The 48,544-nt window shown below is 39.6% G+C and carries 43 protein-coding genes; 21 read left to right on the top strand and 22 right to left on the bottom strand.

The window, feature by feature from the left end:
- The coding region (locus N475_RS17195; RefSeq protein WP_211270621.1) for a hypothetical protein at window positions 1–783 on the top strand (783 nt) is incomplete at its 5' end.
- Window positions 784–866: 83 nt separating this feature from the next.
- On the opposite strand, the gene N475_RS17190 is transcribed toward N475_RS17195, so the two are convergent.
- The 4 genes from N475_RS17190 to N475_RS17175 form a co-directional block, all read right to left on the bottom strand.
- Window positions 867–3,809 carry a hypothetical protein gene (locus N475_RS17190; RefSeq protein WP_063365661.1) on the bottom strand — a complete coding sequence of 981 codons (2,943 nt, stop codon included), beginning with the start codon at window positions 3,807–3,809 and terminating at the stop codon, window positions 867–869.
- A gap of 283 nt (window positions 3,810–4,092) precedes the next feature.
- Window positions 4,093–4,293, bottom strand: a complete 201-nt coding sequence (locus tag N475_RS17185) for a DUF1737 domain-containing protein (RefSeq protein WP_063358093.1) — start codon at window positions 4,291–4,293, stop codon at window positions 4,093–4,095.
- Window positions 4,294–4,486: 193 nt separating this feature from the next.
- The gene (locus N475_RS17180; RefSeq protein WP_063358092.1) at window positions 4,487–4,681 is read right to left on the bottom strand and encodes a hypothetical protein; all 195 of its coding nucleotides are present in this window, start codon (window positions 4,679–4,681) and stop codon (window positions 4,487–4,489) included.
- 108 nt (window positions 4,682–4,789) lie between these two features.
- Entirely contained in the window at window positions 4,790–5,134 is a 345-nt protein-coding gene (locus N475_RS17175) for a hypothetical protein (protein ID WP_155732595.1), read from the bottom strand.
- Between the two features lie 354 nt (window positions 5,135–5,488).
- Between N475_RS17175 and N475_RS17170 the strand changes: the two genes are divergently transcribed.
- Window positions 5,489–5,704, top strand: coding sequence for a hypothetical protein (locus N475_RS17170; protein WP_063358090.1), 216 nt, complete (start codon window positions 5,489–5,491; stop codon window positions 5,702–5,704).
- 156 nt (window positions 5,705–5,860) lie between these two features.
- Here the strand turns inward: N475_RS17170 and N475_RS17165 are convergent, their stop codons facing one another.
- Window positions 5,861–6,418, bottom strand: a complete 558-nt coding sequence (locus N475_RS17165) for a hypothetical protein (protein WP_063358089.1) — start codon at window positions 6,416–6,418, stop codon at window positions 5,861–5,863.
- Window positions 6,418–6,921 (bottom strand): RNA polymerase sigma factor, encoded by a 504-nt coding sequence (locus N475_RS17160; protein ID WP_063358088.1) that lies wholly within the window; start codon window positions 6,919–6,921, stop codon window positions 6,418–6,420. Before N475_RS17160 ends, N475_RS17165 begins: the two co-directional genes overlap by 1 nt.
- Window positions 6,922–7,140: 219 nt before the next feature.
- Between N475_RS17160 and N475_RS17155 the strand changes: the two genes are divergently transcribed.
- Window positions 7,141–7,413, top strand: a complete 273-nt coding sequence (locus tag N475_RS17155) for a hypothetical protein (protein ID WP_063358087.1) — start codon at window positions 7,141–7,143, stop codon at window positions 7,411–7,413.
- Between the two features lie 336 nt (window positions 7,414–7,749).
- Here the strand turns inward: N475_RS17155 and N475_RS17145 are convergent, their stop codons facing one another.
- The 3 genes from N475_RS17145 to N475_RS17135 all read right to left on the bottom strand — a co-directional run bounded on the left by N475_RS17145 (window position 7,750) and on the right by N475_RS17135 (window position 10,602).
- Entirely contained in the window at window positions 7,750–8,085 is a 336-nt protein-coding gene (locus N475_RS17145; protein WP_063358085.1) for a hypothetical protein, read from the bottom strand.
- A gap of 88 nt (window positions 8,086–8,173) precedes the next feature.
- Window positions 8,174–8,641, bottom strand: a complete 468-nt coding sequence (locus N475_RS17140) for a hypothetical protein (protein ID WP_063358084.1) — start codon at window positions 8,639–8,641, stop codon at window positions 8,174–8,176.
- Between the two features lie 164 nt (window positions 8,642–8,805).
- The gene (locus N475_RS17135) at window positions 8,806–10,602 is read right to left on the bottom strand and encodes an ATP-binding protein (protein WP_063365659.1); all 1,797 of its coding nucleotides are present in this window, start codon (window positions 10,600–10,602) and stop codon (window positions 8,806–8,808) included.
- A gap of 210 nt (window positions 10,603–10,812) precedes the next feature.
- Here N475_RS17135 and N475_RS17130 point away from each other — a divergent pair, with 210 nt between their 5' ends.
- A complete protein-coding gene (locus N475_RS17130; protein ID WP_063365658.1) occupies window positions 10,813–11,154 on the top strand; it encodes a hypothetical protein in 342 nt (113 codons plus the stop codon).
- A 247-nt stretch (window positions 11,155–11,401) separates the two neighbouring features.
- Here the strand turns inward: N475_RS17130 and N475_RS17125 are convergent, their stop codons facing one another.
- A complete protein-coding gene (locus tag N475_RS17125) occupies window positions 11,402–11,914 on the bottom strand; it encodes a peptide-methionine (S)-S-oxide reductase (protein WP_063365657.1) in 513 nt (170 codons plus the stop codon).
- Between the two features lie 182 nt (window positions 11,915–12,096).
- Between N475_RS17125 and N475_RS17120 the strand changes: the two genes are divergently transcribed.
- The 5 genes from N475_RS17120 (at window position 12,097) to N475_RS17100 (ending at window position 19,182) form a co-directional block, all read left to right on the top strand.
- Complete coding sequence (locus N475_RS17120) at window positions 12,097–12,786, top strand: response regulator transcription factor (protein ID WP_063358110.1); 690 nt, start codon at window positions 12,097–12,099, stop codon at window positions 12,784–12,786.
- Between the two features lie 92 nt (window positions 12,787–12,878).
- A complete protein-coding gene (locus N475_RS17115) occupies window positions 12,879–14,219 on the top strand; it encodes an ATP-binding protein (RefSeq protein ID WP_162269606.1) in 1,341 nt (446 codons plus the stop codon).
- A gap of 161 nt (window positions 14,220–14,380) precedes the next feature.
- Entirely contained in the window at window positions 14,381–16,804 is a 2,424-nt protein-coding gene (locus tag N475_RS25215; RefSeq protein ID WP_081232454.1) for a hypothetical protein, read from the top strand.
- A 188-nt stretch (window positions 16,805–16,992) separates the two neighbouring features.
- Window positions 16,993–17,928, top strand: a complete 936-nt coding sequence (gene yddG, locus N475_RS17105) for an aromatic amino acid DMT transporter YddG (RefSeq protein ID WP_063358112.1) — start codon at window positions 16,993–16,995, stop codon at window positions 17,926–17,928.
- A 45-nt stretch (window positions 17,929–17,973) separates the two neighbouring features.
- The gene (locus N475_RS17100) at window positions 17,974–19,182 is read left to right on the top strand and encodes a tyrosine-type recombinase/integrase (protein ID WP_063358113.1); all 1,209 of its coding nucleotides are present in this window, start codon (window positions 17,974–17,976) and stop codon (window positions 19,180–19,182) included.
- A gap of 133 nt (window positions 19,183–19,315) precedes the next feature.
- On the opposite strand, the gene N475_RS17095 is transcribed toward N475_RS17100, so the two are convergent.
- Window positions 19,316–20,866 carry a methyl-accepting chemotaxis protein gene (locus N475_RS17095; protein ID WP_063358114.1) on the bottom strand — a complete coding sequence of 517 codons (1,551 nt, stop codon included), beginning with the start codon at window positions 20,864–20,866 and terminating at the stop codon, window positions 19,316–19,318.
- A gap of 226 nt (window positions 20,867–21,092) precedes the next feature.
- Between N475_RS17095 and hemH the strand changes: the two genes are divergently transcribed.
- Window positions 21,093–22,112, top strand: coding sequence for a ferrochelatase (gene hemH / locus N475_RS17090; RefSeq protein WP_063358115.1), 1,020 nt, complete (start codon window positions 21,093–21,095; stop codon window positions 22,110–22,112).
- A 178-nt stretch (window positions 22,113–22,290) separates the two neighbouring features.
- On the opposite strand, the gene N475_RS17085 is transcribed toward hemH, so the two are convergent.
- The 3 genes from N475_RS17085 to N475_RS17075 all read right to left on the bottom strand — a co-directional run bounded on the left by N475_RS17085 (window position 22,291) and on the right by N475_RS17075 (window position 28,170).
- Complete coding sequence (locus tag N475_RS17085) at window positions 22,291–24,852, bottom strand: putative bifunctional diguanylate cyclase/phosphodiesterase (protein ID WP_063358116.1); 2,562 nt, start codon at window positions 24,850–24,852, stop codon at window positions 22,291–22,293.
- A 284-nt stretch (window positions 24,853–25,136) separates the two neighbouring features.
- A complete protein-coding gene (locus N475_RS17080) occupies window positions 25,137–26,543 on the bottom strand; it encodes a YfcC family protein (protein ID WP_063358117.1) in 1,407 nt (468 codons plus the stop codon).
- Window positions 26,544–26,661: 118 nt separating this feature from the next.
- Complete coding sequence (locus N475_RS17075; RefSeq protein WP_162269605.1) at window positions 26,662–28,170, bottom strand: sensor domain-containing diguanylate cyclase; 1,509 nt, start codon at window positions 28,168–28,170, stop codon at window positions 26,662–26,664.
- A gap of 307 nt (window positions 28,171–28,477) precedes the next feature.
- Between N475_RS17075 and N475_RS17070 the strand changes: the two genes are divergently transcribed.
- The 3 genes from N475_RS17070 to N475_RS17060 all read left to right on the top strand — a co-directional run bounded on the left by N475_RS17070 (window position 28,478) and on the right by N475_RS17060 (window position 31,446).
- Window positions 28,478–28,675, top strand: coding sequence for a hypothetical protein (locus tag N475_RS17070; RefSeq protein ID WP_063358119.1), 198 nt, complete (start codon window positions 28,478–28,480; stop codon window positions 28,673–28,675).
- A 50-nt stretch (window positions 28,676–28,725) separates the two neighbouring features.
- Window positions 28,726–29,178, top strand: a complete 453-nt coding sequence (locus N475_RS17065; RefSeq protein ID WP_162269604.1) for a nuclear transport factor 2 family protein — start codon at window positions 28,726–28,728, stop codon at window positions 29,176–29,178.
- A gap of 285 nt (window positions 29,179–29,463) precedes the next feature.
- Window positions 29,464–31,446: a hypothetical protein gene (locus N475_RS17060; RefSeq protein ID WP_063365654.1), complete on the top strand. Its 1,983-nt coding sequence runs from the start codon at window positions 29,464–29,466 to the stop codon at window positions 31,444–31,446.
- 55 nt (window positions 31,447–31,501) lie between these two features.
- On the opposite strand, the gene N475_RS17055 is transcribed toward N475_RS17060, so the two are convergent.
- The 3 genes from N475_RS17055 to N475_RS17045 all read right to left on the bottom strand — a co-directional run bounded on the left by N475_RS17055 (window position 31,502) and on the right by N475_RS17045 (window position 33,577).
- Window positions 31,502–32,290 carry a YwqG family protein gene (locus N475_RS17055; RefSeq protein WP_063358122.1) on the bottom strand — a complete coding sequence of 263 codons (789 nt, stop codon included), beginning with the start codon at window positions 32,288–32,290 and terminating at the stop codon, window positions 31,502–31,504.
- A gap of 64 nt (window positions 32,291–32,354) precedes the next feature.
- A complete protein-coding gene (locus N475_RS17050) occupies window positions 32,355–33,236 on the bottom strand; it encodes an SDR family NAD(P)-dependent oxidoreductase (RefSeq protein WP_063365653.1) in 882 nt (293 codons plus the stop codon).
- Between the two features lie 98 nt (window positions 33,237–33,334).
- Window positions 33,335–33,577, bottom strand: a complete 243-nt coding sequence (locus tag N475_RS17045; protein WP_063358124.1) for a hypothetical protein — start codon at window positions 33,575–33,577, stop codon at window positions 33,335–33,337.
- Window positions 33,578–34,132: 555 nt separating this feature from the next.
- On the opposite strand from N475_RS17045, the gene nrdB reads away from it, so the two are divergent.
- Entirely contained in the window at window positions 34,133–35,263 is a 1,131-nt protein-coding gene (nrdB, locus tag N475_RS17040) for a class Ia ribonucleoside-diphosphate reductase subunit beta (protein WP_063358125.1), read from the top strand.
- On the top strand, window positions 35,263–35,535 hold the full coding sequence (yfaE, locus tag N475_RS17035) for a class I ribonucleotide reductase maintenance protein YfaE (protein WP_063358126.1): 273 nt from the start codon (window positions 35,263–35,265) through the stop codon (window positions 35,533–35,535). The genes nrdB and yfaE overlap by 1 nt, the downstream gene beginning before the upstream one ends.
- Here yfaE and N475_RS17030 read toward each other — a convergent pair.
- A complete protein-coding gene (locus N475_RS17030) occupies window positions 35,527–36,051 on the bottom strand; it encodes a YaeQ family protein (RefSeq protein ID WP_063365652.1) in 525 nt (174 codons plus the stop codon). The genes yfaE and N475_RS17030 overlap by 9 nt on opposite strands.
- 153 nt (window positions 36,052–36,204) lie before the next feature.
- Here N475_RS17030 and N475_RS17025 point away from each other — a divergent pair, with 153 nt between their 5' ends.
- Window positions 36,205–38,733 (top strand): TonB-dependent receptor, encoded by a 2,529-nt coding sequence (locus N475_RS17025; protein WP_063365651.1) that lies wholly within the window; start codon window positions 36,205–36,207, stop codon window positions 38,731–38,733.
- 176 nt (window positions 38,734–38,909) lie between these two features.
- Here N475_RS17025 and N475_RS17020 read toward each other — a convergent pair whose 3' ends face one another.
- The 3 genes from N475_RS17020 to N475_RS17010 are packed head-to-tail and all read right to left on the bottom strand — an operon-like array spanning window position 38,910 to window position 41,753.
- Window positions 38,910–39,290, bottom strand: a complete 381-nt coding sequence (locus N475_RS17020; protein WP_081216010.1) for a GtrA family protein — start codon at window positions 39,288–39,290, stop codon at window positions 38,910–38,912.
- A 10-nt stretch (window positions 39,291–39,300) separates the two neighbouring features.
- Complete coding sequence (locus N475_RS17015) at window positions 39,301–40,716, bottom strand: ArnT family glycosyltransferase (RefSeq protein WP_063358130.1); 1,416 nt, start codon at window positions 40,714–40,716, stop codon at window positions 39,301–39,303.
- Window positions 40,716–41,753, bottom strand: a complete 1,038-nt coding sequence (locus tag N475_RS17010; RefSeq protein WP_081216002.1) for a glycosyltransferase family 2 protein — start codon at window positions 41,751–41,753, stop codon at window positions 40,716–40,718. Before N475_RS17010 ends, N475_RS17015 begins: the two co-directional genes overlap by 1 nt.
- A 127-nt stretch (window positions 41,754–41,880) precedes the next feature.
- On the opposite strand from N475_RS17010, the gene N475_RS17005 reads away from it, so the two are divergent.
- From N475_RS17005 to N475_RS16990, 4 genes are all read left to right on the top strand, one after another.
- Entirely contained in the window at window positions 41,881–42,558 is a 678-nt protein-coding gene (locus N475_RS17005) for a response regulator transcription factor (RefSeq protein ID WP_063365662.1), read from the top strand.
- On the top strand, window positions 42,555–43,829 hold the full coding sequence (locus N475_RS17000; RefSeq protein WP_063358131.1) for a sensor histidine kinase: 1,275 nt from the start codon (window positions 42,555–42,557) through the stop codon (window positions 43,827–43,829). Before N475_RS17005 ends, N475_RS17000 begins: the two co-directional genes overlap by 4 nt.
- 345 nt (window positions 43,830–44,174) lie before the next feature.
- Window positions 44,175–45,383, top strand: coding sequence for an N-acyl amino acid synthase FeeM domain-containing protein (locus tag N475_RS16995; RefSeq protein WP_063358132.1), 1,209 nt, complete (start codon window positions 44,175–44,177; stop codon window positions 45,381–45,383).
- On the top strand, window positions 45,380–46,267 hold the full coding sequence (locus N475_RS16990; protein ID WP_063358133.1) for a class I SAM-dependent methyltransferase: 888 nt from the start codon (window positions 45,380–45,382) through the stop codon (window positions 46,265–46,267). Before N475_RS16995 ends, N475_RS16990 begins: the two co-directional genes overlap by 4 nt.
- Window positions 46,268–46,826: 559 nt before the next feature.
- Here N475_RS16990 and N475_RS16985 read toward each other — a convergent pair.
- Window positions 46,827–48,011, bottom strand: a complete 1,185-nt coding sequence (locus N475_RS16985) for a hypothetical protein (protein ID WP_063365650.1) — start codon at window positions 48,009–48,011, stop codon at window positions 46,827–46,829.
- 342 nt (window positions 48,012–48,353) lie between these two features.
- On the opposite strand from N475_RS16985, the gene N475_RS25210 reads away from it, so the two are divergent.
- Window positions 48,354–48,539 carry a LysR substrate-binding domain-containing protein gene (locus N475_RS25210; protein WP_227008424.1) on the top strand — a complete coding sequence of 62 codons (186 nt, stop codon included), beginning with the start codon at window positions 48,354–48,356 and terminating at the stop codon, window positions 48,537–48,539.
- Window positions 48,540–48,544: the final 5 nt, after the last annotated feature.

Below are 48,544 nucleotides of genomic sequence, written 5' to 3'. Positions count from 1 at the left end.
GGTTTAATTAAAGCAGTTCATTCAGCTAATGATGGAATACATGGTCAAGAGTTGTGGGTACACGATGACAAAACAGGGATCACATCTATGGTTACAGATCTCAGTCCAGGCGCGAGTGGTGGCTTAAACGTGTTTAGACAGCCTTGGCACGGTATGTCATCAATGGCTATTTACGATGGCGATCTTTATTTTTCTGGCAAAAATGCGCTCTATGGCGAGGAACTTTGGAAGTTAGAAGGTACAACCGAGGAAGTAACTTTAGTCGCCGATATTCTGCCTGGCGCAGATAGCGGATCCCCTCATAATTTTACCGTCCACAATGGCAAGCTATACTTTTCAGCTGAGCATAACTCAGTGATAAAATACGAATATTTACATAGCTATTCTAGTAAAACAAACCAGGTTTCCAAAACTCAGATTAACTATTGGAATAAAGATAAATATGTTCACAAAATGGAGTCTATTAATGGCACGCTGTATGTTACCAGTAGAGGTTCTAGAATTACTGAAAGGGGTTGGTTTGAAGGGGTATTTGCGTACGACGATAAAACTGATGTAATGACCGAGATACATACAAATGGTAGAAAAACCTCTAGTGCTTCTGGTGGGACCTTTGGTCGTTCTTGGTTTACATATTATTTAGGTAGCATTTTTTATACTGCTTACGATCGATACCAAAATCGATACACACAAGAAAATAAAATCATATCTGGTTATTATGAAATAGATTTGGCAACACAAACCTCTCGCCCTTTGATTGCAGAGATTGTTACTGACCGGTAAGGTTTTGGTTGAGAAAGCGAGTTTAACGCTTTCTCAACCTATTGCGATGCATATTCTAAAAGTCGAAGTTTTGACAACCTCATTTAAGCTAGTACAAAACTCTCTTCGGTATCACTATTTTTAATAGTTAAAGTAATCGTAAGCTTAGTGCTTTTACCTTCGTTCAAATCCGCTAACAAACATAAAAATGCCAGCGTATTCCAATTTACAGACTCATCTAAAAGGCCTTCTATAAAGCCTTTAACTGACACCATAGTCGCTATTTTGCTGTTAAGTTCATCAACGAGATCATCTAATTTTTCTTGCCATGGCTTAAGATCAGTTGGCTTTTCTTTTTTGAGTGCGATGAAGGACTCCCCTAACTCATTCAATAAGTCAGACATATCGGTAAATGCCTCAGCACACTTGTTCACGGCTCGCACACTTCTTACGGCCAATAAGTGAGAGCCAGTTTTCCTTCGAATATCACGAATAGGAGGAATGTTACCTATGAAGTTACTATTTATGTGTTTACATGCCATGCTTTCGGTTGATTTACGACCAATTTGCTTTATAAAATCAATTCGATTATCTGCAAGCTCATAGCCGTTCAACAGGACATTAAAACTGTTATAAATATTTTTTCTAGGCATAAAGCTTGTCTCAAAAAAGCTATTGCAAGCTAACTCATACGCTTTTTCATCCCCAAGTTGCGCTAATTTTTTATAGAAATTTTTATTAAGCAACATGTTTGCGCGCAAAACTACAGTTGAACCATAACTTTTTTTACGGTTATACAATTGTATTGCCCGGTTGGTTAGTCCTGATTGAACTAGCCCTCGCTCTTCAAGACTATATAGAAACTGCTGAAGCTCTGACGACCTCAGATTTTTATCACTAAGAGCTAAGCTAACACCACCAACCGAAGCTAGACGGTTTTGCTCACTTGCTTTAATAATGTTTGAAGTACTGAACACACTGAGTTTACGTTCTTCATGGAAGAAACCAGCTTCTTCTTCTAGCTTTGCTTCAACATCTCCTACCAACAAATTACCAGAAGAATCTACTTTGATATTTATTTCTGAAAGTTTACGAGTCAATGCATACATATTGACTTTGCCAAAGCTAATACCAAGCTTTAGCTCTTTAACTTGTCTGGACCAAGATGTAAGCTCGCCCTCTATTGACTTTATTGCGGGATGGCCGTTTGCTTCAAGCGCTTGCGCGAGCTCTAGCGCACTTCCTACTTTGCCAAGCATCATATACTTAACAATGTCAGAGTTCTCTTGTGCGGTGTTCGTTGGGTCAATTATAATAGTTAGGAGCGCGCTCTCTTTTGTCCATTTAGATGCGTTATACCCAAGTTGTAATGCGACTTGATATTCAGCGGCTTTTTTAGCACCTTCTAGCAAACGTTGGCGAAGTTTTTGATATTCGCTAAGCAAATCAATAACCGCCTCCGTTACCTCCTGGCTATATGTATTAATGTCTTCTGCAAATTCATCAACCCGATTACCAAATTCGCTCAGAGGCTCAAGCCACTTCCTAACTTCTGTACTACTTTTATGAGCGAAGCTCTCAACCTTTGCTTTAACTTTATCTTGAAGGTCCTGATTAGCGTTATTAATTGTACTGAAAACAGTTTGTGCAAGTGTGTCGTTGAGATAGGTGGATAATTGAGTAGGTAGTCCGGACTTAAGTACAAACTCGGAAATAGACTGATTTATTTGCTGAGTACCATCATTGAGCCAGTTGAACACTTTATCTGAAGGCTTTGATAGCTCGCTTGAAACTTTCTCTTTGAGAGAATTAATAATTTCTTCTGATTTGTCCTCACCCAATGCCGTTTGCACGAGTGATCGCCAAACGGCGTCATCTTCGGCTATCGATTGCAACTTAGACGTCATATCCTGTACTAATAAGTCGCCTAGATTACTCCACTCATCTAAATCACTTTTCCATGACTGCTCATATGGCAGATATCCGTCTATTAAGGCTTTACCTAACTCGTCAAGGCCAGAGACTTTTATATCAGCACCTAATGCCAAGTCAAATTGCTGTGACTGTTCGTCTAAAGATTCTAATACGATTTTTAAACTATTATCGCTGAGTTTTTGACAATAAGTTCGGAAGTGACCATTTAGTTTGCTCTCGTATCCAGCTGAAAAGCCAAGTGATATGCTCGCTGAAACTTTATGTTTATGGCCAGTCACACTCACTTTTTCAGACTTGGAGATTGATTTGCCCAAACCTAGTTTGCCACTTAAGTTCACACTATTCTTATAGTTTACTTCAACGCGGCGTAACCCATGGTAGTCATTGAGGTCACCAGATTGCGGCGAAACCAAATTGTTATTTATTGAGTCAAGGTCAAAGTAAATAAATTTGTGTGAGGCTGTGTTCTTGAAAGTGTGATGTAACGATTCTAATGCAGAATCCACTCCATCAAATTGGTAGAGGTAGTGCAAATCAAAATCAAAGCTACCGCCAGCTGAAAAGTTACCTGAAAAAACCCCGTTAGTACCAGAAACAGCCCCTTCAGCTCCAGCAGCAACTCCTAAGCGAAGACTTACGCCATAATCTAATTGAGGCATGTTTATATTGAAAGTGTCTTTACAAGTTTCGGCGTTGGCAACATCGAGTTTAAGCGCAGAACTCGCTTCCCCTTTAATTTTAACTGGCAGCCCTGCAATGCTTTTGGTCTTGGCCATGTTCCCATCAAAGCCCCAACTTTGTGTGCTTTTAGTTGTCTCTGCAAAGCGCGCAATTGTGGGAAATGAAAACCTGCCATTATTAAAGCCAATACCCCACTTTTCTAGCTTGGCTAGCTCATTTTTAAAATTCGATTTAACAGTCAGATCCAGTATGTCGCCCTTAATTTTTTCTATCCTCTCAGGATCCCCTTCATCGTTTTTAATTCCATTAAGGGCAAAAAAGACAAGTTTAAATGCGTCTGAAAGCGAAATATCATAATGCTTACTTTGATGCTCAACAAATTTTAATAGTGCGCTTTCTATTGGAAGGTTGAATTGATTGTATTTTAACACTGTCATTTCCTTTTATTATGCTTATTTTTTGTTCAACTTAGACAATATAAAAGAATAGATAAACTTTTATGACTTGCGAAGCTAATAAGCCAAAAATAAGCAAGCTTTTTAATAGTAAAGTCACTTAGAAGCTGGCTATATTAATAGCCAATAACAATCTTATATTGATGGTGTTTAAATAAACACCAGTTTAACGAAATGGTAATTGTGCTCTTATCAATTTGTTTTTGAAGTAGCCTTAGAAGAAATGGATGGGCTTAAAAGTTGCAATTATACCGATAGTCTAATGTGACCTTAAATCTATTCCCTCATGAAATGATTCATTCGGCACTTCTTTAGTTAAAGCTTGCCCAGCAATAGGTGTTTTACCATCAAAAGTGAGTGTTGGACTGCCATATAATTCCCAGCCATCATTTAACGACTTAGAAACTCGCATACAAAAAACCTCATCATCTGGCCCAGTGATAAACCTGTATAGTTTCATTAAAAGTTCCTTTGAGAGTATATAAGCTCAAGCGAATCGAGCGAAAACGGTATATAAAGCGAAGATTTTTTAGATACATGTTAAGTAAGCGGAGCGAATAGTAGATTCTCATATTATCGGATTGCCGATGCTCTAAAACCCAGTAGACAAACATCTGAAAAGCGCCTCTTGGCGCTTATTCAACTGTAGAAAATTAGTTTACACCATCGCAGGTCCAACCCATACCACAAGTTTTGGCTTGTCGATCGGTAAAGAATGGGCAACCACGATCATATTCAGTTTCCCCGCCACCTCTTCTTCCACCGACTACTGCTGGAGTAGCAAGGTGATCAAGCGTATTGCTAAGTGAGAGATTTTTAATCTGTGATTTGTTCAGTCTTAATTTCATAATAATTTCCTTTTAAGGTTTCGAGATTAGAAACTAAACAACCCACTCAATATTGTCAACAATATATTGTATGCAATTAGCGTTTTACTTGATTGACGCTTTTGGAGATTACATGATGATGTCGGTAATGCCTATGTAGCCGGGGCTACCGCTAATATCCCCACATGTGCCAGTAAAACGAACTGGTGTATTGGTAGTTTTTGATGTGAGTGCAACGGAGAGAATTGCTTCAGCACCAGCTTGCGACTCTTTGATATATGCATAAGCTGCTGCGGGGCAGTTCGGCGCAGACCAGTCACTTCCCTGAGGCACGAAGTAATAGAAGGCATCATTATTGTAAAGTTGTACTCTAACTTCTTTCACAACAAAAGATTGTGTTGTCACTTTATCGCCTATCGCACTCATTGCAAAATGAGGGATAGACAATAAAAGCAAGTACATAAATAGTTTCATTTTATCTCCAATGTATTCGGCACCATATATTTGCGCCATACGATTCATTTTGCGGGCAAATTTATCATACCCCCCCAACAAATCAAGGGACAAATGCTTTATTGTGTGTAAAGCTTTTGAGCTTCAAAATTTAAAGATGACACAGCACTTTCTAAGGTCAGTACTCGGATGTTTAAAGACGTTCAAAATTTGGCCTATATGGAAATGTATATTTATGTAATAACTGTGCTTTTATCATAGCAGTTACTTTATTTAATAGACCATTTGGTTTACGATCGTCCGTTAATTTATGGTCGGTCTGCAAAGTAACCCGGCCATTAATGAGTGTCGAGAATTGTATTATTTGGAGAAGTCATGACGCCAGAAGCAATGACAGATTTAACGATAACACTATTGTTATTGTTAGTGTCACTTGGAATGGTATTTCAAGGCAAAATATTAAGAGCTACGAAAATGGATACACCTGCAAAAAATGCAGAAAAACTGCATAAAAGAGGTGGAATGCTGCTAACGTGTGGTTCAATCGTGGCAGTAATACAAGTCTTTAAACTGGGTTCATTCTTGTTTTAATGGCGGTATCCGAGGTACGGCAGGAAGCTTCAAAGCTCCCTGTTGAACCCCTTAGAGATTGGAACCAGTGAGTTCAATGTTCTGTGTGTTCCCACCATCTGCATCACTTTGACTTCTAAAATCGCCTTAGAAAAGCGCTCTTTTATTATCATGAGTTTAATCCGTTAATGTTCTTAATACCTTCTGAGCTGTTTTGCCTTTTCTCACAAAGAAAACTTGGGCCACAAGTAACACAATAAATGACAAACCAATGTGTAATAAGTCATTGTTAGCACATGTTGAAAAATAACATTCACTGCCAATAAAAGCGCCAAAAGCCACAGCAAATATCCAGGTTGCCTTAATACTGAGTTCCCATCTAAATATTTCATTTTTGATAAGCTTTATATGCGCCTCTAATGACGTACTCAACTGGGCGCTTTTTAGGTGTTTTAAGCTGCTTAGACGACTTTTACTCATCAGTATAAATAACGAGATCCCCCATAAGGTTGCAAATCCAATCCAAGCTTGTTTGATTAAAGGCATGTTCTCGAGAAAAGAAAGTAAAAGTAGGTAACTCACGGCTAAAATTGCCGACAGTTCAATCAAAATGTTTAACTTCAAAATAAAGCTCTGTCTTTTGTGGCGCTTTAGTAGTTTCTCCATATGGGGCAACGATTTGTCTTCAGAAGATTGCCACAGTGATGACAGCTGTTCAAACTCATTATTGTCCATTAATTTAACCCTTTTAATAGCTTTGAAAGCTGCTCTTTAGCTCTATGTAATCTTATCCCGACATTGGTATCACTAATACCTAGTACATCGCTGATTTCCACATTATTCAAATCTTCTAATTTTAACAACATAACTTGCCTCAAGCTCAGCGGAAGTTTATTAATCGCGATTAATAATTGTTTTTGCCTTTGTGCCTGTAATGCGCTTGCTTCAGGTGATACTCGCTCACATAAAGTAGCCCCATCTAATTCGTCTTCAGACAACCGGCTGTGGCGTCTAATATGGTCAATTGCCGTATTGTGTATTACCCGATATATATAAGTATTGAGAGAGCATTGTTCGCTAAATCCATCAAGTGAACGCCAAACTGACAATGCCATCTCCTGCGCTAATTCATCCGACAAAGCCGGACGGTTTTCATAACCAGAAGCTGCTCGGCTTATTTGCGGCCAATACTGTGCAATAATTTTTTCTTTGTTTGAGTCCTTGGTGAGCGTTACCAACGATACCTGCCTCCGATTTATTTTTCTTATTTAGTCGTTGAACTTGTTTGTTCCATTACATATTTTTTTGAAAAAAATTTATCCAACTGATTTATATATGCTTTTTTAAAATATTTAAAGAAATATGCAAAAAATACAAAAAAGTTGTAATACCTAGCGAACTTCGCCGACTAATCAGAACAAGCTCATAAAGTTTTAAATGTATAGGAGAAGAAAAGCATGTCAATTTTAGATCAATTAAAAAAACTCAATAAAAAGCGAGTGTTAACCACTGTTTGGTCACTAGTTGCTGTAAGTTGGATAGCATTATTTGGTGTTCTTTTTGTCGTTGAAGAAAAAAGCATTCAAGTCGCAGCCGCTACAATCACAGCTTTATTCACAGAAGGAGCAATATGGAGTACCGCCGCCGTAACTGGTGTTGCAGTTGTTGAAAGTAGAAAAGCGGTGATCAGTGCAATAAAAAGAAAATTAACAGGTTACAAGTCTGCTTAGACTACTGTATCAAAAAGGAAAAAGTAATGAATACGCGCATTAAAAACATACATCTTAATGAAAAAGCTCTACTTTTAATTTGGTTACTAACACTTGCAACATGGTTAAATACAGCACTCGTAATGGCATTTTCACCCTTTAACATACTTGAGGTTAGTGCACTGTTGTTTTCAGTTGTTTTAACACAATGCGCAATATACTTAACCAAGCATATTGCTAAACAAAACAAGATAGTACGCACAGTATACAAAAGCTTATTTGGTGAATAAGTGAATCGTTCAAGCCCAGGAAAGAAAAGCCCTTAAATTCTCACCCTTAACCTGGGCTAACGATTAGCTATACAAGCTCTATAGGTCCATGATCATCACAATGGTTACCGTGTTGGTGTTCTAGCCTTCCATCAACAATATAATCTATATGATCGCCATGCTGAATTGCCTCATGACCGCAGCCTGGACCATGAACATGTCCATTTCCTAAATGTGCTTTATTGCACTGTTGTGGATTTGAGTCAGATACCTCAAATATATGTTCATCGCAATGATCACCATGTGGATGGTGTAATTTGCCATCGACCAAATAGTCAATATGGCCTTTATGTCGTACGGCAGTGTGTCCGCAATTGGGGCCATGTACATGACCAGAATGTTTGTGTGACTGTGAGCATGACATGCAAATATTCCTTCTTTTATAAACCTTCCTTAAAGTTAGCTTAGAACATAAGCATTTCAAACGGGCTATAAAGCGCTATTTTTAAAACTTAATGCCACACAGATACTGGGAAGGATAACCGCATAAATGTCCTAGACACTATTTGGAGTTTATTACCAAACTCAATAATTTCCTCATTTGTCCACCCTTCTGGGTGTAGCCAGCTTTCAGCCCTTTCAGTTAGTAAAATGGCTAAATCAGAGTCCATATATTTTATTGGTATTGCAGCCAACCCCCACAGCATAACTAACTTGCCTTCAGCTTCATGATCTCTTGGTGCATTGGACTCCAAAGAACGAAAATACTTTTTAGTTTCCATCAGAGCCTTGGACACCTCAAACACTAAGGTATCACGAATGCAATGCTTTTCAGTGGGAACTGACCAAAGATTTAACGCGACTCCATTAAGCTTTGAAACTAATAATTCATGTGCCAGGTTATGGTCCATTTCGGGAAGGCTCACATCAAAAAGTTCAATGTATGCGTCTTGTGCAGTTGTGGAAGCTTTAATTGCCATTGTCGGTTCCCTCCAGTTATTTGTTGTGTGAAGCTTTAACTTATAAATGTAGGTTTAGCAATAAAAGTAGCAAAGTGACAACCTAAAAAACTAAATTACCTTAAGTTGTGTATGCTGAAAAAGAGCTGCTTAAAGACTTCGCCTGTTGGTTGCTACGCAATACACTAGAGTTGGTCATTTAAAGCTTCAATTTGTTTATGTAAACACTTTACAATTGTTGTATATAAAATATTTTTGTCGATTGGTTTTCCTACATGGAATGTAAACCCAGCTTTGTGATACTTTTCAATATCCTCTTTTAAAACATTAGCTGTTAGGGCAACAATAGGAATCTCATTATCCTGCAGCCTTATCAACTCACAGGCCTCTACCCCGCCCATTTCAGGCATTTGAATATCCATTAAAATTAGGTCTGGCGATTTTTTCCTATATAAATCTACGGCTTCTACTCCATTAGAAGCGAAAAACAACTCTGCACTTGTTTTCGAAAGAATCGCATCAATCACTTTGGTGTTTATTTTATCATCCTCGGCAACCAAAATACTGATTTTACTAAGGTTAGGATTTGACGCTTGGCCCGGTTGCATATCAAAGCTTTTCACTGAAGACGCTTCCATAGGTAAAAAAACATAAAACGTACTTCCTTGTCCTTCCATGCTTTTTACTTCAATTACTCCATTCATCAATTTAATCAGCTTTTGAGTGATTGCCAGCCCTAAACCCGTGCCTCCAAACTTTCTCGTAATAGAATTGTCTGCTTGTATGAATCGTTCGAATAGTCGAGATTGTGCTTGCTCAGACATACCAATACCTGTATCCACCACCTCAAACACAAGACCTTGTAAGTCGTTAACACCAGTCTTAGAGACATTCAGTGTTACACCCCCTGTATCAGTGAATTTGACAGCATTGGAAACAAGGTTAAGCAATATCTGGCGAAGCCTCACAGGATCTCCTTCCCAACCTTCTGTTACGCTTGCTTCGATATTTATTTTTAAATAAATAGATTTATCTTCGATATCTGAACGAAAATCATGTTGAACTGACTCTACTATTTTGAACAATGAAAAGTCTATTTGCTCAATAGACATTTCATCCGCTTCAATTTTTGAGAAGTCTAGGATGTCATTGATAATTTTTAATAAGCTACGACACGAAAATAAGGCTGTGGCAGCTGTATCTAAATTACTTGGTTTTGTTAAGTTAGACTGAAGAACTTGTAGAGACCCCATTACGCCATTTAATGGCGTTCTAATTTCGTGACTCATATTGGCTAAAAACTCTGACTTAACACGTGACCCTTCGAGTGCTTTTAGCGTTAACTGGTGCTCTTTTCGAATAGATGTATTGAGCTTGTAAAAATACAAAATTAGAACACCAATAAATACTAGAACACTCGCAAAATGTATGGTGTTTGCAATAAGAAAATTGCGATCGACAATTGCTCTTTCTTCATTTAGTCTGAGTTCGCTTCCAACATGAAACTTTGCCAACGCGCGTAATGCTTGCGAATCATCTACTTTTACAGAGCTATCAATTTCTTCACTTGAGGCATTGTTTTTGATTAGCGACAGCGCAGTTTCTAGGTTTATCTCGTATTCATTGATAACACTTTTTATAGTTGTAATAGATTCATCACTGTACTGCTCATAAGACTCTAACTGAAATAATATTTCATGGATTTCCGCAAGGGATTTCCTTAGCTTTGGCTCATAACGGTTTGCATCTTTTCTAAGCACTAGGTTTTTAAAATCATGAATAAAGCCGCCATAACCCAAGTGCTGTACCAAATCGTCGTGTAACAAGTACACCTTTTTAATGTTTGTGGAGTAAAAATTCCATTGTTTTTCAACTTGATGATAAAAAAACCATGAAACCAAAGTTAAGCTTGCTCCTGTTAAGATAACTAACAAAAAGTTCAACTTTAGCTTGCTTTGCTCTGCTCCAAACTCACTGCGCATTCATTTTATTCCTTAAAAGCCTCCACTAACAATATAAAATATTAGCAGTGAAATTAAGATCAAGGTCAATGATTCCGCTCTTAGCGACAAAAAACTGTATTGCGCTGTAAACCATTAATTACCTTGTAAATATCGCAATTAAGCTCATGAGTTGTATAAAAAAGAGCTTTGACTATAGTTTTGTCGATTACTCACAATCAGGAAATCTCTATGAAGGAAATTATATTCGCACTATCAATTGGTGTTACGTGTTCAGCCATAGCCTCTGAACATAAGTCTCATGACGAACATGCTCATAGTCATGGTTATAATTGTGGTCACGCAGCAGAATGGCACAAAGACCATTTCGACTATAACCATAACGGACACGATCACCATAGTCATGCTGGCGATACACATGAAGCAAAAGTTAAGGTTCACAACAAGCATAAACATGGCCATGGATTAGACTGTGGTCACAAGCAGCGTGTTGAACATGGACGAGTTGAGTACAATCATGACGGACATTGGCATCATCAACACGGTGACCATTTCCATGAAAACCATGGTTAGAAATTAGCATGCCTCTTAGCCCCGCTTTTTGTGAGCTGGGCTTTAACGAAAGTTTACAAGAGCGGAATTTAACATAATTCAATAACCAATTCTTAAATGTATAAGCATTGAACACATCAATCTTTTAAAAAGAATGGTTATAGAGAAATTTTCGAGTTTATATATTTATTCATTTCATTAAATAGAATGATTTGCAACTTGGAGATAAAATTCAGAAGTATTACTCAAAATGAAACACCTGTCATAATCAGATACCAGTTGCTTTAATAACTTGCTCCTCCACTACTTTATCTCCAAATTTATAGAGTAATGATTTTAACTTTGGTGTGATGACGTTCTTACAAAATGGTCTATTAGGATCTGTATAAAAGTAGTTTTGATAATGCTCGGGTGATGCATTAAATTCATTGAACATGATTGCCTGAGTAATAACCTGTTTGTCAAAACTTTTCTGTAGTTTATTTAAACACTCAATTGCAGACTCTCTTTGCACGTCATCAAAACAATAAATTGCGCTACGATATTTATTTCTGCGGCTGTGATTTGAAGTAGCACTGTGTGTATGAAGATGAATTTCAATAAGTTCACATAAAGAGATTAATGAACTATCAAATTCTAAAATGATCCCCTCTGAAAACCAGTTTTGATCTTGATAACTACTAACCCACCCTTGTGTAACATGATACACTCCCTTTAAAGAACTAAATATTGCTTCTGTGCACCAGTAGCAACTGCCCCCAAGCCCAAGTTTGTTAACCATACGGACACCTCAAAACCCATGGAGTATTCAGATTATGTGCTTTTGTAAAGTACCACAAAGATATAACTTCGCGAAATAGAACTGGCTCATGTCAAATGCTGCTTTCTTTTATCATTTGAACTATCATGCCATACAAAGGTCTTATCCCGTTCACCCAACATCATGAAATTTTAGAGGTAACTATGACTAAGTCCATTTTGATAGTTGAAGATGATAAAGAAATGGCAGAATTGACATCTATGTTGTTTGAATCAGAAGGTTATCGATGCGCCATTTGTTCAGACGGCGACAAGGCAATCGAAATGGTGCAAGCTTTAAACCCAGAGTTAGTCTTGCTAGATTTAATGTTACCTGGCAAATCGGGGCTTCAAATATGTAAAGAAATCAGAGCCTTTTATACAGGAGCTGTATTAGTTTTAACAGGCCAGGACAACGAAATCTCTGAAGTCGCTTTACTAAAAGCAGGTGCAGACGATTACGTGTTAAAACCACTGAAACCCCATGTTTTGATTGCTAGGGTTGAGTCTATTTTTCGCAGATTAACACCAATAGAACAAACATCTGCAGAACATTTAGTCATTAGTGGCCTGCATATTTACCCGACAAAACGTACTGTGCAACTTGCTTCAGGAGAAGCATTAAACCTGACTACCGCAGAATTTGATATCTTACTATTACTAGCTCAAAGTGCTGGAACTGCCGTTTCTAGAGATGAGTGTTCTCGAGTATCACGCGGTATAGAAAGCGATGCATATGACCGTTCCATTGATATGCGTATTTCAGGCTTGAGAAAGAAACTATCGAACACTCCTATTGGAGATTCGATCATTGTTACGGTACGCAATAAAGGATACATGCTTTCTAAGTCATGAGTTACACGACAATACAAACCCTTACAAAGCCTTAATTTACTCAATTAGATTTAGGATTAAGCTACCTTTAGTTTCACTTAATGGGGCATAAATTGAAAAAGCGTATACATATATTTTGGCACTTTTATTTTGGCATTATGTGCTCAATTGTCTTTGTTTCAATGCTCACAATTACGTATTTTTCTCACATTGCAGAAGATTACGCTATTAAAGCCTTTATTTTGGATGTAAAACAAGTTGTCTCCAGATTCGAACATAAGACCATTCAGTCTCAACAAATAGAATCGCATGGCCTTAAATCAAAAGTACTTGATGGACAGCAAGCAAAGCTATTTTTAAACTCTATTGACTACATAGACAATATTGAAGGCATTGCAATTTATCATGACCCCCAACGGGATATCTATATTTCTGCACACGAAGACATTATAAAAGATAGGCTCTTAATTATCAGAGAAATTGACTTTGAACAGGAGTTTAGCCAGTTAAGTGATTTCCAAAAAAAAGAAGTCTTATTTATTGCAGAGGAGGATGCGCTGAACGAACAGTTTCAATTAACTTTCGTCTTTAGTTTTGTCGTGACTATTGCGATTGTTTTACTGATTCTACTTGCATGGCTCAAACGCATGCTCAAGCCCATAGAGCAAGCTAGTATAGACTGGCGAGAGGGAAACTTAAGCTCACGCATCAGCGCCAAATCGCCTGAACCACTTTACTCCTTGTCATTAACTATGAACAAAATGGCTGAAGACATAGAAAACATGATCGAAGAGCAAAAAGTAATGTCCTATGCCATGTCTCATGAAATCAGAAATCCGTTAAATGGCTTGTCGTTATCAATCGAAATACTAGCTAGACAGCACACCTTTTTAAATAATGATGTGACCTATGCAAAATTAAAGCGATATGCTGGCGAACTGGAGAGCTTATCCCTCAACATTTTAACTTTAGCGAAAGTTTCAAATGTTGACAGTGAAGCGGTATTTGAAAAATGCGATATATCAAATACCATCGGTGCAAGAGTCGATTTTTTTGTGGAGCACAACCCGAATATTGACTTTGAAATCGCTATAGAGTCAGATATCAAGTTAAAAGGGCTCCCTTTGTACTTTGAACTAATCATAGACAACATAGTGTCCAATGCATCTAGATATACAAATTCAGCAGTTTTAGTTTCGTTAACTCGACAAGCTAATACAGTTGAATTAACAGTGACAGATGACGGTCCAGGTATAAAAAGCGAACATCTCGATTATGTGATGATGCCTTTTTCTCGCCTTGATTATAGTAGGAACAAAGTAACTGGCGGTTTTGGGCTTGGACTGGCTATAGTCAACTCAGTAGTAAAGCGTTTAGGTGGTCACGTTCAATTAGAGAACAATAAAACGTGCTCTGGTCTAAAAGTGACAATTCTATTGCCACACGAAGACTGATTGGCAATCAACAGCAATTCACTTATTCAGTAAAACCAGCAATATAATTGCTTACAAAACATGACATGGCGGTACATTGCCTTACCCTCTAATGCGTTGGAATAGGTGAAGATGATCATCAACAAGATGATTACCTTTTAATGCTTAGAGGAGCGAACACCATGCTCAAAGATAAAAAAATTCCGTGTCTAGTTTTAACAATTTCTAGCTTATTAAGTGCATGTGGGGGTGGCTCCCCTGCTTCACCTACAACAACGACAAAAGTGACGCCAACCCCAACCGCCCCAACTCAACCAACCACAACACCACTCAGTTCCGCTTTCCCGATTACAGTGGATGTATTTGGGGTCAGTATTAGAGCAACATCTTCTACAAAAATGGAAAAAGTACTTCATGCAGCAAATGTAATGGCTGAGTATTTAGATAACGATGGAAATGGAATACCAGACAACCAATTTGTAGTAGACCAAATGGTCAGTTCAGGCGCAACATTGCTCATGGCACCAACTGAATCAGCGTTTGAAGAAGCGGCTAAAGACCTCGAACAGCTAGATGCTTACCAACCATTGTTTGGAGATGAAACCATTCCTGGAAATCAAGGGGGTAGATTTGATGCAACATTAGAAGAGGTTTTGCACCTGATTACACATGTAGGCTATTCTAAAGTGTACCCTGAAATATTTGGGGAGCGCGCAGGAACAGCTATTGCTGATGCGATGGATATTGCACGAGGTGGCCATTTTGAGGTCATTCCAAATCGCTACCCTGAAGGTGCTTGGTATACCTACGACGATCAAACATGTGACTATAGTTGTATGGTTACAGAATATACCTATTGGGGGCTCACATCAATTCTAGGTGCTCAAGCAAGCCGTCTCGAGGAAATCCAAAATGAATGGAAATTAAATACTCGCAACAAAGTAAAAGACAAAGATGCAAAAATCTTTAACATATTAACCAACGACACCTATCAATTAGCCAAGATACTACCTATTGGCCAATACAAAGGATTTGAAATTAAAATTGAAGGTGTTGAGGCTTCAGAAAATGTTGACTCAAGTCATGAAATCTTACAATCAGTCGTAGCCGAAAACCCCCACTATAAAATCGCATATACAGACACAAGCAATGTGTACATGATGTCTCCAGATGGCACAGAAATGCGGCTTTTAGCCAATGCAAACCCAGTCGCAGGATACGTTTCGTGGAGCCCGAACGCGCAATACGTATACTTTGCGAGTGCCAAAGGCGATGAACAAAGTGCATGGGAAGGTTTTAGAGTAAATGTAGAAACTAATCAACTGACAAAACTGACTAACTTTGGTCAGGACGTGCGATCTTTAGGGGTATCACCGGACGATCAGTATTTGGCGATATCAGTGATGTCCGGTAATTCAAATATTGGTGACAACAACGAGAACCTTACTCAATTTAATACTGATTTATATATAGTTGAAATGGCTATTGCAGAAGAGATCTGGAACAGCGGCGAAACCTTAAGCCTAGCAGATATGAATGTGCTTGTATCTTCACCCGCTACTGATCAATTCTGGTATGAAGAGATTAATTGGCGCCCTACTTTACCAACGGATGGCAAAGAACCCATATTAGCCTATACACAGACTTGGCGTTATGACGAAGACGATGTTTCATATACCAATGTTTATACCATACGCGCTGATGGTAGCGAAAAAACTCTTTTAGTTGAAAACAAAGATCAACCGATATGGGATTTTGACGGCGAACGAATTAGCTTTTTAGATATGTCATATTATGATTTTGAGACTAAAAGCATACGCCAATGGGTAGTGACAGAGATTAACGAAGAAACCGCCGCACCAGCCTTGTCACCTGATGGTGACTTTATGATCTTTGAGGTTGGTGATGAAAACCGTAAAGCTGGATTGGCCAGAGCATCCGAATCTGCAGACAACCAAGGAGTAGTCTTAAATGGCCTAAATGTTTACGAACCTCGTTGGTCTCCTTTACCTGTCGAGTTAAATACGTCCAGTGTGCAAATGGTTATCGGCGCAAAAAGCGTAAATGCGTGTCGCGCAGCGGCTGACAACGATGAACAAGCCTGCCTAATTATTAACGGGGAGTCGGCTGAGATGAATGGTGTCATCGGGTCAAATATTGTCAAAACGGTAAACCAACTCTTGAGTGAGCACCCTCAAGTCAACACTATTATTCTGAATCAAGTTCCGGGCTCTATGGATGATATTTCCAATTTAGAAGCTGCTCGTCTGATATATGACTCGGGCTTGACTACTGCACTACGCTCTAATAGCGATATTGCTTCTGGCGGCGTTGATTTCTTTCTTGCAGGAGTAAAGAGACAGGTTGCAGCGGGTGCCAAACTGGGCGTACATGCATGGGGTTATCAAGATTCCGAAGGTAACTACAAATCTGCGTCAGAATTGCCAAGAAACCATCCTGAGCATGAAATGTATATTGAGTTTTACAAACATATTAACCATACAACGCCAAGTGAGTTTTATTTTTACACCATAGATGCCGCACCATTTGATGATATTCACTATATGACAGAAGACGAATTGAACAAATGGAATATGGCTAGATAAACGTAACTTAAACTTGAGGGGGAATTAAACTCCCCTCATTTTAACTGACACTTTCGATATATCAGAATGTTTAACAAAGAATCCTAACCTTATAAGAAAATCATATAATTTATGCTTTTTTTCAAATGAGCGCGATACTTCTCCGCATAAAGGCTATATAATTGCCAATTTTTTAGCGGAGCCTAAAATTGCCTAGCCAATACAGATGTACAATTTATGGAATTGTCGCAGTACTCATTTGGAGCGCCGTGCTGCACTTGGTACGTATTGTTAGTGAAGATTTTGGTGCTATCGGTGGTGCTGCGCTCGTTTATACCTACTCCGCGATATTTCTAGTTTCATTTTTAGGCATTCCCACAATCAACAAACTTCCAAAGAAATATATCCTAATAGGCGGTGCGTTATTTGTTTCATATGAGCTTTGCTTGTCGCTTTCTCTTGGGTTTTCAAACTCTAGGGAACAATCAACTCAAGTGCTCATCGTTAATTATCTTTGGCCAGCGTTTACGGTATTAGGCGCAATCATTTCCAAACAAAACAAAGCGAATCTTATGTTGCTTGTTCCTGGATGTCTTTTAGCTTTTATCGGCATATGCTTTGTTGTATCTGACAATATAACCACTTTATTTAATGGCGTGGTTGCTAATGTTAGTAGTAACCCTATCGCTTTTGTATTGGCTTTTTTCGGGGCAATTATTTGGGCTGTCTACTGTAATGTAACAAAGTCGTTGTCTGGAGGGCAAAATGCGGTCACATTATTTTTTATTTTTACAGCCCTGACACTCTGGAGCAAATGGTATCTTTTAAACGCTGGGTTTACATATAACTTTTCCTTTAAGAGCGTTTTTATTTTGCTTTTAGCAGGTGGAGGTATGGCCCTAGGCTACGGTTTATGGAACAAGGCCATTATCAGCGGTAATATGATAATACTCGCAGCCATTTCTTATTTCACGCCAGTTTTTTCTGGCATTCTTGCCGCTGTTATTCTAAATGTCGAACTCACATCGGGTTTTTGGATTGGTGTTATATCTGTAACTTTTGGATCGCTTCTTTGCTGGCAATCTACTCGCCTATATAATCAATCAAATACTCAGGTACAAACTGTGCTAGACAATACTGAATAAATATACATATAATTTGTCACCACTATTGCGCTAGACAGACAGAATATGACGCCGTTAGTCGACACTTTAAAACAGCTTAGGTATCTCATTGCTCATTTAGACGACGATACTTTGCATAGCGAATATCCAGCGATGAACGAGTTTTTGAATAGTAACCGACTAGCAAGTGGCGTGTGTTTAGAAGAGCTCAAGTTTTTATATCAATTTTTATACGTTTATGGACGTAAATCAGAGGCCACTTTTAATCGCTTTAGAAATGAGATTGAAAGATTCCATTTGTGGAGTTGGCTCATCCAAGAAAAGTCAGTATTTGAATTAAAACGCGATGATATAGAAGCCTATGTCGAATTTGTAGTTGAACCTGACAAAGCCTGGCTCGCAAACTCTGTGCAATGGCGATTTAAAAATGACAAAGGTATACGCCAAGTGAATCCAAATTGGCGACCGTTTGTCTACAAAGAAAATGGCGTTAGCCAACAAACGCTTGCTTCAATGTTTACGGCACTCAATGTCTTTTATAAATTTGCTATTTTAGAAGAAAAGTCTTTTGCGAATTTTGTGCCTGTAGTCAAAAAAAATTGTCCTTACTTAGTTGTACAATCCCAAATAAAAATGCCAGATACTCTCAGTGACTTGCAATGGGAGTATGTGTTTGGCGTTACTAAAGACCTTTGCGAAGAGCAGCCTAAGCTAGAACGTAATTTGTTTACGTTAGCATGTTTAAAAGGCTTATACTTGCGAATTTCTGAGCTTTCTGAGCGACCTCAATGGTCCCCTGTGATGAGCCATTTTTGGCAAGACCAAGATGGCTTTTGGTTTTTACGAATCATGGGTAAAGGCAATAAGTTGAGAGATGTAACATTAAGTGATGACTTTGTGGATTATCTCAAACGCTACAGATCATCTCGCGGATTGACCCCACTACCTAGAGTAGATGAACCTCACCCAATCATTCACAAGCTGCGCGGACAAGGCGGAATGAATGTACGTCAGTTAAGGCGCATAGTTCAAGAGAGTTTTGATTTGGCTATTGCAAAACTTAAGCAAGATGGATTCAGTGAAGAGTCTGAAAGTTTGGAGGCTGCAACCAGCCACTGGCTCAGACATACAGGCGCGACACATGATGCTCAAACTAGGCCGCTAAAACACTTATCGGAAGATTTGGGTCACTCGAAAATAGCCACAACTGACCAGATATACATTCAAACCAATGTAAAAGAGCGAGCTAAGTCAGGGTTAAAACGAAAACTCTAACTCCCCTAACTTTGTAATGCAGCGATAAAAGTAGACTGGAATTAGTTGATAAAGCTAAGTGTTAAAAGGCATAACCACTGTATGATGTGTTCTTTATAGCTATTATGAGAAGGGCCCGTAGGCCCTGTCTCGATTATCTTTTGAATCGAACAACTAACTCGTGCATATCTTTTGCAACTCGGGTAAGTTCTTCACTGATCATTTGGCTCTCCTGAGAGCTGTTCACGCTTGTATTTGCAAGCGCCGCAATGTTCACAACCTGTTTATTAATATCTTCAGAAACGGTCGCTTGTTCTTCTACAGCAGCTGCAATTTGCATGCTATTGACGCTCATAGTTTCAATAAGTGTGTATATATGCTCAATTTTCTGTGTAGATTCATTCAGTTTCTCAATACCAACTTGAGATTCAGCTTCACCACGCTGAGCAATAACTTCTGATTCTTGCGTACTTTGTGTTAACTCATCAATAATCGCATGAATTTCCTTTGTCGATTCTTGTGTTCTTTGAGCAAGGTGCCTAACTTCATCTGCTACAACAGCAAACCCTCGACCCTGCTCACCAGCTCGAGCAGCTTCAATTGCAGCATTAAGGGCTAACAAGTTGGTCTGTTCCGCTATCTGCTCAATGATTTGCGCAGCATCTGCTATTTTGTTTGTCTGTCTAGCCACGCCCAATACAGAATCTTTAATATCTACAACTGTCGCGCCCAAATTCGCAATTGAAGCTTTTGTCTCTTCAGAGCTTTTAGCTCCTTCTTTAGCAAGCGCTAAAGCATCAGTTGCGTCAGAAGACGTTGATTGAACATTCTGAGATACTTCTTGAATCGTCGTTGCCATTTCATTCATAGCAGTTGCAACAAGCTCCGTTTCCTGTTGCTGTTGTGTCAATTGTTCTGTGGTCGAGCGGCTCATTTGAGTAGTTTGTTCAGCACCGCCAGTTACTTGCTTTGAGGCGTGCTCTATTCTAGTTATCACCGTGTCCAAATGCGCATGTTCACTAAGTAATTTCACGTGTAACTCTGCCATTTTGCCTTGCCAAGGAGAATAAACTTTTTGAGAAACATCATCGCAGAAACTGTGCTTTAATACCTGATTTATTCGGTCTAGCTGTTCATTGTCTCGATAGCGGTTATAACCAAAAATAGCCATGCTATTGACCATTAACCACGAAAAAGCGCCGGTTTCGTAGCCAGTTAAAAACAAACCTAATGCAGTCGCAAATGCAGCAAGAGGCCATACAGTTCTTAATTTGGGAAGTTCAAGTTTTGGTTTACCGCCAGTTCGGACTGTTTTATATAGAGCATCTGCCCTTTCCACATCTTCACGGTTAGGACATGTTCTAACTGACTCATAACCGACTACATGGCCATTCTCGGTCATTGGAGTAACATAAGCATTAACCCAATAAAAGTCGCCATTTTTACAACGGTTTTTAACCATTCCCATCCAAGGTTTGCCAGCTTTTAGCTGCGACCACATGGTTTTAAATGCCAACTCAGGCATGTCGGGATGTCGCACAAGGTTGTGCGGTTGGCCTATTAATTCTTCTTTTGAGTAGCCACTAACATTAATAAAATGCTCATTACAGTCGGTAATAATACCTCTAAGATCGGTAACTGAAATGAGTTTATCTTGTTTTGCAAACCGTTGTTCACGATTTGTAACTGGTTGATTAACTCGCATTTAACTTAAAACTCTCTGCAAATTATATTAAAACTCGACGCTGGACTACGCAACATACGTCTTATGTGACAATTAGGCAACCAATTTCAACCAAATTACTTAGATTTTACGTGTTTTCCATCTATTTAAGTAATTTATGTTCGAAATCAGATCTAAAAATAGATTTTTCACGTATTCTGTTTGATGTAAAATATCTACGTTATAAAAAGCCACCAAGGAGCGCTAAGTGTCCAGATTTTCAGCAATTACAGATAACCCACATGAAAATCGATTCAACAATAAAGTTGGAGTTTTGGTTACAAATTTGGGAAGTCCTGATGATGCGACAACACCCGCGCTAAGAATATATCTACGAGAGTTTTTATCCGATCCTAGAATCGTCGAGATCCCAAGAGTGCTATGGATGATTATACTCCATGGAATAATTTTAAGAGTAAGGCCAAGCAAATCAGCGCAAGCATATAAGAGTATATGGACCGAAGATGGCTCTCCCCTTATTAACATCACTAAAAAGCAATGTGATAAATTACAAAAGCTAATTGAAAAAAAAGGTCATGAAAATGTCGAGATTGTGATGGCTATGCGTTATGGCAACCCTTCTATTGAATCTGGCTTAGAACAATTACGCGAAAAAGGGATCACAAACATTGTTGTCCTTCCCCTGTACCCTCAATATTCAAGCGCAACCACAGGCTCAACATTTGACGCAGTATCACGAGTTTTAACCAAATGGCGCTGGGTACCACAACTTCATTTTCTAAATGGTTATCACGATCAACCAAAATACATTGAGTCATTGTCAAACTCGGTAAGCGACTACCTTGAAAACAACCCTATGCCGGATAAGATCTTGTTTTCTTACCACGGCACGCCAAAACAATTTTTGTTAAATGGCGACCCTTATCACTGCTTTTGCCACTTAACAACTAATGCGGTGGTCTCAAGGTTAGGTTTGGACAAAGAGAAAGTGCTTACTACTTTTCAGAGCCGATTTGGCAAAGCTGAATGGCTAAAACCATATACAGATTTCACTTTAAAAGAGCTTGCAAAAGATGGCACTGAACATGTGGCGATTTTGAGCCCAGCTTTCAGCGCTGACTGTTTGGAAACACTCGAAGAGTTAGAGGAAGAGAACAAAGAGTACTTCATTGAAGCTGGAGGTAAACGCTACGACTACATTCCTGCGCTCAATGATCGAGATGACCATATAGAAGCCTTTTACGAAATATTAAAACCGCATTTATAAAGTGTAAGCCACCTTCCGGTGGCTTTTTTACCTGAATATTTAAAGAGTTTTTTGCCGGATCAAGGCGATATTATTTTTGTATGATTCACCTCAAACCTTCATTTAGATTTTTGAAGTCATGAAAAAGAAACATTGGGGGAAAAAGCCACCATCCACTGCGGCTTTTTCAAATAGAGACTTAATAGCGTTGTTTAATTTCAGCTAAAATTGTACTTTCGCCTCGTGCGTTAAACTCCTCTAGCAGTTTTATACATGCGTTCAAAGGTCTAGCTGGACTGTAGTAGTAACCTTGAATATGGTCACACCCCAATTCTGCCAACATTTGCAACTGAACTTGCGACTCTACACCTTCTGCAATAACTTTGATCCCTAACTGTTGTGCCATACTAACCAAACATGAAATCATAATTTGCTTGTTCTTATCTTGCATCAAGCTATCAACAAACGATTTATCTATTTTGAGATAGTCTACCTGGTTGTCGATTATATGACTTAGAGATGAGTAACCAGTGCAAAAGTCATCTAAAGCTATTTCTACCCCTTTATCGCGTAAGTCTTTTAATAGCTCCCATGTATAACGATTAGTTGCCATGGATTCAGTTACCTCAACAGTTAAGCTTTCGTACGGAACTCCAGCTTGCTCAACCGCTTTAGAGATCAAATCAAATTGATTGTTACTCACTTTAAATTCGTTAACAGAGCGATTCACCGACACACTCACATCAGTAAAGCCTAAATCGTGCATATGACGTAAATCTAAACAAGCTCTCTCTAAAACGAACTGACCAATCTGATGTATAAAACCAAACTCTTCAGCAATAGGAATAAATGCGCCCGGAGAGATCATACCTTGCTGATCATCAAACCAACGCACCAAAGCCTCAAACTTAACTATACGGCCACTATTTTGTTCAATAATTGGCTGATAATAAACATTTAAAAGCTTTTGTTTAATGGCCGCACGCAGCTTATCCCTAAGTGCAATTTTGTTTAAATGGGCATTTTGAATATCTTGATTGTGAAGCGCTACATTACCGCGGTTGTTTCTCTTAGCGCTTTCAAGCGCGTGCGCTGCATTTCTAATAAACTTGGCCGCCGTAACACGGTGTTTGTAGTCCAATTGCGCAACCCCAGTGCTGGCGCTTAACTCGATTGTTAATTCGTTAAACACATATGGCTGTCTTAATTTATCACTTAGCTTATTAGCGATGAGTAACGCACTATCTTCATTGGTATTATCTAGTAATATTGCAAATTCGTCTCCGCCATATCGCGAAATTGTATCTTGCTTCCGCAACCCATTTTTTAGCCTTTTTGCCACTGATACCAGCACCTTATCACCAATTTCAGGCCCATAAATGTCGTTGACTTCTTTAAAATGGTCGAGTCCGATAAACAATAATGAACATGGGTGAGAGCAGCTACGACTTGCAGATATTTTTTGCTCAACCACGTCCATAAAATATCTGCGATTAAGTAGTGCAGTTAGGGGTTCATGGTTAGCGTAAAATGTTAGTTGCGCCTCATTTCGCTTCCATTCTGTAATATCCCTAAAAATTGCCACATAATTAAGTACGTCGCCTTGATCATCGCGAACAATATTTAATGTAAGCTCTTCGGGAAAGATTTGACCGTTTTTCCGACGATTATATATCTCTCCTTTCCATGTGTTCTGTGACGAGAGCGTGGCCCACATTTTCTTATAAAACTCAGGATCATGTTGCCCTGATGATAAAACCGATGGGTTGCGACCAAGCAGCTCAGTATCTGAATAACCGGTCAAACGCTCAAAAGCGCGATTTACCATGACTACCCTGTTTTCATGATCTGTGATCATAATTGCTTCAGTGGCATGTTCAAATACAACATTGGTAAGCTCAAGCTGTCGGTTAAGCGAATAGATGTAGGTTATATCTTGGATCGTAGCACTAAATACGCGCTCATCTTCTTGTTCTTCCGAGCGCTCAACGCGACCAATTACCCTAAACAACCCTTTAAACTGATTTCGATCTTTGTGAGATACATTGATATCTACTTGATCTAGCTGTCCAGTACGCAACTTTTGCATAAGAATGCGCAGTGCTTTTTGGTCTTTGCCAATTAGGCAATCACAAAACTGCTCAAAGCCTAACTCTTCTTCACAAGGGTAATTGATGAGTGTTCTCATCTCTTGGCTAAAAATATGCGTATTTCTACTGATATTCCATGACCACGAACTGAGCCTTGCGATGCGTTCTCCTTTGGCTAATTGCTTAACCAAAATTTCCTGCGCGGCTAGTTCCAAATTGTGATTGAGCTCAGCTCCTACGAGTAAGCTCAATTCTCTAAACCAGTGTTTGTCGTCGCTCGAAATTTCTATTTGTTCATCGAACAGGCAGACCATAATGCCAATTGGCTTATGGTCTAGAGCTCTCAGAGTAACACCTAGGTAGCCATCAATATCAAATATTTTAAGGATTTCATCCTCAGCATACATTTGTTGCAAGTTGCAGCTGATGGAACACACACTCTGGCTATCTTTGGCGTCTTTACACGGCGTTCCCTCTAAATCATAGATGATATAGTTGGATTTCACGCCATCAACGGCATAAGCGACCGTCTTAACTCGTGTATCTGAGTCAATAAACTTACCTATTAAACAATGAGCTGGCTGAAACTTTTCGTATATCAAGTTCAGCGCCAATTCGTAACGAGCTTCGCTACTTGGTAAATTATAAAAAGTACTGAATGATAGCTTCATCGTTTAACAATCTTTTAATAATTATAGTTATTACTATGAACGGGAAATAATACAAATTGCAATATTAGTTTTATTGCCGAATATAAATATGAAGGTAGATCAATAAAATATCAATAAGTAATAGCAAATATATAAATTAAAGATCTTTGAGTAAGCTATCTATTATAGTGATTTTTATTTTGATATTTACATCAATATTGAGGTTGGAGAGAAGACAACATGGAATTGATTTATATAAAAAAGCCGTCTTTAAGACGGCCCTTTCAATTAAGATGAGTTGCTATTTACTCAATAATAGGCTGCACATCTAGACCGTATCCAAAGCTTACTGCAAGTACTAAAACAATAGATGCAGCGAGCAATAATTTACCAATTAAAGGTAGACAGAAACGGAACCAATGGGTGTAAGGCACACCAGCCATACCTAAAATACCCATCAACACTGCATTAGTCGGGATGATCATGTTAGAGAATCCATCACCAAATTGATAAGCAAGAACTGCTACTTGGCGTGGTACACCCACAAGATCACCAACAGGCACCATCAGTGGCATAGTTACATATGCTTGGCCAGAACCTGATGGAATGAAGGTATTTAGGAAAGTTTGGATTACCAACATACCAACAGCCGAAATTTCAGCGGCTACATGTGACAATGGAGACGACATACCATATACAAGTGTGTGGAGAATCTGACCATCTTCTAGAATCAAAGCAATACCCCTAGCAACACCAATTAGAACCGCTGTGGTCACAAGCTCTGAAACACCTTCGATAAAACGCTCGGCTGTTTCATCAGCCGATAACTTTCCTAAGATTGCAATTACTACACCCCACGCCACAAATAGGCCGCCTAACTCATATAGGTACCAGCCTTTAGTTGCGATACCCCATACTGCGACACACAGCGTGATGATAAAACTGAATAAAATCGTTTGGTGACGTTTGTTTAGCTTTGGGTAGCTTGGCTTGGCTTGGCCTTCTAGAGGACAAGGCACACCAATCATCATTGATTTACTCGGGTCTTGAGATACTTTTTTCGCGTAGCTCCAAACATGATGAAAGCCAATCAATACAAATGGAATAAAGATCGCTAGGCGGAGCTCTATACCTGAGTAAACTGGAATATCAGCTATTTGCTGAGCGATTAATACAGTGAACGGATTAAATGCAGAAACACCATAACCTATACCGTACCCAGCTACAATCATACCCACAGCAGTCATTGCATCTAGTTTCATCGCTTTACACAAGGCTACAAGAATAAGTACAAATGGAATATATTCTCCAGCCGTTCCTATCGTACTAGATGCCAATGCGAAGCAAAATACCACCATAAATATTAGACGCTGTGGCTTAGTACCATGCTTTTCTAATAGACGGCCAATTAGGGCATCAACAGTGCCCGTTGCGCGGGCGATACTCAGTACACCACCTACAATTAGTACAAAGAAAATAACATCTTGAGCTTGAGCAAATGCTTTTGGAATGGCGGTAAGTAAATCCCAAGGGGTAAGGTATTCTTTTTGTTCTACTAACTGGTAAGTTCCTGCAACAACCATTTTACGGCCGCTGTCTGTGATACTGGTCTCAAAAAAGCCTTGTGGTACTACCCACGTAGCAAGTAGTGCAACCACCATCATGCCGAGTAACAGCACGAGCGTGTGTGGCACTTTCATCTGTCGTCCCATTTACTGCTCCAAAAAAATATTATAGTTTGGCGCGCATATTACCCACATTTAAGACAAAGATCATTGCCTAAGCTAAAAGAATGTAAATGATTTGCGGCTTATCACCTTAAAAATACGATTAAACAGGTTCAACACAGCAACTTTTATTACGGCCAGTGCGCTTAGCTCGATATAACGCTTGGTCGGCAAGCTCTATTGCTCTCTCAATAGATGACTCATTATTTAACCAATGTGAAACTCCAATCGAGACCGTAACTTGTATTCCTTTTGGCATTGTATGTTCAAGCACTTGCTTTCGAAGACGCTCTGCTGCATCAACGGCTTCTCCTAACGAGACTTTTGGTAAAAAAACCAAAAACTCCTCTCCTCCTACACGACATATGAAATCATCTGCCCGTGCATTACCACGCATAACCGATGCTAATTCTTTGAGCACCTCATCACCAGCTCTATGCCCATGAACATCATTAATACTTTTAAAATGGTCAATATCTATCGCCAAAACCGACATTCCAGCTTTAGACAGCATTGCGTTCTTAAGCCAAAGATCTAGTGACAAACGATTATGCAAAGAGGTAAGCTGGTCTGTTTTTCTATCATTATCCAATGACTTGATTACTTTTTTAATTGAACGATTGCTTTGCAGTAAAGTGCGCTTTAGGTTTGCAGCTTCATAATACCATGCCTTTATTTGGCTTGTATCAGAACTCGTTTTGTCAAAAGTTGCCAACTGCTTAGCTAAATGTGCAAGTGGTTTGGCAATTTGTATTCCTGCAATTAATATCAGTCCCAAAATGAGAATTGTAGCGGGTATGCTTGAATAAATAACAGCTCTATGAGTTACACCTAATTCATCTAATATAGAAGACATGGGCCTCTGACTGACTACCCCCCAACCTGTCATGGGAATTGGTGCATAGCCTGCTACCATTGATATACCAGCACTATTGACGATCTCTGAAGCGCCTGTAAAGCCTTTTAGAACTCGCTCTATTGCTAAATTGTCTTTAACCAGTTCACCTACTCGATGTTCGTTCACATGAAAGAGCAAGCGGGCTTTTTTATCAACAACATACATATAAGAACCGTCTTCATAGTGATGTCGGCCAAGAAGTCGATTCAGTATTGTATCCCCTTGCAAGTAAATACCACCAGCAACAAAGCCCAAATAGTCGCCGCTTTCTGATAAAATGGGGTATGTTGGACTAATCATTAAATTTCCTGCAGGCGAAACAAACGGTTCAAGAACCTGAGGCTGCTGTGTGTTGAGTACGTCAAGCTGATTATTGGAAATTGATTTGCCTAACACGTCGAGATCTGGTTTAACAGCGATGATCTTACCGTGAGTATCAACAACAACCAAAGAGTCAAAGCTATTGGTTTGACCTAGTAACCGTTCCAATTCTTTATGTACTTCTGTTAAGTCGCTGAGTTTGACCGATATGTGATAAGCACTCACATGAAGTTGGCTATTCACTGATTGCAAAAACAATTCGGTAACTTGTGCTAGCTTTGTTGCATACACTTGATTCGCATGCAATGTATCTTTGATAAATGCACTACGATGAACATGATAACTAGTTATTAGAGTGTTGAGAGAAGTAAACACCACCCCAAATGTAGCCAAAACCAATATTAGCCTTTTCAAATCTAGCCGAAATACTTTACGTAATGAGTGTAATGTTCCTTTAACCATAACAGTTAAAAATGTTTCCCTGCAATTTGCAGAAATTCTAGCGTCCCTATTATTTTAAAGGTTATTCTAGGTCAATGTTCTATATATTATTTTATTGACACTAATGCGTTAAACGTAAAATTAAAATAAAACGTATAAAAGATATAAGTTCGTATAAGACGAGTGACTCGAGCGTTCTTCTGGTGAAAGACTCCATTTCATTTTATAATGCACGTTCCAATTTTAAAGTAGGTCTATAATGAGTAAGAAGAGCAAATCTAACCCCTTGGTAACACACTTTACGATTGCAATAGCAGCACTTGCAATGTTGTGGCTGTCTACAGAAGATAAGGATATATTAGTGCTCGGAAATTCTCTAATTTTGGTCTACGTAGTGTACGCGCTCGCCTCTAGGTTTGTGATTGGAAAGAAAAAGAATAAGCACACACACAAATAAACTTCGCCCAGAAGCTATAAGAAAAATAAGGTTCTGCAATGAAATATTTAATGCTCCCACTACTATTCCTAGCAGGTTGTAGTTCGACTTCCAGTGTGGACGAAAACACAAAAAGACTGTGTGAAAACACCCTGTATCAATACACACAGATTAGAGATAAGGGAACAACATCTCAGTACCTCAGTCTATTTACCAAGGATGCATCTTTTACTGTAAAAAGGTTCGGCATCGAACTAAACGGTAGCAAAGAACTCGCCGACAGATTCGAATCAGCAAGAACAAAAAATAAATCTGTACACCTGCTGACTTCTGGAGATGTTTACGTTTCTGCGGAAGGTCAATTGAAAGCAGCTTCTAACTTCATCTTATTTATGAAAGAAAAGAATGCAGATGTAGAAACAAAGGTATTATCAGGAAGGTACATTGATAATCTTGTTATATCGAACAATAAGTGTCTTTTCCAGACCAGAGACGTTATTGTAGACCGCATTGACACCCTATAATTAATTTCAAGAGCAAGCTCTTCTCAACTGAGTTTGCTTTTGCCCAATAATTTCTAAAAATACGCAACTTAGGTGCTTCAAACCTACAAATCCGTTAATTTTGGTCTACATTCAATTATGCTATTTGCTCCTGCATTTTCAACTTAGCCGGAAGAACTCAACGATAAGTATCTAATGCCAGCACTGTGCTATTGAAAATAGTATTATCAAATAAATTACAAGGATTGGACTGGTTGTTTGGATGTAATAGCAACGAAGATTAAGTTAACCTTGTAGGCATATGCTATGAACATCAACAAACCATTGCAATTTCTTGTGCTTGGATTATCCCTATTGTCATTGCCTGGCTGTTTAGACAACGACGATGATGACCCAGCCCCTATTGAACAAAACACTCAAATCACAGTCACCCCTTCTTTGGGGTTAATTAAAAATGCTGATATACAAGTACTCACCTTAAGTGACAATCAGCCAGTGTCAGGTGCCACAGGAAGCACCGGAGACTCTGGTAGTGCAACCATTACGATACCAGCTGGTTCAACAGGACCTTTTATCGTCGAGGTTATGCCAACGAGCGAATCAGAATACTTTGACGAAGCCAAAGGCACCTTTTTACCACTTCCGACAGATACTAAACTTCGAGCGGTGCTCTCTGCACTGCAAAGCCAAGTGGGCGTGACGACACTCACAGAAATAGCCGCGAATTCCATCGTATCAGCCAATGTAACCGATGCCAGCTCAGTAAACGCCGTAAATGAACAAATCAGAAAAGCGCTTGCCCCCGCTTTGCAGAGTATTCTGCAAGCACCACAACTGATCTCAGAGAATGCAGCAGGCTCGGTTAATAACGATCAGGGAGGAATATATGCCGTGACGCTCGCAGCGCTAGCCAATTTGGGTTCTACGCAAGATAACCCGGCGCTTGCAATACTAAACAGCCTTAAAGCTGACTTCTTAGACAATCAGCTAGATGGTAAGGTTGGAGACAAAGCATTTCAAAATCCTATTTACAATGCGGACTCATTTATCAGTGATCTATCCACGCAAATAACCACCTATGCAAATAGTTTTGGTGTGTCTGATTTAGCAAGTGACATTAATAGTACTTTCTTGCTTAACGAAATTAAAAAGACTTTAGAAGGATTGGAAGAAATTCTTGACGGACTTAACCTAGATGATCTGAACTTCGATTTTATCCCTGATGGCTTTTTACCCGATGACGACGATGATGACAATGATGGAGATGATCAAGACGACCAAGGGAATGACGGCTCCACCTCGACTCTAACCATAACTGGTACTACAACTACAGCTGGCATAACGACTGAACTACCTGCTATTACGGTCAATAATGTACCGGCGCCAAACCCAGAAGACCTTAACGCCATTGAGCAACAAATTAAAACTCAAGTAGAATCTCAAGGTATCACAGTAACCAACTTAGAGTTTAATTTGGTAAGCGCTAGCAGCGAGAAAGTGGTTGTTAGCGTAAAATACTCGTTCTCTACATCAGGTGTTACAGTAACTGCAGACCTAACGTATACGTGGAGTCCCGGTTACACTGATAGTGACTCATCGGACGACGATTCTTCAGATGACATGCTACCTGACGCTCTCAGTAGCAAAGTATTTACGCTTACATTTAAATTAAGCGAAAGTGGCTCTTCATACACAGACGGCCAGAAAGTCAGGTTTACTTTTTCAAGTTCAGGCAAACTGTTTATTGACGTTGACCCAGATGCGTCAAATGGCGACGAAATCACCATTGATAGTTTCGATAAAGAAGGCGATGAGTACAATTACAGCGATCAGGCCAATGGCTTTAGATACTCTGTAGCCGTATTGAACGATAAACTCCATGAAGTCAATTTGTTCGCTATTGGAGGTGGCTTATTAGGACAATTTGTTGAACAAGCGTCAGATGGAGAAATCCCAAGTTTAGAAGCGTTGACAGCCCTTGCAGGAACTTATGTAGTGACTGGAGACGGACACAGCAGAGGTACTGTCATTATTGGACAAGATGGTGCAGTAGACTTTGATTCGGGCGTCAGTTATGCAGCCAGTGATATTGTTGCAATATTTGATCGTAAAGACATTACTGAAGAGCCAAGAGTCCAAGTGAATTACGGCAGTGACGACGACGGTCCGTCAATCCGTATTTTCTTAAATACAGATCTGCAAACAGTCAAAATGATGCGCTATACACATAATACCGAAAATATTTCGGTAGAAGTCACCGTAGAGTCAATATCCGGCGGCGGCAATTAAGCAAAATCAACTGGCAGGTTAAGTACTTATTATTACTCAACCTGCCAGTGCATTATTAACTACAATCCCAGTTATACCAAACTCTAGAAAAATCTCCTTTCTCTAATGCATTAGGCTCTATAAAGAAATTAGCTACGCCACAGTCGCCCCACATTATCTCGACCCCCTCATCGTCTTGGCTGTCTAATTGAAATAACAACACCCAATTTTCATCCGGTTTTTCGTAACCTCTAGGATCTTCCTGCGTAAAATGAGCATAGCCACCCACTTTTGAACCCATACTTTCAAAATTATCGTAAAGATATTCGCCTACAGCTTCATCCATTTCAAAAACATCACCACAGATCTTCTCGAATCGATAATCAGAAGGCGAAGGCAGCTCCTTGTCTAGCTCAAACTGTAAAGAGTATTCATTGGCTACAGGAAAGTCTGAGTCTACAGCGGCGCTCGGTAATCGTGCCTCTAGCTTGGACTCGTCCTTAATTACCTCGCTATGAAATACAACTCGATACCCGTTTGGCTTGCTGATAGCCTCATCAACCGGAATATCGAAATCCAATCCATACATTTCGTCATCGTCTTCAACAAAAAACTGGAGTATACCTTCACTTGGGTACCCTTTTAGGGCTGGCACATCTTCAAAATTAATTTGTGCCAATAAAACCAAAGGAGCCCCACCACTATTACACGGATATTGCTTCTCAATTGGCCAATAGGGTTTGCCCGCAAATTTACTGCTCCATATATTTTTTGGTTCCTGAGCATTGGGTATGACTTTTACAAACTCTAGGGCATGAGGTTGTAATTGCTCTTTAATCTGCTGGATTTCAGTCTCTACACTCATATTGTTCTTTCTTTCATGTTGACATTAATGTGGGCCTGATTTCAGACCATGTGATTGTCGCTCTTTAAGCAAGATACCTGTCTAATATTTCAATTAGTTCATTTCTTGAATAATGAAGATCCGGATTTTGATTCGTTTGGGCTACACGTTTTAATAATTTTTCGATAGTCTGCTTCCCTTCATGATGCGTCCCTATTACATATCGCTCTTTTGGTTCATCACTAAACAAAGCATGTTCAACAGCATGGGAAACAAATTCAGGCTCAGATGCATTCTGCTCTATATACTGTGCCCGCTCTTCTTGTTCCAAAATATGGTTAATAAGTACTTTGGCTCGAGTGTCGAAGGGATAAGAAGAACGCCCTAGCCGTTCCATACTTGACTTGTGGGTAGATTCTTCCATTTTGGATTTAATGCTGCCGGGCTGAATTAGGCTGACTTTCACACCAAATTCAGCAACTTCACAACGCAATGACTCTGTAAACGAGTCGAGCGCACTTTTTGTCATTGCATAGGGACCCAAAAATTCGCAAGAGCCTATGCTATTTTGAGCGCCAATATTGACTATTCGACCTTTTCCTTCTAGCAAGGAACTAATACAAGCCTTGCTTAGTCGCCAAGGGCCAAATACATTCACATCAAACATCGTTTTTATTTCATCTTCTTGCCAGGCATTAAAGTGTCCAACTCCGCCTAACCCCGCATTGTTGACCAAACCATAAAGCGGCTTATTTGACGCTTTTAGCCTCTTTATAAATTCAGATATATGCGTCTTATTTGTTACATCTAACATAACCGGAATGATGTTTTTGAATCCAACTAATTGATTAAAGTCATCTGGTTTTCTAACGCCTGCATAAACCGTGTGACCTATAGAAGAAAGGTGATGAACGAGGCACAGACCAATACCTGACGATGCACCCGTGACCAATATTTGTTTATTCATACACAACCTTTTTGTTCTTATTTAACGTACTACTTTTCACAGTTTGATTGCACTGACTCAAAAATCTAATGCCTATTTGTGCAAACTAATGAATAATCTCACTCGCCTGTGTGGTAATTGCCAGCAATTGCATCATAAATCTCTACAGGTTTAAAACCTTTAACCAAAACTCCTTTTAGAAGCGATGCCATATTCTCTAAAGGGTTGCCATCTGTCAAAATTAGATCTGCAACACTCGCTTCTTCAACTAAACCAAACCGCCGATGTGAACACCAAAAACACAGGCGTTTTTGATTAGCAATTTTCTGTGTGTTCGTGTCAATGAAAAAGTTTGAGTTCATCTTTTCATGCTCTTAGTCGTCGTGTTTCCATTTCCTTTGTTCTATTGTTAGAGGTTTAAATCAACTTCAAAAAACTCCTTTTTTGATGTCTGTAGTCGATATCTAGAAAAGTTTGGCTAAGCTGATTAATTCTGCATCGCATAATTCAAAATCTGTAAAACATGCAAATATATTTGGGAAGATTTCGCGCTTAAATCAAGCGTTATTAAAGCTAACTTAAGAACTTATAACCTATTGTAATTATGACTTAAATTAACATTTCCCCGTATTGAGTAGAGGTCTAGATATTGCTATTTCTGGAGATTTGTCAAGACGGTAATCGCCTAAATCTGATAAATTTATTTGCGGTGTGGAATCGAATTCTGTGATACATTCGTATACTGAAACACACGCTCTGGGTTTGATGACACAAAGTGAAACGATGCAAAATAATTTGCCCCAAAAGAGGCTTAGTAAGACTCTTGGGTCGACACTTTGTGATCATGATAAATTGTAAACTTTCCAGCGGTCAGGTCTTTTGGCCTCCGCTACATTTTTTGGTATCGAGTATTATTTATGTCGTATTCTACGTTTAACAGAAAACATAATGATCAACTAAAAGAGCCAATGTTTTTTGGCCAGTCTGTTAATGTATCTCGCTATGATCAGCAGAAATACCCAATATTTGAGAAGCTAATTGAAAAGCAGTTATCTTTTTTTTGGCGTCCTGAAGAAGTCGACGTAAGTAAAGACAGGTTAGATTTTCAGGCACTGCCTGAACATGAAAAACATATCTTCTTAAGCAACTTAAAGTACCAAACATTGCTTGACAGTGTTCAAGGTCGTTCACCAAATGTTGCTCTACTTCCGATTGTTTCAATCCCTGAGCTAGAGACTTGGATTGAAACATGGGCATTTAGTGAAACCATTCACAGCCGCTCGTATACTCACATCATTCGTAATGTGACTAAGCAGCCTGAGTTGATTTTCGACGATATCGTTGAAAATGATAAAATTAGCGAGCGAGCTGACTCTGTGACTAAATACTACGATGAATTAATCGAAAAAGTATCTATTTACAATATGTATGGCGAAGGTAAGCACGAAATCAATGGTGAAACTGTTCACATCAATTTGTTCGAGCTTAAAAAGCTACTTTATCTTTGCATGATGTCGGTAAACATTCTCGAAGCGATTCGTTTCTACGTGAGTTTTGCTTGCTCTTTCGCATTTGCTGAACGCGAATTGATGGAAGGTAATGCAAAGATAATCAAGCTAATCGCTCGCGACGAAGCACTGCACCTGTCTGGCACTCAGCATATTTTAAATATCATGCAAGAAGGTAAAGACGACCCTGAAATGTCGATTGTTGCAGCACAATGCGAACAAGAGGCAATTCAAATGTTCGTTGAAGCTGCGCAGCAAGAAAAAGAATGGGCAGAATACTTGTTTAAAGACGGTTCTATGATTGGCCTTAACAAAGATATTCTTTGCCAGTATGTTGAGTACATCACCAATGTACGTATGACAGCAGTAGGTTTACCAGCTCAGTTTGAAAATAAAAGTAACCCTATTCCGTGGATCAATGCTTGGCTGGTATCTGACAATGTTCAAGTTGCACCGCAAGAAGCAGAGATCAGTTCATACCTAGTAGGTCAAATCGATTCAGAAGTCAGCGCATCAGATTTTGGTGATTTCGACCTGTAATGGAAGAAAGGCCACAACCAACTGTAACAATTGAAGAACACGATGAGCCGCTGCAATTTGCGGCTCAATCACCTTCACTACTCTGTACTTTAGAACAAAACAATATTGATGTTCCCTATCAGTGTAGAGAAGGTTATTGCGGTGCATGCCGCGCAAAGTTAGTACAAGGCAAAACAGTGTATAACCAAGAACCATTGGCTTTTGTGCGCGATGGTGAGATTTTATTATGCTGCTCAAAACCGATAACCGATATCGTGATTAAGCTAACTTAACCTCTGAACATCTGTTTGAAAATAATCGGTGCCATTGCTAATTGCTATCGCACCGTCTTCTATTACCACATCCCAGTGCAGACTGCGCGTTAGGGCATTGACTAATTCATCTACCCAAGCTTGTTTTACCGTAAATATCCTAATGTTAGGCATTGCAATCAAATGCGGTTCCAATGCATTAAACCACTCATAATCATGTGCGGTAAAAATAATGGTTTTGCTATACAGCTTTGCATACTTTTGAAGATCATCTAATTCTGCTGGACCAACAAATAAGGCATGCTCGATCACCCCACTGTCATCTTGGTGCCACACATCGGGACTAGACTTCTCACGACTATTTAGCCATCTAACTTTTTCACTGTAAGACAAAGCACAGTACCCTATGAGCTTTAACACAAAATGCTCAAGCGTTTCTGCTTTTTGCAACGCAGTCGTGAAGGTTTCTAGATGATTCGCTTGATGAAACAAATCAGCTATTTTTAACCTGACTTTGAATACAAATGGACCTGTCATACTTAGCTCTTTTAAAGTCGCTTAAGTTTAAATATAGGAACAGTCAAATATAATTCAAACATAAAGTTATAGTATAACATCATTGTTTTTGAAAAAATGAGGTGTTATATTATTACAAGTTCACAATCACAAACACATTCAATAAGAAGTAACATGTTTAAACAATCTTTGATCTCACTGAGTGTCAGCGCAGTAATGCTGTCAACGTCAGCTTATGCTGGCGAGTTAAAAGGTAAAGTTGTAGATAACAACAATCTTCCAGTTAGCAATGCAAATGTTCATCTGCATGGCAAATCACAAACAATCAAGACAGACGCTGACGGTAACTTCACTATCGCCGTTGACGCAGTTTCTCAGTTACATGTTTCAAAAAATAACTTTATTGATCAACGCTTAGACGTTAATCCTGATTCTCCTTTTGTTACAGTTACTCTTACGCCAAGTTCTGTTGAAAGCATTGTTGTTTACGCGTCAGCACTACACAAAAGTAATATGGAAATGGCTTCACCAGTTACAGTCGTAAGTGGTGATACGCTGAAAAATTCAGCTAAGCCGACATTGGGCGAAACTCTTAAAGGTTTACCTGGTATTAACGCAAGCTACTTTGGTCCAGTTTCTTCAAGCCCAATTATTCGTGGCTTGGATGGCCCTCGCGTTAAAATCACGCAAAATGGATTAGACAGCAGTGACGCTTCACGTGTTGGTCCTGACCATGCTACGACAAATGATGCTCTTGGCGCTGAGCAAATCGAAATTCTTCGCGGTCCAGCAACCCTATTGTACGGTGCTGGTGCTATCGGTGGTGTTGTCAACGTTGTTGATAACCGTATTCCGACAGATGTTATCGAGTCACCTCAGGGCGCGGTAAATTACAGCCATGACACTAATTCAAATACAAATACATACGCTGTTTTATTTGAAACAGGTCACGAAGGCTTTAATTTCCACTTTGACGGCGTAAAGCGCCAAGGCGATGACTACGAAACGCCAAACTTTAAGCTGCCGGGCGATCATGACGAGCACCATGAAGATGAGCACGGACATGACGACCATGCGCATGAAGGCGAAGAGCATGAAGGTGAAGAAGAGCACGCAGCAGAATATGCAGAAAAAGTAGACAATACGTTTATTGATTCTGAAGTATTTAATATTGGCACTAGCTATGTGTCTGATCACATTACTGCCGGTATTTCTTATGGCCGTATTGAAACTGACTACGGCATCCCTGCGCATAGCCACGATCACGGACACGACCATGATGAGCATGGGCATGAAGATGATCACGGCCATGATCACGATGAAGACCATGGCGAAGATGATGCACATGATCACGCTGGTGAAGAGCACAATGTATTTGCGCGTGTTAAGCAAGATAGATGGCAAGCGCTATTCAACTATGCACTGCACAACAATTGGTTAGAGTCTATTCAAGTTCGTGCTGGTTATACAGATTATGAACACTCTGAAATTGAAGGCAACGAAGTTGGCACTGTATTTAAAAACGAAACTACTGAACTTCGCACAAACTTTGAACACAGAATCGGTGGCTGGCACGGTATTTTTGGTTACCACTACTCTGACAGTGATTATGAAGCTCAAGGCGCTGAGGCATTCACGCCAGCGACAAATACAACTACGCACGCTTTCTATGTTTTAGAAGAAAAAGAATTCGGTGACTTTACGTTAGAGCTTGGTGCGCGTATCGAAGATTTTGAGCTTTCAAGTCGTATTACAGAAACACACGTTGGCCACGATGATGACCACGACGAACATGGTCATGATGATGATCATGACCACGGTCACGAAGAAGAGATGGTTAAAACAACTCAAGTTTCTGATTACACATTAGAGATGACTAACGTTAGTGCTTCAATTGGCGGTGTATATAACTACGCACCGGGTCAAAATGTTGCGATTAGCCTATCTCGTTCAGAGCGAGCACCACTTACCGCTGAATTGTTGTCAAACGGATTACACATTGCCACCAGCACTTATGAGCTGGGCCTTGGATATCACATCGAAGATAATGAGATCCACTTTGAACCGACGAACATCGAAAAAGAAACATCTACTAACTTAGATATCAGTTTCCGTCGCTTTGTTGGTGACTTTGGTTACACAGTAAACTTCTTCTACAACGATATTTCTGACTTCTATTACCAAGAAAAGACGAACTATTTCTTCACGTCTGAACACGGTTTAGAAGTTGCTGATCATGAGCATGAAGGTGCACGTGATGTATATCAGTACGTAAGCCAAGACGCTGAGTTATACGGTCTAGAGTTTGATGTTCACTATCAAATCAACGATGTGAATCGTATTAAAGTATTCGGTGACCATTTACGCGCTAAATTGGACAACGGACAAAACTTACCGCGCATCCCAAGCAACAAGCTTGGTATCAATTACGCGTATGAAAATGGCCCATTCAAAGCTGATATGACGATTACTCGTTACCTTGAGCAAGATGAGATCACATCTTATGAGACGGTAACTAAAGGCTACACGTTAGTTGATGCAAGCCTTAGCTATGACTTTGCTGTTCAAGGCATTGATATGGTTGGCTACATGAATTTAGAAAACCTGACTGATGAATTGGGCTTTGTACACAGCTCATTTATCAAAGATCAGGCGCCTCTCCCTGGGCGTAACTTAAAGCTTGGAATTAGAGCTTACTTCTAAACAGTTCCTTTCTTTTATAGAGACCCAAAATGCTGTCCTTCGTGGCAGCATTTTTATTTGTAGTGATGTATTAACTTAATACAACCAAAATATTGATGTATAAAAAGTCACATTCTGTTTCTGAGTAACTTTATGTTTAAACTGGCTAAACTAATCAAACTTAACGTGTCACCTTGTCATATTCTTGCGGTCTTAAACACCCAAAACGCACTCAATAAATAATTTAGTACCATTCCCGCGAGCACACCGCAGATAAAAGCAAAGTACACAAACAATATGTCATCTGAATAAAGAGCCACCCCCTTAAACACACCAATATTAATTGCACCAGCGAAGCCGGCTGAGATTAAGCTCTTTTGACACTCTAAGACCGGTTTATTTGCGCTCGCAGTATCAAATGTGAAATGACGATTCCCAACCCATGTAGTAAAAGCGGCAATCAAGAAAGCGATTGCCCTAGCCCATTCAATTTGCAGCGATAAGCCTAAACTCAAAAGCGTAAATATCGAAACATCTACTGCAAACCCGGTAACACCTACCAGAGCAAATTTAATCATTTGCGTCACGTTATTCACCAACTGTACTGTTACAAGTGTACAAAGCCCGTCCAGATTGTGACTCAAGTTCCAAGGCGCAACTTAATGAATATTGTACTACAAGCTCCGTTATCTTCTCAGGCCGGCCAATCAGGTGGTACCGTTTCAATGAATATAGTGCGTTCTCATCTGTGAGTACCTTTGCTTGCCCAAGACTGTAAAACTGACCTGAAAATGGTCGCTTACCAACATAAAATGTTTGGAGTTGAGGTGATGCTTGCTCAAATATAATTCTGTCACTACGGCTATCTGCTTTGCCCATATTGAGCACTAACAAAGCGATCATTAATACCACAGGGATGATAGCTGAAGCTCCCCATAGCCATTTGAAATCTTTTTGTGTTACCAACATAGCGATCAAAACTCCAATCGCTGGCACACCAGGTAGTACGTAAGCGGGTAATATATTCCCCGATAGCGTGAACAGTATGAGCGGCGAGATTAGCCAAAAAATTAGAAAGCTAAATAAACCGCGATGGCCTTTTTCAATATCGGCTCGATTGTTTCGTTTTTTCCAAATTAAAAATGGAAGTACCACTGACCAAGGCAAAGCGGACTGTAGCCAAAACAACCAGATTGTACCCCTGGGTCTGTCGTGCGCATTACCATAAAGATCGCCTTCCCAACCACTTACTACGAATCGATTAAAGTGCTCTCCAACAATAAAGTAATCTAAGAAACCAGGTGTGGCGAACTCTGCCATTACATACCATGGCATCGCCACAACCACCATAAGCCCACAGCCTGATAATATAGGAAACCTTTTCCAGAGTTGCTTGAATGCGCCCAATACCCCATGTTGAAGAATAAGCCAAGGCACTACCGCTATCGCCATAATTACTAAGGCTACTGGCCCCTTAGCCAGCAAGCCACAAGCTAAGCCAAAAAACCCCACATACCCCCATTTATGAGCATGCTCATCTTTTTGTGACCAACAAAAGTAAAAGCCCACCATTGCCATAGTTAAAGCCAATGTCAGAGCCATATCAGTCATCACGGCGCCAGAAGCAATAGTAAAAATCCCACAAGTAGCGACGACAATTGCGGCAACAACTGGATTGTTATCTGTTTTTTTAGCTAGCATACCTATCAAACAAATGGTCAGTACGCCAGCAAACCAGTGAGGAACTCGCACCGCGAACTCATTTAATCCGAACAACTCTATCCCAATTGCACTCATCCAAGTAAACAACGGTGGCTTGCCCCAAAACGGCACTCCATAATCAAATTGTGGGGTTAGCCAATTACCAGTTTCAACCATCAGCCTTGCCATTTCACCGTAGCGTGCCTCTGTAGTATCCATTAAGGGATACGTTGCTAGAGAGATAAGTCTAAGTAATAGAGCAAACGCCAAAAGCAACCATAGGTGAATTTGTCGTACAGTCACTATGATTTCTCCCCTACAGTCGCCAAATTAGCATTGTTATTCGATATACCTTTGCAATCGTGTACACCTGCCACGAGGTAAAGTGGTCTTTGTTTGACCTCAATGAATATTCGTCCAATATACTCTCCCAGTAACCCTATAGAGAGCAGCTGTACTCCACCAAGCGCCAACTGGACCACCATTGTAGAAGGATAACCGGAAACAACTTCACCAAAAGCAATGGTTTTAGTAATGATGAACAAACCATAAATAAATGCAGAACTTGCGACCAACGCCCCTAATATAGTCGCGATTCTGAGTGGGCGAATTGAAAAGGATGATATTCCATCCATGGCAAGACCGATCAGCTTTAAGTAGTTCCATTTTGTCTGTCCTAAGTAACGTGCATCACGTTCAAACTCAATGGTTGTTTGATTAAACCCTGGCCATGCGAAAATCCCTTTCATATAGCGAGTACGTTCTGGTAGAGCATTAATGTGTTTGACCACTTTGGCGCTCATCAAACGAAAATCCCCCACGTTTTCTGGGACGTTTAATGGCGTCATTTTATTTAGAATTTTATAAAAGCACCCAGCTGAAAAACGCTTAAACCATGACTCTCCACGACGGTTTGTGCGCTTCATGTTAACAACATCAAACCCCATTCGCCATTTACACAACATTTTAGGGATAAGCTCTGGTGGGTCTTGCAGGTCAGCGTCTATCATAACAACTGCTTGGCCCTTTGCATGATTGAGGCCTGCACTCATAGCGTTCTCTTTGCCGAAGTTCCGACTGAGCTCAACGCACTTAATCGTACAGTTCATCGCATCGAAATTTTTGACAATCTCTAAACTACCATCAACACTCCCATCATCGACATAGATAATTTCTGTTTTGCCACTGATTTGCGTCATTACCCAACTGAGTCGCTGATGAAATTCAGCAAGTACTTCTGATTCGTTATAGAACGGAACAACGACTGACAATGTGGGTCCAATGTCTCGGCGTTTAGTCAGTGTGTTTATATTTGTTATCGGTGCATTAGAAAAAGACATATGTATTTATCCGCATCATTAAAAGACGGATTTAGCCTACATTGGCTGCAGTGAAAGAGTTGTCGTCGACATTTTTTTCACGCTAATTATGCATAATATAGATAGAGATTTTTGTTGGAGTGTTCGTTTGAAAAGACTGTTAATAGTTGAGGATAATCGCGAAATTGCTGGTATTTTGTTTGACTACTTTGAATCAATGGGTATGGAGATTGATTATGCAGACAATGGAGAGTTAGGGCTAAAACTCGCAAGCGAACATACTTTTGACATTATTTTATTAGACCTGATGCTACCGCGTTTAAGCGGTTTATCCATTTGCAATAAGCTAAGGGAGTCAGGCAATAACACGCCCATTCTAATGCTAACTGCTTTAGATGGTAGAGAAGATATTCTACAAGGCTTCGAGCATGGCGCAGATGACTACCTCACAAAACCGTTCGACTTAGATATTCTAGAAGCACGCATGCATGCATTGATACGACGCAGTAATGCTGAGTTTGTAAGCCAAAAACTCAGCTACGGTGATGTATCCATTGATCAGAAAACTCGACAAGCCTACAGGCAAGGCCGCTTTCTTGCGCTCAACCCTACTACATACACAATCTTGGAATTACTTTTAAAAAAAGCGCCAGAAGTCCTAACAAAAGAAGAAATCGCATTTCAATTGTGGCAAGAGAATGATGCCAATAATGACGTGCTGCGCAGTCATATTTATCAACTTAGGACACAACTAGATAAACCTTTCAAGCACCCTGTCTTAGTAACCGTGCCTAAGGTTGGATTTCGTTTGGAACAAACTCCATGATTCGTCGATACCTCGGAAATACACGCAGTATGACTGGTCGCTTAGCACTATTTTTTGCTGCTGTTTCTGCTGTTATAGGGTTGTTCTGCTTTGCGCTTATTACACTTACTTTGCACTGGGCCGAAGACAGAATGGGAGAAAGACGAATACTCATTGATAAAAAGGAAGCCATTCACTACTTTCACTCCAACCCTGAAGTCAAAGTAGTTCAGCTCGATTTATTGACTACCGCATACAATGACATTTCACTGGTGCCACAAACCTACCAACCTTACCTTCTTGGCAAAAGCCACTTCTTGGATGAAGTGCATATAGAAGATGGCTCTCAAATGGTTTACTTAAGCTCGTTTACTCTAAATGGTATTGAGAAACCTATTATCTTGCTCACTTATGTTGATGAAGTAGAGATAAGTTACGATGAATTTATCTCCGTAATTGCCATTAACCTGACATTTGTTGTTGTACTTATTTTTATTTTCGCGAAGCTTTTAATGAAGTTGTCACAACGTTTAATAGAGCCTGTCAATGCACTTAAGACACAGCTAGATAAAAACGATCCCAGTGCGCTTTTTAAGTTGCCTAACGATGCAGCTAATGAGTTTCAGACCCTCGCTTCTGGGTTAAATGGTTACAGAACTCGTGTAAACGAATTGATTAAACGGGAACAGTCATTTGCACGTTATGCAAGTCATGAGCTTCGAACTCCCTTAACGGTTATTAAAGGCGCTTCTAAACTTCTTTTAAGAGCGACAGACGACGGTTTTGTTTCACGCCAAATCAACCGAATGCAAGACGCAACTACACAAATGTCAACTATGACAGATGCTCTGCTCGCGCTGGTGCGCTATGAGCGTGAAAAGCACAACGAACCATTTAGAACGCTGCAAACTGATGAGTTAGATAAAATCATAGAGTCCAATCTCCCTCTTGCAACTGAGAAGCGACTCAATTTAAGCTGCACAATTGAGAGTCTGCCTACTGTCCAAGCTAGCCCGCCAGTAATTGCGATTGTGCTCAACAATCTAATAAGAAATGCGATTGCAGCCACCGAGTCAGGAAGTATTGAAGTTGTCATGTCAGCGTCGAGATTAAAGGTAATTGACACAGGGTGTGGCTATGACGGTAATCAGGATCCACAAGGTCATGGTTTAGGGCTGCTCATCGTAGAGGATTTTTGCCAACGCTTTGACTGGCTATTTTCCATTCAAAACAATGAAGAACAAGGTTGTACTGTATGCGTCGATTTTTCATCGAACAAGGTAGTAAACTAATTGTACCCATATTTTTAGTTTAAAGATTTCTATTTTTAAACTAGTTCGAAATGCTCAAATGAAACTGATTTTGTGACGGCTTAATAGGCTTCATCTACAGAAAAAAGACCCCTGTGACGACAGTGATGTTATACAACGTAATCACCAGCTAATTGACTTAGCCACAAGGAAACCAATGACTCTGACCCCATTGATATGTTAGTTGAAAGTTTGCAGCCATTACTTTGAGCTTCGACACTTTCTCTGGGCTCATTCAGATTTTATTTTTCATTGAACATGCTGTTTACCACAATGCTACTGAAGGTTACAATCCAGCTTTACAATAATTAAAATAAAGCCCGTTCAATGTCTATCAGAGTAAAAGTCGCTACTACACCGGTTGAGCTTAATCATGTATACCAGCTCAGGTACCAGGTATATGCCGAAGAATACGCCTATATGCAGAAAAATCCGCAACGTATCATTATGGATATGTTCGATGGTATGCCCGACAGCTATAACATTATTGCGTATGATGGCGAAACACCCGTCGGCACTATACGGGTGGTCATAGATGGCGCTCTTCGATTGCCGGCGGACCAAATGTATGACTTTAATCAGTATCGCTCCCAGCTAATTGAGCAAGCCCAGTCTCAAGGTTTGCCTATCCCCTTGTTGGCTAACTCAGGCATGTTTGCAATTGATGCCAGATGGCGCAATCGCCGAGATTTGTTTCGTTCGCTGTTTAAACTGAGTTGTGATATTGGGGAAGCCAGAGGCGTTACTGATATTATCACTACAGCGAACATCGAAACTCTAGCGCTATACAAGCGTATGGGTCTCAAAGCGCTTGGGGCGCAAATTCGCCATGAACATATTTCAGTCTCTATGGTACCCATGCACTGTAGCATGGCACAAATCACAAAATGGGCATTTGGTGGACCAAGAACACACTCTAAACTGACCGAATTATTTGCACTGTGCTACGAATATTTGCTTGTCAGCGCTGGCACGCCGATTTTTAATGCAACTGATGAAAACCCGGATGAAGCTTACTTGATCAGCAGCGGCGCCATAGGTATTACTATGGACACAACCACCATGCAGCAAGATTTTGATTTGGCAACTTTGACAGCCGGAGAGCTATTTGGTGAGTCGTGCCTTATCGATGAACAGCCTCGTAAAGTCAACGCCACCGCCATTGTCAACACAGACCTAATGGTACTAAACAAAAAAGAATTTTGGCAAAAGGTCAACCAAGATCAGAGCTTTATGAAAGCGGTTCTCAAAGTGATGGACCAAAAACTTCGTGATGTGGGTCGCAGAGCATTGATTTACGCACACGCATCTCAAGAAGAAAGATTACAGTTTTTTCTCGAGCAACTTGCTAAAACCGCACAACCTATGCTGAAAAAGCCACATCAGCGAGTCGTCAGAATGGGAGGGCACGCGTTTTCAGTGATATCAGGTGTTGAACGTGATGAAAGTCAGGCGTTTCTTGAACAACAGGCTAAGACAGGCAGTATTGGCTTAACTGAAAATAGCATTGTATTTTATAGCGAGGCCCGCTCATGAAGGATAATAATGCCAGCTCTACCGCTTTTACCGTCGCTCAGGGGCTTCTATTTGCAGCGAAAACCTCAAAGTACAGGGCTTTAGTAAGCGACAATGTCATTTCGGTATCGCGCCAGATACTACAAGGGAGCGAACAAGGTCGACACCGACTGAAACAGCTCAATAGTTGGTGGTTTTGTAAGCTCGCAAAACTCAGGGAGCGGATACTGTTACCCGGTATTTCTTTGCATTATGTATTACGTAAACGCCATATTGAGCAATTGACTCTAAAAGCACTGTCAAATGGCGTTACTCAGGTTGTCGTTTTGGGCGCTGGGTTTGACTCTTTATGCTGGCGTCTTCAAAAGGATTATCCTGAGGTCAATTTTATTGAAATTGATCATCCAGCCACTCAAAAGCAGAAGGTAAAAGCGCTGGAAGCAGGGTCTATCCAGAGCCAGAACATGCACTTTTTAGCAGTAGACTTTGGCCGTCAACAGCTTCAAACCGCGCTGACCGAGTTCGGGGCTTTCGATCCAAAGCGATTGAGTTTGTTCATATGCGAAGGCGTTTTAATGTATTTAAACGAAAAAGACGTTAAAACAATCTTTGATTCTATTCGTACATTAACAGGCTACGGCACCCAGTTTGTTTTCTCCACTCTAGAGCCCAAAGAAAGCGCAAAAAACACCGTACCCAAGATGCTGTATCGTCACTTAGAAAAGCTCGGTGAACCTATACAGTGGGATATCGATAGTCACAAGATGAAAGACTATTTGCAAACACACCAATGCCAACTCCATTCTATTGCCGGTGGGCAAGAATTAGTAGCACAACAGATACAGGGAAAGCTGCAGCAAAAAATGTATCAAGGCGAATATTTTGTGCATTGTACTTTTGATTAATGAGGATGAGGTGAAAGAGTTAATAGTTAGATTTTTTGGCTTCCTTGCTTTACGAATATAATATGTATCTTTCACCAGATATTTTTCATTTTTATATGTGTGCCTAGCGCAAGGATACGCTAGCGACATAAGTAAAGCAGAACCAACGACTTTGAAAGTTAAAGTTAACTCGAAACCTAAGGTGGTAGCAAAATAAATAAGAACTGTGATTTGGAGAAATAAGGTGAAATTAAGAAAAGGCCCATGTAAGCAAGTTAACATGCATCGGATTTTAGCACCTAGCCCAGAATGCATTTATTCCTTTTCACTAATCAAAAAAATAAATAGCTGATTCGTTATATTAAGGAAAATTAATAACCCCATAGTTCTACAATAAAATATTAATATGCTAATTTGCAAAACCGAACTAGCATATTAGACAAAGTTCACTAACACCTTGAATTTTTAATTTACAACCTTTCTTAGCTTAAATATAAGAGGTACATTTCAATATTAGCTTTGCATTATGAAGGTATACCTCAAAAAACACCATGGTAAAAAATATTATACCCTACAATCGTTAGCCTTTAATATTTAGCACTTGAGCTTCTAAATTATCTTTTTCCTGAAAGTAAGAAAGTGCATAAAACATATTCGATACAACCTCTGGAGACATTATTGAATTAAACAAAATATGGTTTTTCATTACACCTTCCTCAAATTCTTCTATACCCTCTAGGGATTTTCTGAACATTCGTTTAAAGTCGGAATCAGATATGTAATCAATCTCTATTAAAAAGAAAAACTGAGGTTTACCTCCTCTTGTTAACTCTCTTGTAAAGCATAGCGGTTTGATCATTTTTGCTGGCTCTTTTTTCTGATCAATCCCTGTTTCCCTTGAAAACTCTCTGAGCATTTCTAATGTTGCATAGTTAACAAGGTTATCAACCGCCACGCCATTTGGAATTTGAACAACCCCGCTGATAGTACCGAGCATACCTTGGAATACGCCTGTACCCACATTTGTATTAGAACCAGCTACACGTTTACTCTTTCTTGGTTTCAAGAAGAAATGACGCTCTCCTGTTTTAGGGTGCCTGTAATAAACAATTGCTGATACCCCTATTGAATTAACCATGATCGAATTATCAAAACTAGGAAGCTTATTGTTTCTTCCTAAATCAAGAGTTCTTAATGTTTTTTCATGGTGATTTTGTAATGGGAAGTCTAGCGTTAAGTTAGTTCTAACTTGATAATAATAAGAAGATTTTTCTAATGTGCAAGCATACTCGTTTTCTCTGACTTTATTAAATGAGCTTATTCTTAATATTGACCCATCAGTGGTCCCATTATTTTCTTTTATATACTCTTGTAAGTTATATTCTGTATCCGATAATAGCGACTCCTCCATTTTATAGTTCTTAATCTCACTTGGCACTGATATAGAAGCGGAAGGCTTTTCTATGAAATTAATTAACTCTTTGTAAGGGATCTCAATGTTCAAAGACTCCGTTTTGCTAATAGTTAAACTAAATGACTTTCTTTCCCTGTCATAGTATTTGTAACAGTTATCATATTTAATGAATTTAGTATTCTTGTTGCATTCGGTAAATTCGTGCGACAGGAGCATTTTCTTTACAATACTCTCTGGATAAAAATATGGTTCCTTTGATTTTTTTGCATGCTCCAGGAACTTTAAAACGAGTCCGCCCAATTTCCCCACATCTTTAGTATCGGTTTTCAATCCCCAAAAATCTAAAAGCATAATACTCTCCTTATATGTAGAAACCTATAAAGCTTAAGCCAATATAGGTAAAAAATGTCGTGATAGGATCCATTCCTAGCAGTCGACAAACTCATATTGACTACCTTAAGCTCAAAATACTTATAACTCAAATAAAACTAAGTAAGCTGAATTTACTGCTTCACTACGTCAACAACATATCGAGATATCTCAATATGGTTGCTTTCTTTAACACAGAGCTCCCAAAGTTCATTCACAAGTAAACTTATTTGCTTACCTTGAAATTGAGAACCCTTGTATGTCTCTACATTTAATCTAACGCGCAACTCAACGTGGTAAGACTGCACTCCTTTTTTATTGACTGTGATAAGCGAGCTGAGCAAAGATCCTTCGGGAAAGGTGCGAATAACGACACCAAGGTTTGTATACCAAAACCTTTTAAAGCCTATTTACGCAGAGTTTTGCAAACAATACCCAAATATTGAATTGGAAATTTCTGTTTCAGATGCAACCGTAGATATATTGCAAGAAGGCTTTGAACTGCTTTAATTAAA

Source organism: Pseudoalteromonas luteoviolacea DSM 6061, from assembly GCF_001625655.1.
In the GTDB taxonomy this organism is placed as follows: domain Bacteria; phylum Pseudomonadota; class Gammaproteobacteria; order Enterobacterales; family Alteromonadaceae; genus Pseudoalteromonas; species Pseudoalteromonas luteoviolacea.
This window is presented reverse-complemented; position numbering and strand designations above follow the sequence as displayed.

Bases quoted from the DNA above. Each gene is read 5' to 3' on its own strand.
- N475_RS17185 (WP_063358093.1), bottom strand. From the start codon at position 4,293: ATGAAACTATACAGGTTTATCACTGGGCCAGATGATGAGGTTTTTTGT.
- N475_RS17180 (WP_063358092.1), bottom strand. From the start codon at position 4,681: ATGAAATTAAGACTGAACAAATCACAGATTAAAAATCTCTCACTTAGC.
- N475_RS17175 (WP_155732595.1), bottom strand. From the start codon at position 5,134: ATGAAACTATTTATGTACTTGCTTTTATTGTCTATCCCTCATTTTGCA.
- N475_RS17170 (WP_063358090.1), top strand. From the start codon at position 5,489: ATGACGCCAGAAGCAATGACAGATTTAACGATAACACTATTGTTATTG.
- N475_RS17165 (WP_063358089.1), bottom strand. From the start codon at position 6,418: ATGGACAATAATGAGTTTGAACAGCTGTCATCACTGTGGCAATCTTCT.
- N475_RS17155 (WP_063358087.1), top strand. From the start codon at position 7,141: ATGTCAATTTTAGATCAATTAAAAAAACTCAATAAAAAGCGAGTGTTA.
- N475_RS17145 (WP_063358085.1), bottom strand. From the start codon at position 8,085: ATGTCATGCTCACAGTCACACAAACATTCTGGTCATGTACATGGCCCC.
- N475_RS17140 (WP_063358084.1), bottom strand. From the start codon at position 8,641: ATGGCAATTAAAGCTTCCACAACTGCACAAGACGCATACATTGAACTT.
- N475_RS17135 (WP_063365659.1), bottom strand. From the start codon at position 10,602: ATGCGCAGTGAGTTTGGAGCAGAGCAAAGCAAGCTAAAGTTGAACTTT.
- N475_RS17130 (WP_063365658.1), top strand. From the start codon at position 10,813: ATGAAGGAAATTATATTCGCACTATCAATTGGTGTTACGTGTTCAGCC.
- N475_RS17125 (WP_063365657.1), bottom strand. From the start codon at position 11,914: ATGGTTAACAAACTTGGGCTTGGGGGCAGTTGCTACTGGTGCACAGAA.
- N475_RS17120 (WP_063358110.1), top strand. From the start codon at position 12,097: ATGACTAAGTCCATTTTGATAGTTGAAGATGATAAAGAAATGGCAGAA.
- N475_RS25215 (WP_081232454.1), top strand. From the start codon at position 14,381: ATGCTCAAAGATAAAAAAATTCCGTGTCTAGTTTTAACAATTTCTAGC.
- N475_RS17100 (WP_063358113.1), top strand. From the start codon at position 17,974: ATGACGCCGTTAGTCGACACTTTAAAACAGCTTAGGTATCTCATTGCT.
- N475_RS17095 (WP_063358114.1), bottom strand. From the start codon at position 20,866: ATGCGAGTTAATCAACCAGTTACAAATCGTGAACAACGGTTTGCAAAA.
- N475_RS17085 (WP_063358116.1), bottom strand. From the start codon at position 24,852: ATGAAGCTATCATTCAGTACTTTTTATAATTTACCAAGTAGCGAAGCT.
- N475_RS17080 (WP_063358117.1), bottom strand. From the start codon at position 26,543: ATGGGACGACAGATGAAAGTGCCACACACGCTCGTGCTGTTACTCGGC.
- N475_RS17070 (WP_063358119.1), top strand. From the start codon at position 28,478: ATGAGTAAGAAGAGCAAATCTAACCCCTTGGTAACACACTTTACGATT.
- N475_RS17065 (WP_162269604.1), top strand. From the start codon at position 28,726: ATGCTCCCACTACTATTCCTAGCAGGTTGTAGTTCGACTTCCAGTGTG.
- N475_RS17060 (WP_063365654.1), top strand. From the start codon at position 29,464: ATGAACATCAACAAACCATTGCAATTTCTTGTGCTTGGATTATCCCTA.
- N475_RS17055 (WP_063358122.1), bottom strand. From the start codon at position 32,290: ATGAGTGTAGAGACTGAAATCCAGCAGATTAAAGAGCAATTACAACCT.
- N475_RS17050 (WP_063365653.1), bottom strand. From the start codon at position 33,236: ATGAATAAACAAATATTGGTCACGGGTGCATCGTCAGGTATTGGTCTG.
- N475_RS17045 (WP_063358124.1), bottom strand. From the start codon at position 33,577: ATGAACTCAAACTTTTTCATTGACACGAACACACAGAAAATTGCTAAT.
- nrdB (WP_063358125.1), top strand. From the start codon at position 34,133: ATGTCGTATTCTACGTTTAACAGAAAACATAATGATCAACTAAAAGAG.
- yfaE (WP_063358126.1), top strand. From the start codon at position 35,263: ATGGAAGAAAGGCCACAACCAACTGTAACAATTGAAGAACACGATGAG.
- N475_RS17030 (WP_063365652.1), bottom strand. From the start codon at position 36,051: ATGACAGGTCCATTTGTATTCAAAGTCAGGTTAAAAATAGCTGATTTG.
- N475_RS17025 (WP_063365651.1), top strand. From the start codon at position 36,205: ATGTTTAAACAATCTTTGATCTCACTGAGTGTCAGCGCAGTAATGCTG.
- N475_RS17020 (WP_081216010.1), bottom strand. From the start codon at position 39,290: ATGATTAAATTTGCTCTGGTAGGTGTTACCGGGTTTGCAGTAGATGTT.
- N475_RS17010 (WP_081216002.1), bottom strand. From the start codon at position 41,753: ATGTCTTTTTCTAATGCACCGATAACAAATATAAACACACTGACTAAA.
- N475_RS17000 (WP_063358131.1), top strand. From the start codon at position 42,555: ATGATTCGTCGATACCTCGGAAATACACGCAGTATGACTGGTCGCTTA.
- N475_RS16995 (WP_063358132.1), top strand. From the start codon at position 44,175: ATGTCTATCAGAGTAAAAGTCGCTACTACACCGGTTGAGCTTAATCAT.
- N475_RS16990 (WP_063358133.1), top strand. From the start codon at position 45,380: ATGAAGGATAATAATGCCAGCTCTACCGCTTTTACCGTCGCTCAGGGG.
- N475_RS16985 (WP_063365650.1), bottom strand. From the start codon at position 48,011: ATGCTTTTAGATTTTTGGGGATTGAAAACCGATACTAAAGATGTGGGG.